Here is a 47,935-nt window from a genome sequence, read left to right on the forward strand (position 1 = left end):
CATGCCCTACGGCCGCTTCCGAGACTTGGTCTGGGCCACCGTCGGCCGCGCGGAGGACTCCCATGCCTAAGGTCGAACATCGCCGAAAGACTGCACAGCGTAGACGCAGCGAGGATCAAGGGATGCGATGCGCAACGACCGATCGCCTGACCGGGCGCGTCGAGCACTTCGAAAGCGACGCGGAAATGCGCGCTTTCCGTAAGGTCGAACGCGCAAAGCGGGGCCATCAGCTCTCAGATGGTCGGCGACGGAAGATCTTCACTCCATGACACCGCCCGGACCGCCCCGGCTCTAGCGACATTCCTTCCACCAGACAGCCATCGCCCGTCCGCGCGACGCGGCCGGGATCGGACACCTGCGTTCAACGGAGCCTCCAATGACCCGCGTCAGACAGCTTATTCGCTTCATGAAGGAGGTCGAATCCGGATACGACCGCACGCTCCTTCCGCTGCCCACAGAGACTGTATTCCTTAAGCAAGGCGGTCCCCTCTCCGGCCGCTACGTCCCCTTCGAGGCAGATCCACACGACGAAGAGGACTACTCAGGCCTCGTCAGCATTCCCTGGCTGTGGCAGCCAACCGCCGAGGCTACTCCGAGCCGCTGGTATCCGGCACGTACGAAGGGCCATTCGCGAGGCACAATCACGAACCCGAAAACACGAAAGGCAATCTCATACAGCAGCACGTACGAGATGAATCTCGCGTACATGCTTTGCGCGTCTCGCCACATCGCCCTCGTGGAGGATCAGCCGTCCGCAATTCCGGTCATGGATGAGGACGGCGAGAAGAAGCATACGATCGACTATCGGACCACGATGTGCGGATCGCGAAACCGTATTGTGGTCGCCGTCCGCCCGTCCTGGCTCCTGGAAAAGGACGGCCTTCCCGAAACCATCGCCAGCATCAACCTCGGGTCATTGGAGGGTTTCGCCGACGAAGCCACGATCCTCACCGAGAAGGAAATCACTGATGCGCGCGGATGGAATGGAAAGAGCGTGCTCCGCGCCCTGAATTCTTCGGTCGCCGACGACAACGAAAGACTCCGTGATTTCGCGTCCAAGTTCCAGGGAACCGTTTGCCTGATGACTCTGACGGCGAGTTTCGAGCAGAGGGCTGCGGCGGAGAATGCCGTGTGGTGCCTGATCCACGACGAGGTCCTCGTTCCGGTCCGGCCCGACCTCAGGCTCGTCGACGCCCCCTTCGTTCGCTTCAACCACAAACACTAGGAGAATACCATGCAGGATCACATCCGAACTGCGCTCGCCCTCCAGCACGCGCCCGTCTCGCTCCCATTCGTCAAACTTCCAGAAGGCGCTCGCGTCAAGGATCTCGGCATCGAGTACAATGTCCTCTACTGCGACCGAAACGGTGCCGTGCTTCGCCGGATGGACGAGACAAACGCGAACATCAGCTTCACCCAGGTCGACCTCAACGAGCGCCTGAACCGCGCCGTGAACCCGATGACGGTCGAGTTCGGCTTCTATTCCAAAAGCAAGGCGGACGCACGAAACCGGGGCGCTTCCAGCCTGAGCGTGCTCGCTTCGAAGGACCAGGAAGACGTCCTCCGGAAAGAGTTCGTCGTCCGTAAGTTTCTTGAGCTGAAGGAACAGAACAAGGAAGAGCGGAGGGTGGCCCGCATCGATGGCCTTCCGCTGCCGCCTTCTGTGAGCAAGTCCCGCGAATCCCTGCTCCGCGTCATCCCGATCATTGCTCGGGCGTGGCGTGAGTTGCAGATTTCTTCCGGATCCGCCTGGTCCAACAGAAAGCCCACGGCCACGGGTCGTGTGAACTACACGACAAAGGCCAAGGTCGAGCTGTGGGAACCCAGTCCATCCTCGGTGAAAGGCTGGATCCTCGCCTTGGAAGAGAACCAGTTCGATCCAACGTGCCTGAAGAACAACTACCGCAGCGAGCGCCCCGAGTACTTCACGCCGGACGAATTCCGGTATCTCAACGACGCCGTCCGCGCTGCCTGCTCGACCACCAAGCCCGATCTTGCTGAGATCCACAGGGGTATGGTGGGACTGATGGAAGCAGCAAACAAGTTGCGTCCCCCTGAGGATCAGCTACGCATCCCGTGCGAGGACACACTGCGCAATCGATACAATGCGCTTCCGGACATGTGGCGTGAACTCGGCCGGGACGGCCGGGAGACCGCGCGCAAAGAGTGGCAGCCCGAACATGGAGGCATCGACGTTGTCCGCGCTCTCGAGCGTATCGAGTGCGACGACCACGAGATCGATCTCCAGACCCTCCTGGTGAAGATCGGCATCTGGAAGACGCTCTCCAAGGCTGAGCGGAAGAAGATCAAGCGGATCCGGCTCTGGATCACCGCCATGATCTGCGTTGCCACCCGCTGCATCATCGCCCTGCACGTCAGCGCAGAGCCGCCGTCGCTGAAGTCGGCGATGACGGCTCTGGAAATGTCGACGCGCGACAAGACGGACATTGCCCGCCGCCTCGGCTGCCAATCGCCGTGGATGCAACACGGCACCGGGGAGACGGTTGCGGTCGACAGCGCCGTATACTTCGCGCATCGCCCGTACCGTGTGGCCGTCAACGACATGGGCTGCGGCATCTTCCTACCCCGTGCCGGTGATGCCTCCATGCGCGGCTTCATCGAGCGCTGGTTCCAGACCTGCGCCCATCAGATGTTCAACTACTTCGATGGCCGGACTTGGGGATCCATCGCCGAAAAGGGTGACTACGACTCCGAAGCCCATGCCGCCGCCGTAGCGGATCTCGTCGCCGAATGCCTGATCCGCTGGGCTGTGGACGGTTATCACAATGCTCCGCATGCGGGCCTGAACGGCGCGACGCCTTTCAATCGTTGGCTCGAACTCGCGCGCGACCACGGTGTGCAGCCGGGTCCAACCGGGGCGCTAAGAACCCATCTCTTCGGCACGTACGTGAAGCGCGTCATCTCCAAGAAGGGCTACCGCGTCGCGGGTCTTTATTTCCAGAGCAAGGAGCTGCAGCAGATCCGGCGCAAGTCCAAGAAGACGCCTGTCCTTGGGCGCGTAAACAATCACAACCTCGACGCTGTCTCGATCCTCACCGAAAAAGGATGGATCGAGGTCCCCTGCGTTCATCGCGAACTCGCTGGTGTCAGCATCTGGCAATGGCTTGCGGCGGTCGAACGGCTGAGGCTCTTCAACAGCGAGAACGCAAAGGCCTCGCGACAGATCCTTGTCGACACCTTCGCGTGGCTGAAGCAGCAGGCCGAGATGGCGCGTCTCGAGGCCGGGCTGGTGAACCCGGTCCTGACCGACGAGGACTACCAGCGCTTCGAGCGCAAGATGGACCAGGAGTTTGATCTCGCCGAAGCGCCTGTCAAGGGCGAGCCCCGCCCCGAAGGAGAATGGCGCCCCTCGGACGAGCTTTTCGCGGCGCTGCGCATCTCGCCGATCGTCTACGCGAAAACTCGCACCGCCAAAGTCATCCGCGAGGAAGCCGAAGCCGGAGGTCGTCCGGCCCTCGGCACACCGCTCGCACTCCCGCGGCCGCAGGAACCGAAACCCGAGGATGATGCGAACGACGACGCCCCCGTCATCCTCCGCATCAGCAACGACATTTTCGACGACGAATAAGGAGCACGCTGTGACCCAGCCCGAAAACTACGAATCCAAACGCAGCCAGGCCGCCATTGACCGTGTCCGGGGTTTGGTCGGTGCCGACCGCCTTTCGGTGGCCGACCGCATCGCACAGCTCTACAGCGAGTACATCGCCCTGGATCGCGACAAGCTCCTCAGGGATGCACTTGTGGCTTCCATCGCAAGCGTGACCACACCGATCACGGGCAAACCCGACAAGCGTCGCATCGTGGCGGTTTGCGGCCGCTCCGGCGCAGGGAAGACGACGTCGATCATGAAGCATATCCAGAACCTCAACGCGATGGCGGCGTACTTCGATGAAGATGGGGTGCGGATCCATCCCGTCATCTTCATCGAGGCTCCCTCCCCCTGCACACCTCGCCTCCTCGCCATCGCCGGCCTCGAAGCTCTGGGGCATACGCCGCCCGACCGAATCCGAGAGAACGAGGCATGGCTGCTTTTTCGTCGTCTGCTGAAAGTTCACAAGGTGATGTGGGTCGTCATCGACGAAGCGCAGCACACCATAGAGTCGGCCACCATCCGGGAGGCGACCGTGATCGGCGATGCGTTCAAAAACCTCACGCAGATGCCGGACTGGCCCGTGCGGCTGATTCTGGTAGGCGTTGCCCCGCTCGCGAGCTTTCTCGCCCGCAAGCAGCTCTACAACCGCCGGACCGTGGTGCCGTTCGATGCCGTTGATGCCAATGAGAACACCGATCTCGTCGAGAGCATCCTCAACACGATCGTCCTCGAGCATGCCAGCTTGGAGCTCGGGATTGATCTGAAAGAAGGAGATTTCCTGAAGCGGCTGATGCATGCCTGCGACGCCGAGTTCGGATCGGTTGTGCAGATGATCCGCGCCTCAGTCGAGCTCGCTATGCTTGCCGGCCGCGAGCATGTGCTTCTCGAGGATTTCGTCAAGACCTACGCGTCGTTCTCGGGATGCAGACCCAGCAAGAACGTCTTCACGGCAGCAAACTGGCAGGATCTGGATCCCGCCACGGCTCTGCTGCGCGATGACGACCGCGCTTGGGAAGAGAACAAGTTGAAGACCAAGGGCAAGAACGCCACCAAATATGGAGTACGTCCTCAATGAACAGACTGTCTGAAATCATTAACTTCAATGCTGGCGAGAGCGTTGCGAGCTACTGCTCTCGTCTCGCAGCGGCATGCGGGTACCGTCACGCGCGTTCGTTTGGGGCCGACTTAGGGTTCCGCTTCCAGGGGCTTGCGGTTGGATGCAACGATGACATCGAAAAATTCCGCTCGGTCGTCGGAGTGCCAACTTCATTTTTGGCTCCTGGTATCATCTCCTCCGACAACCGCTTCAGCCTTGTCGCGGGACAGCTCCTCTCCCGCGCATCCGTGCAACGGCAGCGGCTGCGGTTCTGCCCCTACTGCGTACTCGGTGACGAATGCCAGAAAGGTGGCCGGCGCGGTTTCCGTTCCTTCGGCCGTGTCGACTGGTTGGTGAAATCGATCCGGTGCTGCGAAGACCATAGGGTGCAACTGATGACCTGTGACAAGGATCCGCCTCCCGTCTTCATCCACGATTTTGCCGCCAACCTCGCACAGCTTGGCGACGTGAGGCGCATGTTGTCCGACGTCGAATTCATGAAGCCTGACAGGCTCCAGCGATACGTGAAGGAACGGCTCCGCGGAAAGCAGACCGAAGCGGCGTGGCTCGACAGCCTCCCTCTCTACGTTGCCGTTCGCCTGTGCGAGACTGTCGGGGTAGCAGAGCGCCACGGCACCCAATTCCATACATCCAACATCAACGAACACGAATGGTCGGCGTGTGCCGGTGCTGGCTATGATCTCCTCCGCGGCGGCGAGCAGGACTTCCGTCATTATCTGCGCAGACAGGTAAAGTGCTTCTATGGAAAACTGAGCGACATGGGCGGGCGCTCGATTTTCGGCCGTCTTTACGAGCGCCTCGCTCACGAAACGGAAGACAAGGCATTCGACCCGATCCGCCAAATCATGCGGGACGTCGCCCTGGACAGTCTCCCGCTCGGGCCAGGTGACGAGTTCTTCGGTCCAGTCACCGAGAGGCGGCTTCACTCCGTGCAGTCGGCATCCGTAGAATTCGGCGTTCATCCGAAACGGCTGCGGAAGACGCTCGTGAACGAAGGGCTGATCCCGTCCGAAGACAAGTCGAAGACGTTCGAAAGGATCCTGCTCGACGCGAAAACGATGCAAAGGTTCGCCCTCGTGGCCAAGAGCAGCCTCAATGTGCCGGACGCGAAAAAATACCTTGGTGCCGAGCGCGTCCAATTCGAGATGCTGGTGAAGCACGGCTTCATCCAGCCCGTCGGCGGCAATGGCGCATCAGCCGAAGTTGCTGTCGACCGCAGGTTTTCCCCGGACGATCTCGATAACCTGCTCCGCCGCCTGAAGGCCGCCGACACGCGCGCTGACAACAATGGTCTTAGCGATCTCCGAGAGATCATGTCCAAAGCGGGCTGCACGTTCGCCGAAGTCATCGAACTCGTGCTCAGCGGCACGTTGGCGAAGGTATCGTGGGTCGCAGGCGAGACTGGGCTTGCAGCCATCAGACTTGACGCGGACGAGATCAAGGCAAAAACGATCGGCGACGATCATGGCTGCTTCTCTCTCCGCCAGCTCGAGACGGTCATTCCGGCCTCGGGCAAGATCATCAAGGCATTGGTCGAGGGCGGTCACTTGCCGTCGGTCAAGCGACGCAATCCGGTGAAGCGGAACATGCAGACTGTGGTCGAGCCCAGCGCGCTCGAGGCGTTCATGAATCAGTATCTGTCCTTGGGCAACTTCGCCACCAGCCGGCGGACACGTACTTGGAACCTGAAGCGCGATCTCGACCATGCCGGAATTGCGCCGATCTTTGTGGCGGCCGAGATGCCGTTCTACCGAAGGTCGGACATCGAGCGCTTTTAAGGAACTACTGATTAGAGAGTCAACGAAGCCGGGTTCTGCCCCAGCCACTAACTTAAATGTGGAATCGCTGAAATTTTACAGTTCCACATTCCCGTCCACGGAAGGGGGGCGGGAATGCTGACAGGCTCAAACCGAAGCTCAAGCATCCGAAGAGCTACGTTGTTGGTCTTTCAATTCGGCGGCAAGCGCCGCCCTTATGCGCTCTGCTAACCGCGCCATTTCGGGCTCATCAATCTGCAAGATACCATTTTCGGCCATCAGTGCATGGTATTGCTGTCTCTCTAAAGGTACGCCGCTTGGTAGCGGTGCAACGTGAAAATGAAGATGACTATTTGCTTGCTGACTGCCGAGGGATAGTGCGTATATCCGTTCAGCGTTGAATGTCTTTTTCAGCGCCCGAGATAGGAGGTAGACCATCTCTTGTAAGCGAAGGTACTCGGCTTTGCTCAGGTCTTTCGAGAAGTCCTCACGATGCTCACGAGGGCATACGAGGCAATACCCTTCCAGCGTTGGATACCTGCTCAAGAAAATGATCGTCTCTGAGTCTTCGTAAACGCGGTGATGAAAGAAGCTCGGATCATCAGCGACACAGCCGCAGATGAAGCATGGTCTGGTCCCAATTCCATCTAGGTAACGGTCTAGGTCGAAAGGTACGCGTGTTGTCACAATCGTTCTCCTCTCCGGGGTTGAGCAATCATTAGAAGTACACCACGCCTTCGAGGCGGATCGCGCCTTTAGCCAAGCCGAGGTGCGCATTGCTGGAGTATTCCCCTGCCTCCGCTTGCCGATGTAGTTGAAGTAGGCGCGGAACATCGCGAGCATCTTCTCTACCATGTCCAGGGAATAGAACGGCGGCGACTCCGAAGTTCGGCCAATGCGGATTTTTGCAAAAATTGACGTTTGCTCCCTGGAAGGTAGAGGCAATCGAAGCCGCTTTGGATCTTCCGGAGAAATCTCCGGCATGAGCAATACCCCCGATAACCGGTGTTATTAGGGGTATTGCTGAACATGGTCCTAACGATTCCACATTTAAGTTAGTGGCTGGGGGTTCTGCCCGGCTTTTTTGATGCCGTGTTCAATTGGCCAGTTTTAGCTTCCGATATGGCCACTTCTGGATCGGTTTTTGCGATCCTTGTAGCGAATATCAATGGGTTACAAACGAAATGGCCAATACCAACGTCGTTTTCTCATGATGTGAGCTGCGTCATATCGACGTTACGTTCGGCGCAAAGTCGGTGTCATTACGCAAACAAACGCTCACCGGGTCCGCAATGGCCCGGTGAGTTCGTTTCGGCGCTATTATGGCGGCTCCTGACCATTGGCATTGCCCGCGCCGGCGGACAAAATGAGTCAGGCAAAGCACTAATCACGCGCCAGGATATCGCCAATGGGATGGGAAGCACTCGCGCAATGGGATGAAAACGCGGTCCGCCTCGAACCACTCACCGGTGGAGTTGCCAACGATGTGTGGAGCGTTCGCATCCACGGAGGGATTGCCGTCGCTCGTCTCGGTTCCAGGTCCGATGCTGATCTTGGTTGGGAAACCGCCCTGCTCCAGCACCTCGATCATGAAGGCATGACCGTTCCGGTGCCGATTCCGACGATGGACGGTCGGCTGTTCGTGGACGGTCTGGTGGTGATGAAATACCTGGAAGGTGGACCGCCGGAGACAGGGGCCGATTGGCGTCGTGTCGCCAAAACATTACGCGAGCTGCACCGGCTGACGCAGGGCTGGCCTCAACGGCCCGGCTGGAAATCGTCGACCGACCTCCTGCATGTCGAAGCCGGAACGAGGATCAATCTTGCCGCGATGCCGCCCGATGGCGTCGCTCGATGTCGAGCAGCGTGGGCGCGTCTCGTCGGGCGTCAGACATGCGTCGTCCATGGAAATCCCAATAACCCTGGCAATATCCGCATGACCGCAGATCGCGTCGCGTTGATCGACTGGGACGAGTCACATGTTGACGTTCCAGACCTCGACCTCGTATTGCCCCACAATGCTGCCGATCTGAACGACTGTGCTTATGATGCTGCCGCACAGGCATCTGCAGCATGGGAAGCTGCCGTCTGCTGGCGGGACGAATACGCGGTCAAGCGGCTTGCCGAAGTTAGAGCGGTCTGATCGGCTTCGACGGAATTGCCGGTGCCTTGCCTGCGGGAGACGCTTTTTAGCTTGGTCGGCGTTCATGCCACATCACCTCAGATGTCCCGATTTCGAACACGAAATGGCGGGAAATCATCCATTTTGATTGAAATTGTTGCCACCAGCCATATCTGCCGTACTCCAAGCCATTTCGCATGAGTATCCGGCCTTTCGACGCATTCTATTGCTAAATCGGCCATCAGGGCATCGGCGATAATAGTCCAGTCGCAGGAGGCACCATCCTGAAAACCGGCAACGATATCAAGAGCATCCAGTATCTGCGCGCCATCGCGGCGATCTCCGTCCTTTGCTTCCATGTGAGCGAAACATACGGCCTGAACTTCAAGATCGGGGCGGCGGGGGTCGATATATTCTTCGTCATCAGCGGCTTTATCATGTGGGTTACGACGGTTGGAAAGCCGATCGGCCCGCAGGAATTCATGTGGCGCCGGATCATCAGGATCGTGCCGCTTTACTGGATTGCGACATTGGCAACATTTGCCGTGGCCGTGTTGAAACCGCAGTTCTTCTTCGACACGAATTCGAGCGTCGGCAATCTGTTGGGCTCGTTGTTTTTCGTGCCTATTATCAAGGATGAAGCGCTCCAACCCGTCGTCGAACAAGGCTGGACCCTGTCCTATGAGATGTTCTTCTATCTTATCTTTTCGGTTTCATTGCTCCTGCCGGAGTTCCGTCGGCTATGGTTCCTGATCGTGATCCTGGGGGCCGTCGTCATTGCGCATTTCCTGCTGCCCTACGGGTATGCCAGCATTTTTACGCAGCCGATCATTCTGGAATTCGCCGCCGGAATCGTCATCGGGCATCTGTGGAAGCAAGGATATCGGCTGCCCTTTCGCGTCGCCATGGGCTTGATGATCATCGGGGTCGTGCTGCTAATCGCGAGTGACCCGCTAATCCATCTGGAACGCGCCGTGCGCTGGGGCATACCGGCAATGTTGCTGCTATCGGGCGCCGTTTTCGCTGAGCGGGAACGAGGCGTGCCGCAGCTGGCATTCCTGCACTTCCTGGGGGATGCCTCCTATTCCATCTACGTTTGGCACGTCCTCACGGGCATCCTGGTCACGGCGCTGCTTTTGCGTCTCGAGGTGCCGCACGATATGCAGCCTATGCCTATCGCATTGGGTTCGCTGGCCTTTGCCATCGTTTTCTACTTGGGCATCGAGCGTCCGATACAGCGAAAAATCAGATCGTCGCGCCCGCGGCCGGCCTATCGCAACTGAAGCATGAAAGTGGACGGTCGGATCACTCCGGACCCCAAAAGCCCCACCACCTGCATGTGATCGCGATGCGGATCGACCACTCTAGAAAACTTACGGCACCGCTCCGGATACTTTTGCAGTCGCATCGATAACCGGGCAGGATTGCGGCACCGGGCGATCGAACAGAACAGCAATGCCGCAATCCGATGTGAACATCGCTTCGTCATCATGTCCCACGCCCGGCACCTCGACGACCTTCTGATTGAGATCGGATGGATGCCGCTTTCTCATATAGTCGAAATAGGTCAGCCCGCGCGCGAGCCGATACGGTCCCTGCGCCACTGCTCCGCAGGAGCGATCGATGAAATGGGTGTAGGGATTCGTGTCCGCCTGCCCCAGCAGATAGACGACATTGCGCGCGGCATATCTGTTTTCGAGGAGTTTCGGATCCTGTGTGGACACGTAAGGCGGTGCGCCGGCCAGACCATATCGCCATTGCGTCGCCTTTGGGCACGATGCCAACCCTGCCTGCTGATCTTGCAAGGCCGGTCGTTCGTTGTCGAAATAGAGATAGCTCGAAGGATTGGCGACGAGGTAGCGGACGGAGATGCCGGCGCTCGTCAAATCTTCGATCTCTCTTGCGGCCACGGCATAACGCTGGACCAATTGCGCTCCTGCCGAATGTCCCATCACCACGATGGTCTTCAGAGACGGATACAACCGACGATCGGCGAAATGCTTGAGCAGGGCATCAAGCGCGGCAAAAGAACTGATCGGCGCCGGCTGGCGCGCGGCCTCACCGCCTTTCCAGCCATTCTGCGTCCAGGCGAGCGTCTGCGCATTTAGTGAGAACGCGTCCACGTCAGGCCCTATCAGGAATTGCGGTGCGACTACCATCGTACCGTCGGCGAGATCCCCCGCCTTCGCGAGCAGCTCCTCTCCGGCGGCGTAATAGGCATCGGCATTTCGGAGCGTGCCATGAATTATGATCAGCACCTTCGTCACATCGGGCGATGCCGCTTCGATCGCATGATCCGCGTACATGGGCAGCTCCCCTTTGCCATCGGGCGTGTCGAGGAGCAGGCGTTGATCCGCGATCTCCTTGACTGGTTCGTTGAGCCGCTGGTGTTCGGAAGTCGCATTGGCCAATTGAGCTTCGCCCGACACGCCGATGGCGATCAGCGCTGCGATCGTCAGTCGGGCGCAAACCCGGCCCTGAGTGCTTCTCATAATCTTCATCTGTAAAACTCGGCTGAGACGGATGACAATGAATATAGCGACTTCCAACCACGCGGAAGAGCCGGCGATCCGATCAAGCGCCGGTCCTGCTGGAAGCCATGCTGCTTGAACGAACGCGAGGGCAGAATCCGTCGCCCAGCGAAAGTTTCTCTCCCGTATGGCAAATAGGCGGACCGGAAATTGTCGTCCTTGAACGTCAGTTCGCTATCGATCTCACATCTCCGCCCGAAAAGCTGCGACAGAACGCCCGACCCGTGGCATAAGGCCCCCGAAAAACTTTCTTCGGGCCTCGCGTAACCATGATTCGTATCGAGAATATCAGCAAGCAGAACAGCCACCGCATCCTCTTCATCGAGGCATCCGCTGCCCTCAACAGAGGCGAGAGCGTCGGTCTCGTCGGGCCAAACGGCGCCGGCAAGACGACGCTTTTCCGGATGATTACCGGACAGGAGCAGCCCGACGAGGGGCAGGTTTCCGTCGATAAGGGCGTCACCATCGGCTACTTCAATCAGGATGTCGGCGAGATGGAGGGGCGCAGTGCCGTCGCGGAAGTGATGGAAGGTGCCGGTCCCGTCAGCGCCGTTGCCGCCGAACTTCGCGAACTCGAAGCAGCGATGAGCGATCCGGACCAGGCCGACAGGATGGATGAGATCATCGAGCGCTATGGCGAGGTGCAGGCACGCTATGAAGAACTGGACGGCTATGCGCTCGAAGGCCGCGCTCGCGAAGTGCTGGCGGGCCTGAGCTTCAGCCAGGAGATGATGGACGGCGATGTTGGCGCGCTGTCTGGCGGCTGGAAGATGCGTGTGGCACTGGCCCGCATCCTCTTGATGCGTCCCGACGTCATGCTGCTCGACGAGCCGAGCAACCACCTCGATCTCGAAAGCCTGATCTGGCTCGAATCCTTCCTGAAGGGCTATGAAGGCGCGCTGCTGATGACCTCGCACGACCGCGAGTTCATGAACCGCATCGTCACCAAGATCATCGAAATTGATGCCGGTAATCTCACCAGCTATTCGGGCGACTATGAATTCTACGAGCAACAGCGCGCTCAGAACGAAAAGCAGCAGCAGGCGCAGTTCGAGCGCCAGCAGGCCATGCTTGCCAAGGAAATCAAGTTTATCGAGCGCTTCAAGGCGCGCGCCTCGCATGCTTCGCAGGTGCAGAGCCGCGTGAAGAAGCTGGAAAAGATCGATCGCGTCGAGCCGCCGAAGCGCCGCCAGACCGTTGCGTTCGAATTCCAGCCGGCGCCGCGCTCGGGTGAAGACGTGGCCGTGCTGAAGAACGTTCACAAGAAGTATGGCAGCCGCACCATCTATGAAGGGCTTGATTTCATGGTACGCCGGCGCGAGCGCTGGTGCATCATGGGCATCAACGGTGCCGGCAAATCCACGCTTCTGAAGCTGGTTGCCGGCTCGGCGCAGCCGGATGAAGGCAGCGTGGCGCTCGGCGCCAGCGTGAAGATGGGCTATTTCGCTCAGCACGCCATGGATCTGCTGGATGGAGAGCGCACCGTATTTCAGCAGCTCGAACATGATTTTCCGCAGGCAGGCCAAGGCTCCCTGAGAGCCCTTGCCGGCTGCTTCGGCTTCTCCGGCGACGATGTCGAAAAGAAGTGCCGCGTATTGTCGGGCGGCGAGAAGGCGCGGCTTGTCATGGCGATCATGCTTTTCGATCCGCCGAACCTTTTGGTGCTCGACGAGCCGACCAACCATCTCGATCTCGATACCAAGGAAATGCTAATCGAGGCGCTGTCGCAATATGAAGGCACTATGCTGTTCGTCTCGCACGACCGGCATTTCCTGGCAGCGCTCTCCAATCGCGTTCTGGAGCTGACGCCGGAAGGCATCCACCAATATGCCGGCGGTTACACCGAGTACGTGGAGCGCACCGGTTACGAAGCCCCCGGCCTCAGAAGTTGATGATAGGCCGAACGAGCACTATTGCGTGTTCGTTGAGGGTGCTGCACCGACATTGATGACGGCAACGGGCGCCGTCCTGCCCCGCACACGGATTTCGATACGGCGTCGTGCCTCGACGGCGCCGCGCTGGCCCGAAGTGACGGTATCGCCGGGCAGGATCAGCTGCGCGGCGGACATCGGCAGGATGGTGGCATCCTTCAGCTTCGAATTGGCCTTCAGCACATTGGCGACGGCAATGGCGCGGGCAAGGCCGAGACCGGCATTATCAGCGGGCAGCAAAGCCGATACCGGCAGCTTGCCATCCATGGCACTGATGATCGTATCGTCGAGATTGGATTTTTCGCGCGCCACCGGCTGCTCGTCGGTGTGGCCGATCACCTCGACGATATTGGCGCCGTAGAGGCTCAGGTTGCTGGCGATTTCATCTGTAATCGTCGTGCTGAGCAACTGTGCGAAAGTGCCTGTGAGCTCGGCGCTTCCGGATTGGAAATAGTTCTTCTTGGCATCGTCGAGATTGATGATGGGCGGCCAGTCGTGCATGCCGTTCCCGCCGCCATTGCTGGCCAGAAGCTTATTGACCGCATCGGGGGCTGTCGCGAGCGAGATGCCATGCTCCCTCAGAACGGCCGCGACCTTGGACAGCGATTGCAGATCGGCCGGGGTTGCGCCCTGGTCCGTCACGCTATCTAGCGCTTCTTTCGCCAGCACCAGCTCCCGCCATTGCTTGTCTACCACCGCCTTGTCGGCCGCTGTGAGATCGCCGGAGACGACCTTGGACTGGAGAAGCACGATCTCGGCCGCCTGCTCCGCCCGCTTCTTTTCCAGCACCGCGACTTGCTGCTCGGCCTTCTCAAGCTTCCGCTCGACCTCGTAGCGCTTGTTTCTCTCCGCGGAAATCATGGCGGCGGCCACGAGCAGCAGGCAGAAAACCAGAAGCAGCATGGATTCGGCCATCGTCAGGCCAAGGATGAGGCCACGATTATAGCCCCTGTGCTCCAGTTTCGGCGCGTTGTCCGAGCCTCCAGCTACCATAGATGCCACCAGCGTTTTCGCTGCACGACTTCGGGCTCAGCAGCGATATCGCCATGGGGCTTCGGCAACGGCGTTTGCCCCATCGCTTCGGCCACGCGACCGAGCGCCAGCTCGATATTGCGCAATGGCTGCAATTGCGCCTCCGACATCTCCCTGATGGCGGCGATCGCCGGTGCCAGCTCGGCGCGCACGACATCCTCTGGCGCGCGGATCTCGTCGAGCTTCTTGCCAACATTCTCGACGGCGGTGCCGAACGTGCCGATGATCTCGGACAGCTGCGAGGTCGTCGCCGTCAGCTGCGCGGCGGCATCGTTGATCGGCGTCACGGCCTGCTTCGCCAGCATTTCCAGGATCTTGTTGATCTCCTGGCCGTTGCGTTCGGCCTGCCGCGCGATCTCCTCGAATCCTTCCGACAGCATCTGGTTGCTGACGCGCCGGTAATGCGAGAATTCACGCGAGGAGGAATCGAGTTCGGTGCGCACGCGTCGCGTCATCTCGGCAAGCTCATGGCGCACGCTGCGCTCGATGTCGATCGGATCTCGCCGCATCTGGTTGAAGAGAATGCGCAGCGTCACGCCGGCAATGGTCGAGGTGACGGCAATGCCGAAATTGCGGACGATGGTCTCGATCGATGTTTCGCCAGCAAAGAGATAGAGCGATACGCCAAGGCTCGAGAGGGTGAAGAGAAAACCCATGTAATAGAGGTTGTCGCCCGCCTGCTCGTTGTGCAGCCGGAACCCGGCAACGGCCAGCGACACGATAAAGTAGACCCCCATCAGCACGAGCGGCACACCGGTCACGATGGGCAGCGACCAACCCATGAGCTTCGATGACCAGATGAAGATCATGCCGCCGACGGTGATGGAGGCGAAAAGCACCATCGGCCCGTAATCCCGGATGAGATATCTGGCATCGGTATTGGCCATCAGCGTATCCCCTCCAGCCGCACGAAGCCGCCAAAATCACCCTTATTGTTCTTGATCCACTGCGCCCAGAAATTTGCAAGATCCTCCATGGTGAACTTCATGTTGGGCCTTTGAAAGGCGAGGATCTTGACCGTGACACCGCTCAGTGACGTGCGGAAACGATCGTTCGCAGGGCTGTTCTGGTATTTTTGATAGGACACGCCATCCTTGTAATTAGAGAAGGCGGCGGTGTGCTCGATCATGTCGGAGGCGATGTAGAGGCGCTTCGGCAAGCCTGCCGGCGCATTGGCGAAGACCTCCAGATTGATTTTCTGGATGGCTGCCATGATCGGCGACAGCCTGCCGGACTCGCCTGCGGTCAGCTTGCCGGCGATATCGGCGAGCGGCTTCTGGAAGCCCTTCTCCCACCGCGCCTGCGCCAGACGCGGATTGCTGGTCCATTCGTCGACATTCGCGCCGCTTCCCGGATTACAGCCATGGAAGGTCTGGATCAGCTCCCCTTCCTGCTCAGTGAGCGCATAGATATCGATCGCGCCGCCGATTGGCACATCCGCAACGATCTTCTGGAACTGGTTGCGCAGATCGAGCGCCGTCGTATCGGCGATCGGATCTGTAACATCGAGGAGGATGGCCGTTTCCGCTTTCGGGCCATCAATCGGGCAAAGAGACGCCTGGTCGACGGCGACATTGCCGCTTGCCTTGTAGCGCAGCCAGCCATAGGCGCCGACGATCCCGAGGGACAGGACGGCGAGACAAACCGTTGCGATGATGAGGCCGGCGGATCCGCCGCCCCGGCTACGCCGCTTGCGTCGAGCCAAGGATGCTCTCCGGGAAAAGATTGTCGAGCTGATGGTATTTCTCGATGGCGCGCTCGAATTCGTCGCCGATCCGCTTGATCTGCTCCGACAATTCCGCCTGGGCGCTCTGGATGCGTGCGCCGAGTACCTTGTCGTCCCATTCTTCTTCGGTGCGAATGACAGGTGCCAGGCGCTCCATCTTGTAAGCGGTTTTGAAATAGGGTGGCTCTGCCTCTGTTCGCGCAGCCCGGTTCGCATCGCGATAGGAGGTGAGCAGCACATTGGCGGCGCGCTCAAGATGGTTCTGGTGTTCGGCAAAGAGACCTGCGGTCCTGGCGCGATGCGCGATGATGGCAGCCGTTTCCTGCCGGCGCAGCGAAAGGTCGCGAATGATCTCCTCGATCTTGCTGTTGTGCTCGTCGCGGATCTCGCGGAGATCTTCGATCAGATCAAGCTTGCGGTCGATGTAATTGTCCCTCGCGGCATCGAGACGTTTCTGCACGCCGGCAAAACCCGGATAGGGGTCCGTCAGATAGCAGCCGTCGATGAAGGCGACGAGCGAAAACATCAGGCCGATGGCAAAGAGCATCCACGAGTTCAGCTCTTGCAGCCCGAGCGGTGCGGTCTTGAGCCGCTGGATCACCTCGGCGCCGGCCCCGCTCAAGATCGTTGCAGAGACCTCGCGATAATGCGCCAGCGCAATATTGATGCCCAAGGCCACGGCGACATAGGCGACAAGCCCTAGCAGGCCGAGCAGCTTCAGCGCATAGGAGCGATGCACCAGAAAACGCACGCAGAAGAAGGAAAACATCAGCGCCGTGCCGATGTTCAGGAAGGCGAAGGCAGCCGCCTCGGTTACACCACCGACGAGACCCTGCTCGCTTCCCTTGGCCAGAAAGCTGCCGTTCATCACCATTTCGATGAGCACGAGGAAGACGATCAGCGAGACCTTGAAGCCCCATGCCGCACGGCTGGAAACCTTGGCGGCCCGCTGCAGCTTGTGCCTGGCCTTGAAGCCCACCATCTCGTCCTCGGCCGTCTTCAGCTTGCGGCGCAGGCCGTGAAGCTCGTCGACGCCGCTTGCCACTTCCGCCTTGAAATCCGAGACGCTTGACGCGTTCGCCTGGCGGATCAGCCCGAACTGCCCCTCGAAATCGAGGTTCCGCAAGCGGCTGTCGAAGGTCTGGAACTGATCTTCAAGGATTTGATAGGAGCTTTTCTTCTCCGCCTCGACCCAGGAGACGATGCGCTGCTCCGTCTCATCATGCGATTGCGCATCCGGCGGCGGCCGGTTCTGACGCCCGGCGGCGGCTCCCTTTTCCTTCAGGTCGAGGGTCGCACCTAGCTTTTCGATATCGACGACGGGAAAAACATCCGTCGACGCACGGAAATCATGGCTGGTCTCTCGAACGCTATCCCAGAGACGGTTGAGGGCTTCGAAACGCAACGATCTTCCCCGGCGAATTCATCAACTTAGAAAGGACAATTGAGAGATCGATATCGCACCGGTTGTCCGCGGTCCAGAGCGATGTGACAGAGGTTAGGATGTGATTGTGGTAAAGACTAGCCCAAGCCTACGCCGAATAAAAAAGCCTCTTATTCAAGCCGCACAAGCATGGTGAAATTGCGAGAGATCCGTATCGTGTCGAAAGGCTACGTAATTTTCAGTTTCAACTGCCGGCAATCGGATAAACCACTCGCCAAATCACCGTCCCGCCATATCTTGGCAGGGGCATGCGACTTCGTTCGGAGCATCAAGTCATGACGTCCTCTCCCATCAAGAACATCTGTGTCTACGGCGCCGGCGCGCTCGGTGGTGCGATCGCGGCCAAGCTCGCCTCCTCCAAAGAAAGCCAGACCAAGATTTCCGTCGTGGCGCGTGGAGCCCATCTGGAGGCTATTCGCGCTGGCGGCATAAGCCTGTGGGAAGCGGATGCGGACAGTCCTATCGTTGCACAGATAACAGCAACCTCGGATTCAGGCGAGTTGCCGTCGCAAGATGTCGTTATCACCGGCCTCAAAGGTCATCAGCTTGGCGCAGCCGCTCCGGGCATTGCGAAATTGCTGCATTCCGGTACGCGCGTCGTCATGATCCTCAACGGCGTACCATGGTGGTATTTTCACCGGGATAGCCAGAGCGGTTACGCCGAACACCAGATAGAAGAGCTCGACCCGAACGGCGATCTCTGGCGTCTGATCGGGCCGGAGCGCGTCATCGGCTGCGTCGCCTATCAGGGAGCGGAAGTCGTCGCACCCGGCGAGGTCAAGCTCGCCAACAACGGACATTTCATCCTTGGTGAACCTTCAGGGGAGACGACGGGCGATATCGAAGCCATTGCTGCGCTGCTGCAGCGGGCCGGCGTCAATGTTTCGATTTCCTCGCGCATTCGCGACGATATCTGGAGCAAGCTCATGGGCAACGCCGCCTTCAATCCGATCAGCGCGCTCACCCGCGGATTGATGTCCGATATCATGGAAGACTCGGCACTAGCCGCCATGGTTGGTCAGGTGATGAGCGAGGTAAAAGCCGTTGCCGAGGCTTTGGGATCGCACATCGCCATGTCCGTTGAGGAACGTCTTGCGCGTTCCCGCCAGATCGGACCCGTCCGCACCTCGATGCTGCAGGACCTGCTGGCAGGCAAGGCGCTGGAAATCACGCCTCTCGTGGGCGTCGTCGTCTCGCTCGGAAAGCTCGTGAATATACCGACGCCGGTCTCGACGACCATCCTGGCGCTGGTGACGGAGCTCGACCGCAAGAACCAGCAAGGCGCCGAGTAGGCGGCGGTCGACTACGCCAGATATTTTTCGATCCTCCGGCAGCGATCCACGGGCCAGCTTCCGGAGGAATTCCTGGCATGTCGGTTCTTTATATTCCACTTACTTCTTCGTCTTTGGCCCTGAATGGATTTCCTATGGGACCCGGCTCTACACTTGCGGTGGAATATGGAGATAGATCCCATGCTCGACACGCACGCACCCAATCTCACGGAATCCATCCGTGTTCTCGTTCATAACAGCGACGAGAAGCATCATCGCATTCCGGCATCGGCTGAAACAACGAAGAGACCGCGTAAGAACCAACCTCGCTCGCGCCAGGTTCGGGAAAAGCGCACCTTTCAGGCCATGCTCGCCTTCGGCCTGCTGCTCGGCGCCCTCGAGCTTTTCATCGTGCTGCATTATCTCTGAGATTTCACAGACATGAGTAGACCGACTTTTCGAAGGCGTGTCGGCGGTGCGATCACCGCCCTCGTCGCGCCTTTTCGCGACGGCGTTTTCGATGGCGTCGATATGATGGCTCATATCGAGTGGCAGCTGCTAAGCGGGATGGACGGGCTTCTCGTTTGTTCGCTGACCGGCGAAGGCCCGACGCTGACGGAGACCGAGCGCATTCGTGCCATCGAAATCTGCATCGAGCTTTCGGAAGACAAGGTGCCCGTCATTGTAGCGACCGGAACCAACGACACGAAGACGACCCTGGAGGAAACGATACAGGCACAGCGCCTTGGCGCCGATGCGGCCTTCGTGACGGTGCCCTATTATTCCAAGCCGACGCAAAAAGGGATCATCCACCATTTCGAGCAGCTGGCGGCGCGGACCGAACTGCCGATCATCATCCACAATCAGCCATCGCATACCGCCGTCGACCTCGCTCCGACAACGGTCGCGCGGCTTGCCGAAATTCGAGGGATTATCGGGATCGCCGACGACGGCTGCGATATCTCGCGCATCGATCTCTGGCGACATCTCCTGCCGGAGGGGTTCGGCCTGTTCACATCCAACGACGCCAACGCGCTCGGCTTCACGGCTGCGGGCGGTCATGGCTGCTTCTCCAGTGCGGCCAATATCGTCCCACGCCTCTTTCGATCCATGCAGTATTCGGCCGCGTGCGGCGACGTCAGCGCTGCCCGATCCATCGACGAGCGTCTGCAGCCATTGTTCAGTGCCCTCGCCCGCGAAAGTGAGCCGGCGACGATCAAACATGCCTTGTCACTAGCCAGAGATATCGAAGCGGAGGTTCGCCTGCCATTGGTTGGCGTCGGCACTGAGACAGCCGCGGCCATCCAGGCGGCAATTGCTCCGTTTCAGCTTGATGGCAGCGGCCGGTTTGCCTCGCGCCATGCCTATCGCCGGGGATTGTGAAATCGCTTCATCCCTATGAGATTTTTATATTTTTGCCATTTCAGGCAAATGGAAAACCTAGCAGCCCCCTCATAGATTCAACAGCGTAGCACCGAAATGGTCTTATCGGACCCGTAGTGCTGGTGACACTGAAAGGAACCATGATGTCACGCCACAGGCAAGTCGGCCTATCCGCCGACCCTCTCCAACGCCCTCGCGCCGTCGCGTTTGCGCGCAACGAGCGGCACTTCTCTTCGGACGCATTGCTGGACGGAATTCGTTCCGTCGCTCCGCGCCTCGGACTTGTCCTCCTGATCGCCGCCGCCCTGCAAATGGGGCTGTATCTGACCGGGCACTGAGTGAAATCGAAGAGATCCAAGAGGAAATAACGATGGCAAACGCACAACATCTTCAACGTCGCTCGGCCCACAGCCCGCTCGCTCCGGCGCCGGCGCGCTTCATCATCGGTCGTGACCGCCGCGGCAGCTGGATCGTTCAGGACCGGCAAGGCCTCGTTGGCGGTCTGTTCCGCAATGAAGCGGCGGCCCTCCACTTCGCCGCCGAGGAGTGCAACCACAATCCGGCCGACATCTGCCTGGCACCCGAAGGCGTCATCCTCGATCTGGATGGCTTTATCCCCGCCCCGTCAAACCTGCACTGAACTTGCCCTTGGCAGGCTTCGACAATATCTCGCCGAACGCTTCCTTAACCGCCCCAAGGTAAACTTTCGCCAGATATCCATAGAACAGAAGACAATGTCGAAGCCTGCCTTCCGCTATAGCCACTACGATCTCGGGGAACAGCGCGCCGGAACGGTGATCGAAATCACGCTCTCGGCCATTGCCAATGTCAGGCTGATGAATGGCTCGAATTTCGAGCGCTTCACCGAAACGCTGAAGCATCAGTTTCTCGGCGGCGTTGCCAAGAAATCGCCGATACGGCTGGTCATTCCGGAGGCTGGCCATTGGCATCTGGTGGTCGATATGGAAGGTCATAAGAGCCTGGCGGAATCGAGCGTCAAAATGGTGGACAGGGTAACCGTTCCACGCATGCAAAAAGCATAGCGGCAATCCGTCACCGCCAGGTGATATATGGACTAGCGCTCGCCACGCTCCTTGCGCAGCTTCGCCCACCAATCCAGCCGCTTGCGGATTTCACGCTCGAAGCCCCGTTCCGGCGGATCGTAGAAGGTCTGGCGACCCATCTTCTCCGGAAAGTAATTCTGCCCTGAAAAAGCATCCGGCTCGTCGTGATCGTAGCGATAGCCGTCGCCATAGCCTTCCGTGCGCATCAGCTTCGTGGGCGCGTTCAGGATGTGTTTCGGCGGCAGCAGCGAGCCATTCTGCTTGGCGGCCTGGGTCGCCGCCCTGAAGGCCGTGTAGACGGCATTGGATTTCGGGGCGGTGGCAAGGTAGACGCAGGCCTGCGCCAACGCCAATTCACCTTCAGGCGACCCGAGATAATCATAGGCGTCCTTGGCAGCATTGCAGATAACCAGAGCCTGCGGATCGGCAAGCCCGATATCCTCCACCGCCATGCGCACCAGCCGACGCCCGAGATAAAGCGGATCCTCACCGGCATCGAACATGCGGGCGAGATAATAGAGTGCGGCGTCCGGGTCGGAGCCACGAACCGACTTGTGCAGCGCAGAAATCAGATTGTAATGCCCATCCTGCGCCTTGTCATAGACCGGAGCGCGGCGCTGGACGATCTTGACCAGCATATCCGGATCGAAAAGCTCGTCCTTGCGCGCGGCACGCCAGACCTCTTCCGCCAGCGTCAGCACCGAGCGGCCATCACCATCCGCCATGCGGATCAGGCTGGCACGGGCATCCTCCGTCAACGGCAGCGGCTTGCCCTCCGCGGTCTCGGCCCGGCGCAGCAGCTCTTCCAGACTTTCCTCGTCGTGCGAATGGAAGGTCAAGACACGGGCGCGGGATAAAAGAGCGGCGTTGAGTTCGAAGGATGGATTTTCGGTCGTCGCTCCCACAAGAATGACAGTACCGTCCTCCATCACAGGCAGGAAGCTATCCTGCTGCGCGCGATTGAAGCGATGGATCTCGTCGACGAACAGCAGGGTCTGGCGGCCATCCATGCGGCGCAACCGCGCCGCCTCGAACACCTTCTTCAGATCGGCAACGCCGGAGAAGATTGCCGAAATCTGTTCGAAGGCAAGACCCGCCTCGCCCGAAAGAAGCCTCGCAACCGTCGTCTTGCCGGTGCCTGGCGGCCCCCAGAAGATCATCGATCCCAGTGAACCCGCTTCGATCATCCGGCGCAGAACGCCGTCCTCACCGGTCAAATGTTCCTGACCGGTGACTTCGGTCAGTGTTTGCGGCCGCAGGCGATCGGCGAGAGGCCGCTTGTTGGCGACCTCCTCCGGTATCCGCGGTGCAAACAGATCATCGCTCATCGGAAGAACTGCCTGATACGCTGGCCGTCACGCTCGATCTCGACGCGCCAGAAGCTGGGGTTTGACGTGACGGTCTTCTGAAGGATTTCCGTCGTGTTGATCGCCACCCCATTGATGGAAATGACGATATCGCGGGCGGCAAATCCAAGCCTGTCGGCCGGCGAGTTCTGTTTCAGGCTCTCGATGACGACGCCCGTGGAATCCGGCGGCATATGCAGATCGTCGGCAACGCGCGGCGAGAGATTGGCAACGGTCGCACCGGAGAAAGGATTGTTGCCGTCGATCACCCGCTCGTCGCGCGGCGTCGATTCGGGTGCGGCGGCAAGCGTCATCGTGGCCTGATGCTCCTTGCCGTTGTCGAGCACCGTCAACGCAACTGTTGCGCCGAGACCTGCCGTCGTCAGGCGGTAGCCGAGCGCATCGGGGTGCTCGATGGAAATATTGTTCAGCGCGGTGATCACTTCGCCGGGCTTGAGGCCAGCCTTGGCCGCCGGTCCTCCATCGACCACCTTGGTCACCAGGGCACCGCGGACCTTGTCGAGACCGAGCGCTTCGGCGACGTCCGATGTCACCGGCTCGAAGGAGGCGCCGATATAGGGGCGCTCGAAGGCCTTGTCGCCACGATCGGCTGCGGCAAGGAAGACCTTGACCAGATTGGCGGGGATGGCAAAACCGATACCGTTGGAGCCACCCCCTTGGGAGAAGATCGCCGTATTAAGCCCGATCAGCTCGCCGGTCATGTTGACGAGCGCACCGCCCGAATTGCCAGGGTTGATCGAGGCATCGGTCTGGATGAAGAAGCCAACCTCGTTCTTGACCTGGTTACGGGCAAGCGCCGAGACGATACCGCTCGTGACCGTCTGGCCCACGCCGAAGGGATTGCCGATCGCAAGCACGAGGTCGCCCACTTCGATGCCGTCGGAATTGCCGAGCGGCAGAACCGGGAAGCTCTCGTTCTTCGACTGGATCTTCAAGACGGCGAGATCGACGCGATCGTCCTTCAGGACGACCTTGCAGGGAAATTCGCGGCCGTCCGAAAGCGCGATCTTGATATCGTCAGCACCATCGACGACGTGGTTGTTGGTGATGACGGTACCATTTGCCTCCACGATGACGCCGGAGCCGAGTGAAGACTGCTTCTCGGTGCGATTCGGCATGCGCTGACCGAAAAACTGCTCGAAGAAGGGATCGCCGGCGAAGGGCGACTGACGCTGCACCACGCGCTCGGCATAGACATTCACCACGGCGCCGGAGGTCTGCTTGACCAGCGGAGCGAAGGAAAGCTGCATCTGCGTCTGGCTTTGCGGCACCGTCTTTGCCGTTTGAGCCTCAGCGGAAAGCGGCATCGCCATGACGAGGGCAATCATCGAAACGGCAGTGCGCTTCAGGAAGACATGCATAGAAATTTCCCTTTTTAATTCTCTTTAAACAACGTTGTAGCGCCCGACGCTAGAAAGAAAAGAGGGCGGAACCATGAAGCATAAATGGAAGCTGGCGACGATAAAAAACAGGCTCGCCGAACAAAAACATGCTGTGATGCATTTCGCGTTGGGAATCGTCAAAAGGGAACCAGACATGCGATTGAACCATCTTGCCGCCGCTACTTTCCTCGTCTCTCTGGGCATGGCCGGTGCCTCTCACGCCGCCAGTTTCGATTGCGAGGCGCAGAACCTGAAGCCGGATGAGAAGACGATCTGCGACGTGAGGGCGCTCAACGATGCCGACGTGAGAATGGTGACGACCTTCGACCTGCTTTCGGGGCTGCTTGCCATGGGTGCGCGCGGCACGATGCAGGACCAGCAGACCGAATGGCTGAAGAAGCGGCAGGCCTGCGAGGCGGATGTCGCCTGCTTGAAGACGTCCTATGAGGAGCGCCTGAAGGTGCTGAACGACACCTACAAGCAGATCAATCGGCCACTGTAAGGAATTGGTTTGAATGACTTAAAGGTTTTAAACGGAGATGTCCCCTCGCCCCGCCTGCGGGGAGAGGGTCAGGGTAAGGGACTGCTGCAAGATCGGCGAACTCGGATTTCGCTATCGGTAGCGACAAACCCCTCCTCCGACCCGGAGCAATTTCGCTTTGCTCACTTGCTCCGGCCCACCTTCTCCCCGCTGCGCGGGGCGAAGGGCCTTATCTATCTGCCGCCAAGATCTCTGACCGCACCGCGATCAGCACTGGTCGCAAAAGCGGCATAAGCCTTCAAGGCCGTGGTGACGTTGCGCTTACGCGCTTCCGCCGGATGCCAGCCCTTGGCGTTCTGCGCTTCGCGGCGAGCGGCAAGTTCCTTGTCATCAACGCGCAAGTTGATGGTGCGGTTCGGGATGTCGATGTCGATCATGTCGCCTTCGCGCACCAGGCCAATCGTACCGCCATTGGCCGCTTCCGGCGAAGCATGGCCGATCGACAAGCCCGAGGTGCCACCGGAGAAGCGGCCGTCGGTGATCAGCGCGCAGGCCTTGCCGAGGCCCTTCGACTTCAGGTAGCTCGTCGGATAGAGCATTTCCTGCATACCGGGGCCGCCTTTCGGGCCTTCGTATCGGATGACGACCACGTCACCCGCCTTCACTTCGTTGCTGAGGATGCCCTTGACGGCAGCGTCCTGGCTTTCGAAGACCTTGGCCGGACCGGAGAACTTCAGGATCGATTCATCGACGCCGGCCGTCTTCACGATGCAGCCGTCAAGCGCCAGATTGCCCTTGAGGACAGCAAGACCGCCATCCTTGGAGAAGGGATGCTCGACGGAGCGGATGACGCCCTTCTCGCGGTCCGTATCGAGTTCATCCCAGCGGGAGCTCTGGCTGAAGGCGATCTGGGTCGGAACCCCGCCCGGAGCCGCACGGAAGAATTCGCGTACGCTTTCGCTGTTGGTACGGGTGATATCCCAACGGTCGATGGCGTCGCCGAGCGTTTCGGCGTGAACCGTCGGGCAATCGCGGTTGATGAGGCCGCCCTTATCGAGTTCGCCGAGGATCGACATGATGCCGCCTGCGCGGTGCACGTCTTCCATGTGAACGTCGCTCTTGGCGGGCGCAACCTTGGACAGGCACGGGACGCGGCGCGACAGCGCGTCGATGTCGGCCATGGTGAAATCGACCTCGCCTTCGTGCGCAGCTGCCAGGATGTGCAGAACCGTGTTGGTGGAGCCGCCCATGGCGATATCGAGCGCCATGGCGTTCTCGAAGGCCTGCTTGGAGGCGACGGAACGTGGAAGGATGGATGCATCGTCCTGCTCGTAGTAACGGCGGGCGAGGTCGACGATGAGATGGCCGGCCTCGACGAAGAGGCGCTTGCGATCGGCGTGGGTGGCGAGCGTCGAGCCGTTGCCCGGCAGCGACAGGCCGAGCGCTTCAGTCAGGCAGTTCATCGAATTGGCGGTGAACATGCCCGAGCACGAGCCACAGGTCGGACAGGCCGAGCGCTCGATGACCTGGACGTCCTCATCGCTGATCTTGTCGTCGGCCGCGGCAACCATGGCGTCGACGAGGTCAAGCGCGACCTTCTTGCCATGCAGGACGACCTTGCCGGCTTCCATCGGGCCGCCGGACACGAAGACCGTCGGGATATTGAGGCGCAGCGACGCCATCAGCATGCCGGGGGTGATCTTGTCGCAGTTGGAGATGCAGACCATGGCGTCGGCGCAATGGGCGTTGACCATGTATTCGACGCTGTCGGCGATCAGCTCGCGCGACGGCAGCGAATAGAGCATGCCGTCATGGCCCATGGCGATACCATCATCGACGGCGATGGTGTTGAATTCCTTGGCAACACCGCCGGCCGCCTCGATTTCACGCGCGACGAGCTGGCCGAGATCCTTGAGGTGAACGTGGCCGGGTACGAACTGGGTGAAGGAGTTGACCACCGCAATAATGGGCTTGCCGAAATCGCTGTCCTTCATACCCGTCGCGCGCCAAAGGCCGCGCGCGCCGGCCATGTTGCGGCCGTGGGTGGTTGTTCTGGAACGATAAGCTGGCATGGTGTCTTCCTCGTCATCCTGGAATTTGTGCGGCGTCGGGCATGGGCCAAAGGTTTTGCGCCGAAGGGGACGCCGGCAACTCCGCTTTTTGGAATTGTCCTAATCCAATCATGCAGTACTGTCACTATCAACTCGAGCGAATCCGGTACGCTGCCGGGCAAGGGCCACGTCCGGGCAAACAAGTCGCTTGACCAAAGTTGGGAACGAAACGGCCCGATCACAAGCGCACACAAAAAGTTGCTTTCACTTCCAAAGAAATGCCTGCCTAAGAGTGTAACAAAACCTGTGTCCATTGCGTATCGCTCATATCGAAGCTGCTATCGCATAAAGGAATCGTTCCATGGCCGCCTATCGCCCGCCGAAAATCGCATCCTCCGAGATTACACCCCGCTCGATCTATCTGAAGCGCCGCGACTTCCTAACGGCAGCAGGGGCCGGCATCGGCATGGCGGCTATCGGCGGCAAGGCGGCGCTGGCCGAGGCACTGACGGCGACCAAGAGCAATTATACGGTCGATGAGAAGCTGACGCCGATCAAGGATGTCACCACCTACAATAATTTCTATGAGTTCGGCCTCGACAAGGCCGATCCGGCCAACCTCTCGGGCAAGTTCAAGCCACGTCCCTGGACGATCAAGGTCGACGGCATGGTCAACAAGCCCGGCACCTTCGACATCGATGCGCTGATCAAGGAGTTCCCGCCGGAAGAGCGCGTCTATCGCATGCGCTGCGTCGAGGCCTGGTCGATGGTCATTCCCTGGGACGGCTTCCAGCTCTCCGCACTGCTCGACAAGGTGGAGCCACAGGGCAGCGCCAAATATGTAGCCTTCGAGACGGTGGTGCGACCTGAAGAAATGCCGGGGCAGTCGGGCCTCCTGCAATCCCTGAACTGGCCCTATGTCGAGGGCCTGCGTCTGGATGAGGCGCGCAACCCGCTGACGCTGCTTGCCGTCGGCCTCTATGGCGAGACCCTGCCCAACCAGAACGGCGCGCCTATCCGGCTCGTCGTGCCCTGGAAATATGGCTTCAAGGGCATCAAGTCGATCGTCCGCATCACGCTCACCGACAAGCAGCCGATCAATACCTGGCAGGCGACGAACAGCCAGGAATATGGCTTCTATGCCAACGTCAATCCGGCCGTCGATCATCCGCGCTGGAGCCAGGCGACCGAACGCCGCATCGGCGAAGGCGGCTTCTTCGGCTCCAACCGCCACCCCACCCTGCCCTTCAACGGCTATGCCGATCAGGTCGCCAGCCTCTATAGCGGCATGGATCTCAGGGTGAATTTCTGATGGCCCTCTCCTTCGCTCTTCCCAAGCGCTGGCAACCCGCCTCCGTCTGGGCGCTCTACTTTGTCGGGCTTTTACCGGCGGCTTGGGAATTCTATCTTGGCGCTACCGATCAGCTCGGCGCCGATGCGGTGAAAACCTTCGAGCTCTTCCTGGGCCTGTGGGCGATCCGCTTCCTGCTACTGACGCTTGCGGTGACGCCGCTTCGCGATCTCTTCGGCTGGAACTATCTACGCTATCGCCGCGCGCTCGGCCTGCTCTGTTTCTACTACGCGCTGATGCACCTGACCGTCTATATGGTCCTCGATCAAGCGCTCGACGTACAGGCCGTCATCGACGATGTGCTGAAGCGGCCCTTCATCATGTTCGGCATGGCGGGGCTCGTCATGCTGCTGGCCTTGGCCGTGACCTCGAACAATTTCTCGATCAAACGGCTCGGCAAGAAATGGATCTGGCTGCATCGCCTCGTCTATATCATCGCCGCCTGCGGTGCTCTGCACTTTGCGCTATCGACCAAGGTGCTGTCGCTGGAGCAGTTCATCTACATCGGTCTGCTGATCGCGATGATCCTCTACAGATCCTACCGGCCGATCATGATGGAAAGGCGGCGGGCGGCGCGCAAGCCAGCTCCTGCATCGAGTTCCAGAGCGGCCTAAGACGGCCACCCTGTCCTTTTCAAGCTATTGTCATTCCGCAGCGCTGGCGATCTTCGCCTGGCCCTGTTCCTGCACTTCGACCGTCGCCGTGAGGCCGGCGATCAGCTTCGTGCCTTCGGGAACCTTGTCGAGCGCGATGCGCACCGGCACGCGCTGCGCCAGGCGTACCCAGCTGAAGGTCGGGGTAATATTGGCAAGCAGGCTGCCGGAGGTGCGCTCGCGGTCCTCGATGCCGTAGGCGATGCTCTCGACGTGGCCGGTCAGCTTCTCGGCCTGGCCCATCAGATGGATATGGACTTCGTCGCCGACATGGATACGCGGCAGCTTGGTTTCCTCGAAATAGCCTTCGACGCGCAGGGAATCGCTGTCGATCAGCGCCACCTTGGCGGTGCCCGCAGAGACATAATCGCCCGGACGCAGGCTGAGGTTCGAGATCGTGCCGTTGACCGTGGCGCGAACCTCGGAGCGATCGAGATTGAGCTGGGCGAGTTCTCGATTGGCAGTCGCCTGACGAACAGCGGCTTCATCCTGCTGCACGGTGGTCAGCGCCTGCTCCTTCTGCTGCAGGGAGGCGGCATCGCCGAGACGCGCCTGCCGCGCGCTTTCACGCTGGGCCTGATCGAGAGCCGCCTTGCTGCTTGCAAGGGCTGCATCCGCCTGTTCGAGAGCGATGGCGAAGCGATCGCGATCGACGCGGAAGAGGACATCGCCCTTCTTGACGGTCTGGTTGTCCTTGACGAGGACCTCGCTCACCAGGCCGGAGACGTCAGGCGCGATGCCGACGACATCGGCCCTGAGGCGCGCATCGCGCGTCCACGGCTCGTCCATGTAATGGCCCCAGAGCTGGCGGCCGACATAGACGGCGGCAACGACGAAGATGAGAGTGACAGCCACACGGCCGATGAGTTTTAACGCGTTCATGTGAAGTACCAACGGGAGACTGAGGAGACGGCGCCGAGCAGCAGGACGTAAAGCGCGAGATCGAAAAGACCGCGATGCCAGACCAGAGTGTAGACTCCGATCCATGCGAGCAGGCGTCGAAGGATGATGACGACAAAGAGCGTCAGGAGCATGAGAACGAGAAGGCGCGGGATATAGACGCCATAAAGATCGAATTCTGCGGGCATGATATTACTCGGCGGCAATGGAATGAGGTTGGGTTGTATCCGCTACGGGCGGTCGCCAGCTCGCCGGCGGTTCGGCATGCGGGAAGAGCGCCCGGCGAAGGCCGACCAGCGCATCAAGGCTCGCCCGAGCGGAATCTCGCTTTTCCTGCGCGACGGCTTCTAGGCTATGGTCGATCGAGGCGCGCAGGTCATCGGCCGGATCCACGGCCCGTTTTGCCTTCAGCCGCGAACGATAGAAATCCGATACGCCGATGAGCACTTCGCTGACGGATGCAGCGGCAGCCGGTTTCAGCTGGCCACGCTCCTTCTGCAGCATCAGCACGTTGAAGCCGAGACGGACATCGGCATAGCCATCGACCTTCTTCAGCTCTCGGTCCTCAATGCCTGCAAGGCGGGGCACGAGCTGGCCCAGGCGGTCGAGTATGCGGCCGGAGAGCCGTTCATGATCGGCGCGGCGGATACCGGCAGCAGTTTCGGCCAGATCTCTCCAGCCGGCCCGGACCAACCGCCAGGCGGCGAGCTCGGAGCCGAATGGGCGTGTAAGCAAAGTCCAGACAAGGGCGAAGCCAACACCGGCCAGAGCGGCGATCGCACTGTTGGTGAAGCTGGCGAAATCGGCGGTGTAACGATCCTGCAGCGCGATGAAACTTGCACCGTTTACCGCCAGCAGCATGCCGAGCATGTTGGTTTGCGGGCGGGTAATCAGCAGCCCCATCACCAGGAAGGGCGGTGCAAAGACCAGCACCAGCATCTCGAAACCGGAAATCGACGGCAGCACCATGAAGATACAGACGCAGGCGATAACCAGGCTCACCGCAGTCCAAATGAACATGGTGGTGATGAAGGGGGCGGGACGATCGAGCGCGGCGAAAAACGAGCAGGCAACGGCCACCATGGCGATGAAGCCGGCACCATCCGCCCAGCCGGAATAGATCCAGAAGAAGCAGGCGACGGCAATCCCGGCGATGACGCTACCGGCAGAGAAGGCAAGCAGGGCGTAATCATAATGCCTGCTGCGACCGACGACATTGCGGTAGCGGAATGCGGGACGCCAGGTACCGACCTGCTGTCCTGAGACGATATGGGCGCGCAACGTCAGGCAATCCTGCCACAAGTCGACAATTTCCTTGAGGCGAGCGAGAGCGCTCGACCGGACGAGATCGTCCCAACCGATATCGAGGTCGTCCTCCTGCAACTCCTCGATCTTCCGCGACAAGGTCTCGGCCGTTCCATCGGCCTTGCCGCGACCGCCCTGCCCGAGCCAGTCGGCCACCTCATTCAGAACGGCAACCAATTCCTGCGGCAGCGGCCTACCGCTAGCTTTCAAGGCGTGGAGGCGATCGGCAAGTGAGGAGAAGAGCGGCAGCAGCATCAACAAACGGCCACGCAGCTCGCGCGAATGTCTCACGATGTCGCGGCTGCCGGCATCATAGCGCAACTGGCTGATGACGAGATCGAGGCCAGAAACGTCGGCTGCAAGCTTCTGGCGCTTCAGGGGAGTTGCGGGCGAAGCGCCCTCGCCGCGCAGGATTTCATCCGCCCAGGTGCCGGCGTCATCCAGCCAGGAACCTATGCGCTGGCCGAGCACGGTGCCGACGCTGCTTGGAAAGACGACGGCGCTTACCACGCTCGCGCAGATGATGCCGATAATAATCTCCTCGGAGCGGGCAAGCGCCACATCGAAAATAGTTTCGGGCGAGCCGACGGTCGGCAGCGCGATCAGCGGCAAGGTATAGCCAGCCAGCATGAAGACATAGCTGCGAGAGGTGCGATCGAGCATCGAGATGAACAGCAAGGTGCCGGTCCAGAGCGCTACCACGATCGAAAGCAGTTCAGGCGCATTGACGAAGAGTGGGATGAGAATGACCGACGCGGTAGCACCGATAAGCGTGCCGAGCGCGCGGTAAAGTCCCTTGGAACTGGTTGCGCCGGCAAGAGGATTGGCGACCACATAGACAGCGGCCATCGCCCAATAGGGACGCGGCAGATCGAGCGACAAGGCGATGAACAGCGCCATGATCGCAGCAATGAAGGCTTTGACGGAAAATAACCACTCACGCCAGGATGGAACGCTCATGAGACCTTCTCCGGCTCCGGTTCGACGGCCTTGGATGCCTCAAACTCCTCGAAAGCCTTCAGGACGCGAACCGCGGCTTCGATATCCGCAGGGTCGACATTGGCAAGGATCTTGCCACGCAGCTCATCAAGTACGTCTTCCATACGGGAAGCCAGCTTTTCGCCCTCAGGCGTCAGCCACAGGCCCTTCGCGCGCCGATCCGTGGGATCATCCTTGCGGATGACAAGTTCCATGCCTTCGAGCTGATCGATCAGCCGAACCAGAGACGGGCCCTCGATGCCGACACAGGTGGCGAGCACCACCTGCCGCACTCCTCCCCCCAGGCGGCCGATCCAAAGCAGCGGCGCGGCCACCGCCTCGGATATGCCATGGGAGCTCAGCGCAAGATCGACAGCCCGGCGCCATTGGCGGCCGGTGGTCAGCAGATTGGCGGTGAATATGCGTTGCAGGGCGTTTGACGAGTTCATGAGAACCTATTAGCACTAAACTAATTAGGATTCAAATTATTATCATCGAAAGCGCTATTCTAAATAGGAAATGCAGCTATGCGAATATCGGGAGGGGCAGCGGTAACCGACCGGGATCACAAGCGACCGATGGCCTAGTGAATCACTCAGCAACGATCGAGGTCGCCGAGATAGAAGCTAGGCAAGAATATCAAGCCGAGCGCCTCGTTCCGGACAGTGCGCAATCGAGCGCCAGCGCCAGCGCAATGCCGGCGGCATAGGCGACGATATTCCACGGCGAGAATACCCTGCCCAGCAACAGGGCTCCGGCGGCAGTCAATCGAAAAGCATCGAGATCAGGCGTGTGCCAAAGCCGGAAAAACTCTACGGCGACCGCGATAAGCAATGCCGCCGCGGCAATCCCAAAACGCACTGGCGACACGAAGATTGCGGCCAGGAGCCAATAGACCATCGCTCCCCATAGGAGCGAGCCGCCATATTTGACGACCACGAAGGGCAGATTGATCGCATAACCATAGCGCCGCAACGCAAGACCGCTGGCGATGGTGACCAGCAGCGCCACGACCAGAAGCAGTCTCCCGCGCGTCAATTTTCGCTGCATGTCCCACAACGCTCCCTGCCCTGATGCACCCGAGTCGCCTGCGACTCAGCAAGGCTGCTTGCAATACTCCAAAACAATCGGGGAGATTGAAAGGTCGCCACCCTAGCGCAAACGACAAAAGGCCGGATGATCGCTCATCCGGCCTTTTATATTTAATCCGAAGCTTAGCCTTAAGCGGCTGCGGCTTCTTCTTCAGCGGCAACGCGAGCCTTGTCGGCTGCACCCTTGGCATTGACGTCGCGATCAACGAATTCGACGACTGCGAGAGCAGCGTTGTCGCCCTGGCGGAAGCCGGCCTTCATGATGCGCAGGTAGCCGCCGTTGCGGGTGGCGTAGCGGGTTGCGATCGCGTCGAAGAGCTTCGAAACGACAGCAGCGTCGCGGATCTGCGAGATGGCCTGACGACGAGCGTGCAGGTCACCGCGCTTGCCGAGGGTTACCAGCTTCTCGACGATCGGACGAATTTCCTTCGCCTTCGGGAGCGTGGTGACGATCTGCTCATGGGTGATGAGCGAAGCCGCCATGTTGGCGAACATCGCCTTGCGGTGGCTAGCGGTTCTATTCAGCTTGCGGCCGGCTTTACCGTGGCGCATGGCTATTCTCCTTCACTTGCAGACATCGTTCGCCTGCAGTTTGTTGGTTAGTATTGGTCTTCGTAACGCTTGGCGAGATCTTCGATGTTCTCGGGCGGCCATGCCGGCACTTCCATGCCGAGGTGCAGGCCCATGGAAGCGAGAACTTCCTTGATTTCGTTCAGCGACTTGCGACCAAAATTCGGCGTGCGGAGCATTTCTGCTTCGGTCTTCTGAATGAGGTCGCCGATGTAGACGATGTTGTCGTTCTTCAGGCAGTTTGCCGAACGAACGGACAGTTCGAGTTCGTCCACCTTCTTGAGGAGCGCCGGGTTGAAAGCGAGTTCGGTAACTGCTTCCTCTTCGGTTTCCTTCTGCGGCTCGTCGAAGTTGACGAACACGCCAAGCTGATCCTGAAGGATGCGAGCCGCGAAAGCGACGGCATCTTCACCGCTGATCGAACCATCGGTTTCGATCGACATGCTCAGCTTGTCGTAGTCGAGAACCTGTCCTTCGCGGGTATTTTCAACCTTGTAGGACACCTTCTTGACCGGCGAATAGAGGCTGTCGACCGGGATGAGGCCGATCGGAGCATCTTCCGCACGATTGCGCTCGGCGGGCACATAGCCCTTGCCGTTATTGACGGTGAATTCCATGCGGATTTCGGCACCCTCGTCGAGCGTGCAGATGACATGCTCGGGGTTGAGGATTTCGATATCGCCGACCGTCTGGATATCGCCAGCCGTTACTACGCCTGGGCCCTGCTTGCGGACAACCATGCGCTTGGCATCATCGCCGTCCATCTTGATGGCGATTTCCTTGATGTTCAGCACGATGTCCGTCACGTCTTCCCGGACGCCCGGGATAGAGGAGAACTCATGCAGCACGCCGTCGATCTGCACGGCCGTTACAGCGGCGCCGCGCAGAGAGGACAGCAGAACGCGACGCAGCGCGTTGCCGAGGGTGAGACCGAAGCCACGCTCCAGCGGTTCGGCCACGAGCGTTGCCTTGGTGCGGCCGCTCGAGGTGAACTCGACCTTGTTGGGCTTGATCAGTTCCTGCCAGTTTTTCTGAATCATGTTTTTGCCTTCCGTTCGTTGCCACCATCCAATCGTGGCAACCGAGCTTGAGTAACACCAAGCCGGGCGCATCTACCCCGGCCGGTGTCGTGAGTGGCGATGATCAGACGCGACGCTTCTTGCGCGGGCGGCAACCATTGTGCGGGATCGGGGTCACGTCGCGGATCGACGTGATCATGAAACCAGCAGCCTGGAGGGCGCGCAGAGCGGATTCACGACCGGAACCCGGACCGCAAACTTCAACTTCCAGCGACTTCATGCCGTGTTCCTGAGCCTTCTTGGCGCAGTCTTCGGCAGCGATCTGGGCAGCGAACGGGGTCGACTTGCGCGAACCCTTGAAGCCCTTGGCACCAGCGGACGACCAGGCAATAGCGTTGCCCTGCGCGTCGGTGATGGTGATCATCGTGTTATTGAAGGTCGAGTTGACGTGTGCGACGCCCGACGTGATATTTTTACGCTCGCGACGACGAACGCGTACGGCTTCCTTGGCCATGTTAGTCCTTTCTTGGATCTCTGCACCGCCGTAATGCCAGCGGCTACACCGAAGCGGCACCCATGGAGCACCACTTCAAACTCAAAAGAGGCCGGCGGACCGCCAGCCTCCCAAATCCGGTTGCCCGGAAATTACTTCTTCTTACCAGCGATCGCCTTTGCCGGGCCCTTGCGGGTGCGGGCATTGGTGTGCGTGCGCTGACCACGAACCGGCAGGCCGCGGCGATGACGCAGACCACGGTAGGAACCCAGGTCCATGAGACGCTTGATGTTCATCGCGGTTTCGCGACGCAGATCACCTTCGACCTGATAGTCACGGTCGATGGTTTCGCGGATCTGCAGAACTTCAGCATCCGTCAACTGGTTGACGCGACGCTCGGCCGGAATACCAACCTTCTCGCAGATTTCCTGTGCAAACTTCGGTCCGATCCCGTGAATGTAACGAAGCGCAATAACTACGCGCTTTGCAGTCGGGATGTTGACGCCAGCGATACGAGCCACGCCTGTTCTCCTTGCATTCCTTTTGCCTTGGCAAAGGGTCTTGTTATGCAGCCCGGGAGCTGCTTGTTCGATGTGTGTCCGCCACATGTCAAAACGACCGTGCTCGGACTTCCCGTTGGAAATCCGCGCCGATCGCATAGCATGTCGCGAGTTGGCGCGGTGTTTAGCGGAATCAGCGCGAAAAAGCAACCGCTCCGGCAAGTTTATTTTAGGCTATCTAGAGCTTAGCCAGGATAGCCTCTATGCTTTCGGTCACATGCTCGATATCGGCCATGCCATCGATGCTCTGCAACTTACCCTTAGCATAGTAGTAACCGATCAGCGGCGACGTCTCCTTGTAGTAGACTTGGAGGCGAGTCGCCATGGTTTCAGCATTATCGTCAGGGCGGCGCTTGAAATGGGTCGAGCCGCATTTATCGCAGACACCGGCATTTGCAGGAACCTTGTCAGTGTCGTGATAGACGCTGCCGCAGTTCGAGCAGGAATAGCGGCCGGAGACGCGGCGAATCAGTTCGGCATCATCGACCTTCAACTCAATCACAACGGAGAGTTCGAGGCCCTTCGCATCGAGCATTTTTTCGGTGGCATCGGCCTGCACCAAGGTGCGCGGAAAGCCGTCGAGGATGAAGCCCCTGACGCAATCCGGTTGATCGATGCGCTCGGAAACGATCGCATTCACGATCTCATCCGAAACAAGCTTGCCGGCGTCCATGACAGCCTTGGCGCGCTTGCCGACTTCCGTGCCGGCCTGAACGGCCGCGCGCAACATATCGCCTGTGGAAAGCTGCGGAATGCCGTGCTTTTCCACGATGCGCTGGGCCTGGGTCCCCTTACCTGCTCCCGGCGGCCCTAAAAGTATGAGTCTCATCGCCCCCTCTTTCCTCCACGCAACTTCGATTTCTTGATCAGGCCTTCATATTGCTGTGCGATCAGGTGACCCTGAATCTGCGCCACCGTATCCAGCGTTACGCTAACCACGATCAGAAGCGAAGTGCCACCCAGAGACAAGGGAATACCGGTCTGGGATACGAGAATTTCGGGCAGGATGCAGACGAAGACAAGATAGATCGCGCCGATGACCGTGATGCGGGTCAGCACGTAATCGATATATTCGGCAGTGCGCTCACCCGGACGGATACCCGGAATGAAGCCGCCGTGCTTCTTCAGATTGTCGGCCGTGTCCTTCGGATTGAAGACGAGAGCCGTGTAGAAGAAGGCGAAGAAAGCGATCAGGGCGCCGTAAAGCACCATATAGACCGGCTGGCCGTGGCCGAGTGCCGCAACGATCGAGGTAACCCAGGTCGGGAGCGCGGTGTTGTTGCCGAGGCCTGCAACGGTTGCCGGCAGCAGCAGCAGCGACGACGCGAAGATCGCCGGGATGACGCCCGAAGTGTTGAGCTTCAGCGGCAGGTGCGACGTATCGCCCTGGAACATGCGCGTGCCGACCTGGCGCTTCGGATACTGGATCAGAAGGCGACGCTGCGCGCGCTCGACGAAGACGATGAGTGCGATGACCAGAATGGCGACGATCAGCACGGCGAGAATGAGCGGCGTGGAAAGCGCGCCGGTGCGGCCGAGTTCGAGCGTACCGGCAAGCGCGGTCGGAAGACCTGCAGCGATACCCGCGAAAATGATCAGCGAGATGCCGTTGCCGATACCGCGCGACGTCACCTGCTCGCCAAGCCACATCAGGAACATTGTGCCGCCGAGCAGCGTGATGACGGTGGAAATGCGGAAGAACCAGCCGGGATCTACGACCACGCCGTTGCCGTGCTCCAGACCGATCGCAATGCCATAAGCCTGCAATGCGCCGAGCAGCACCGTGCCGTAGCGGGTATACTGGTTGATGATCTTACGGCCCTGCTCGCCTTCCTTCTTCAGGTTTTCGAGCGACGGGACGACCGACGTCATCAGCTGAACGATGATCGAGGCGGAAATGTAGGGCATGATGCCGAGCGCGAAGATCGCCATGCGCTGCACAGCGCCGCCCGAGAACATGTTGAAGAGGCCGAGAATGCCGCCCGACTGATTCTGGAAAGCCTGGGCGTAAGCGGCAGGATTGAGGCCAGGAAGCGGAATGTGGGTGCCGAGCCGGTAGACGAGGAGAGCGCCGAGCGTAAACCATAGGCGCTTCTTGAGATCCTCGGCTTTGGCAAAGGTCGAAAAATTGAGGTTGGACGCCAATTGTTCCGCTGCAGAAGCCATGCAAATCTCCGCATCACCAATTCCGGCATAGTCGGCCGAGTCCGGAATCGGTCTGTAAATTGTTCAAAAGCCGGGCTTCGGACGGATTGCGCAGCAATCGGGCGCCTCACCCTTGGTTCCCGTTATCGATCGGAAAGACACTTGCCGCATCGATCAGATTCGTGAGGCTCACATATGGGAGCAAAATCGCCCGAAGTGAAGTCACTTCGGGCGATTATTGATAATATTATTCTGCGGCAGCAGCGAGCAGCTTAACGGAGCCGCCAGCCTTTTCGATCTTCTCGACTGCAGACTTGGAAGCGCCTGCAACTTCAAGCGCAAGCTTCGCCTTCAGTTCACCGTCCGAGAGAACGCGAACGCCGTCCTTGACGCGGCGAATAACGCCGGCAGCCTTGAGAGCCGCTGCATCAACGGTGTTCTTGGCATCGAGCTTGCCGGCATCGACGGCAGCCTGGATGCGTGCCAGCGATACGACGACGTAGTCGGATGCGAAGATGTTGTTGAAGCCGCGCTTCGGCAGACGACGGTAGATGGGCATCTGACCGCCTTCGAAGCCGTTGATCGCAACGCCCGAACGGGACTTCTGACCCTTCACACCACGGCCACCGGTCTTACCGGAGCCGGAGCCGATGCCGCGGCCGAGGCGCTTGCGGCTGTGGGTCGAGCCTTCGTTATCCTTGATTTCATTCAGTTTCATAGCGAATTACCTCCGGCTCACTTCTCGTCGACAACGCGAACGAGATGCTGGACAGCACGGATCATGCCACGAACAGCCGGAGTATCTTCCAGCGTGCGGCGACGGTGCATCTTGTTCAGTCCGAGACCGATCAGCGTCTTCTGCTGAACATCCGGACGGCGGATCGGGCTGCCAATCTGCTCGACCGTAACGGTCGCCTTAGCTTCAGCCTTCTTGGTCGTCTTGGCCATAGGTCAAACTCCCTTATTCTTCGGAGGCGTTGCCCGAAGCGGCGCGGCGAGCCTGCAGGGTGGCATACTTGATGCCGCGCTGAGCTGCGATGTCCTTCGGGTGAACCTGGTGCTTCAGGGCGTCGAACGTGGCGCGAACCATGTTGTACGGGTTCGACGAACCGGTCGACTTGGCAACGACGTCATGAACGCCGAGCGTTTCGAAAACGGCGCGCATCGGGCCACCGGCGATGATACCGGTACCGACCTTGGCCGAGCGCAGCAGAACCTTGCCGGCGCCATGACGGCCATGAACGTCGTGATGCAGCGTACGGCCGTCGCGCAGCGGTACGAAGATCATGTCGCGCTTGGCGCTTTCGGTTGCCTTGCGGATAGCTTCCGGCACTTCGCGTGCCTTGCCATGGCCGAAGCCTACGCGGCCCTTCTGGTCGCCGACGACGACGAGAGCGGCGAAGCCGAAGCGACGGCCACCCTTAACAACCTTGGCGACGCGGTTAATCGCGACCAGCTTGTCAACGAATTCGCTATCGCGCTCTTCACGGCTCTGACGGTCTTCCCGCGGAGCCCTCTTTTCCTGTGCCATTGTCCTCTTCCTTTTTCTTTTCCGGGTGCAATCGGCAAACAAAACGAAGACCGCATGCCTTCCCTTGCGGGAAACCTGCGGTCCGGTGAATATCCGGCCGGCATCCTGGGATCGCCGGCCGGAAATCTGATTAGAAGGTCAGGCCGCCTTCGCGGGCTGCTTCAGCCAAAGCCTTGATACGGCCGTGGTAGATGAAAGCGCCGCGATCGAACACGACTTCCTTCACGCCGGCCTTGGAGGCGCGCTCTGCAACGAGCTTGCCAACGAGGGCTGCGGCTGCGGTATCGGCACCGGTCTTCAGAGAACCGCGCAGATCCTTGTCGAGGGTGGAGGCAGCCGCGAGGGTCTTGCCAGCCACGTCATCGATGACCTGGGCGTAGATGTTCTTCGACGAGCGATGAACCGACAGGCGCGGACGGCCATTGGCCACCGACTTGATTTGGCGGCGCACGCGGTTGGCGCGACGCGCAAGTGCTTCTTTCCTGCTAGCCATTTCGCGTGATCCTTACTTCTTCTTGCCTTCTTTGCGGATGATCCGCTCTTCGGCATACTTAACACCCTTGCCCTTGTAGGGCTCGGGGCCGCGGTATTCGCGGATTTCAGCGGCAACCTGGCCGACCTGCTGCTTGTTGATGCCGGTGACGACGATTTCCGTCGGCTTCGGCACAGCGATCGAGATGCCCTGCGGCGGCTCATAAACCACGTCGTGGCTGAAGCCGAGCGCGAGCTGCAGGTTCTTGCCCTGCATGGAGGCACGGTAGCCGACGCCGTTGATTTCGAGCTTGCGCTCGTAGCCGTCCTTAACACCCTTGAGGATGTTCTCGATCATCGTGCGGGACATGCCCCACTTTGCGCGAGCATCCTTGGAGTCGTTGAGCGGCGTCACGACGATTGCATTGTTTTCCAGCTTGAGACCGATTTCGTCGTTAGCGACGAAAAACAGCTCGCCCTTGGGGCCCTTAGCGGTCACTTTTTGGCCATCAACCGTGGCCGTGATCCCTGCAGGTACCTGAACGGGCTTCTTACCGATACGAGACATTTTTCAAACCTGTCTGTTTCGAAGGAGATGTCTGTTCGATCTTAGAAGACCGAGCAGAGAACCTCGCCACCAACATTCTGTTCGCGAGCCTGGTGATCGGCCATCACACCCTTCGGAGTCGAAAGGATGGTGATGCCGAGGCCGTTCGCGACCTGCGGAATGGACTTGACCGAGACATAAACCCGGCGGCCCGGCTTAGACACGCGGCCGATCTCACGGATCACCGATGCGCCTTCGTAGTACTTGAGTTCGATGTTGAGCTCAGACTTGCCGTTGCCGAAATCGACGACGGAATAGCCACGGATGTAGCCTTCAGCCTGGAGTACATCGAGAACGCGTGCACGGAGCTTGGACGCAGGCGTCGAAACCGACGACTTGCGGCGCGAAGCGCCATTGCGGATGCGGGTGAGCATATCGCCCAAAGGATCAGTCATAGACATCTAATCTGCTCCTTACCAGCTGGACTTGACGATGCCCGGCACCTTGCCGAGATTGCCGAGTTCACGCAGCGCGATACGCGACATGCGCAGTTTGCGGTAGTAGGCGCGCGGACGGCCAGACACTTCGCAACGATTGCGAATACGGGTCTTCGATCCATCGCGCGGCAGCGATGCCAGCTTCAGAGTGGCCTTGAACCGGTCTTCGATCGAGAGAGACTGGTTCATGATGATTGCCTTGAGTGCAGCCCGCTTCGCGGCCTGGTTGGCAACCGTATTGCGGCGGCGCTTGTTCTTTTCAACTGCGCTTGTCTTCGCCATATCAGGGTTCCTTTTCTACGCTCGTCGTTACGGTTATTGACGGAACGGGAAGTTGAACTCTGTCAGAAGAGCCCGTGCTTCGTCGTCGGTCGTCGCCGTCGTGCAAACGATGATGTCCATGCCCCACATCTGATCAACCTTGTCGTAGTTGATCTCAGGGAACACAATGTGCTCCTTGATGCCCATGGCAAAATTGCCACGACCGTCAAAGCTCTTCGGGTTCAGGCCGCGGAAGTCGCGAACGCGCGGAAGCGCGATGTTGACCAGACGATCCAGGAACTCATACATGCGGGCGCCGCGCAGGGTAACCTTCGCGCCGATCGGCATATTTTCGCGGACCTTGAAGCCAGCGATGGAGTTGCGTGCGCGGGTGATGACCGGCTTCTGGCCAGCGATGGCCGCCAGGTCGGCAGCAGCAACGGTCGGCTTCTTCGAATCAGCCGTCGCTTCGCCAACGCCCATGTTGATCACGATCTTGTCCAGCTTCGGGATCTGCATCTCGTTAGCGTAGGAGAACTTCTCCTGCATGGCTGCACGGATGCGAGCAACGTATTCTTTCTTGAGCCGCGGCTCGTACTTTACCTCAGCCATCGATCACTTCTCCCGAGGTCTTCGCCACGCGGACCTTCTTGCCATCTACAACCTTGAAACCGACGCGGGTCGGCTTGCCGTCCTTGTCGACGATTGCCAGGTTGGACAGGTGAAGCGAGGCTTCCTTGCTGATGATGCCGGCTTCCTGGTTCTGCGTCTGGCGCTGATGGCGCTTGATGACGTTGACGCCACGAACGACCGCACGGTCTTCCTTCGGCAGCACTTGAATGACTTCGCCGGTACGGCCCTTGTCCTTACCGGTCAATACGACAACCTTGTCGCCTTTACGGATCTTCTGCATCGCTCCGCTCCTTACAGTACTTCTGGAGCCAGCGAGATGATCTTCATGTGGTTCTTGGCGCGAAGTTCGCGCGGAACCGGTCCGAAGATGCGGGTGCCGATCGGCTCTTTCTTGTTGTCGATGAGGACTGCTGCGTTGGTATCGAAGCGGATGACGCTGCCATCCGGACGACGGATGTCCTTGGCGGTACGAACGACGACCGCCTTCATCACGTCACCCTTCTTCACACGGCCGCGCGGAATAGCTTCCTTGATCGAAACGACGATAACGTCGCCGATCGAGGCATACTTGCGCTTCGAGCCGCCCAGCACCTTGATGCACATGACACGACGTGCGCCGGAATTATCCGCCACGTCGAGGTTTGTTTGCATCTGAATCATGTCAGGTCGCCTTCTTGTTGTTACCGGAATGGTTGGGCCAATAGACCCCCTACCCCGGCTTATGGACTAGTGTCTTGTCTGATTATGCCTGGCTTCGCGACCATAAGGGTCGTCTCTGCCGGCCATCAATAAAGCAAAAGAACGCCCGTTCTCGAGCGTCCTGCTTCCAAGCTCGTGCTTCATACAGATATTTCGCCCAAGCGCAAGGGCCTGAGCGAAATTCTGTTACTTGGACTGGGCGGAAATGACCGTCCAGGTCTTGTCCTTGGAGATCGGCGCGCATTCCTCGATGGAAACGACGTCGCCGGTCTTGTACTGATTGTTTTCGTCGTGAGCCTTGTACTTCTTGGAACGACGAACGGTCTTCTGGAGCAGCGGGTGAGCGAAACGACGCTCAACGCGGACAACTACCGTCTTCTCGTTCTTGTCGCTGACCACGACGCCCTGCAGAATGCGCTTCGGCATGTTATTTTTCCTTTAGGCCTTTGCTTCTGCCGCCTTCTGGCGGGCAATGGTTTTTACGCGAGCGATGTCCTTGCGGACTTCGTTGATGCGCGAGGACTTCTCGAGCTGGCCGGTCGCCTTCTGAAAGCGCAGGTTGAACTGCTCCTTCTTCAGCTTGGCAAGCTCGTCCTTGAGTTGGTCGGCGCTCAGGGCGCGAACATCTGCGGCTTTCATGAGCTTCTTCCTTACTCTGCAATGCGCTGAACGAAGCGCGTCTTGACCGAGAGCTTGGCAGCGCCGAGGCGCAGAGCCTCACGAGCGATTTCTTCGCTCACACCGTCGATCTCGAACATCATACGGCCGGGCTTGACCTTGCATGCCCAGTATTCGACAGAGCCCTTACCTTTACCCATACGGACTTCGGTCGGCTTTGCGGTTACCGGAACATCCGGGAACACGCGGATCCATACACGGCCGGCGCGCTTCATATAGCGCGTGATCGCGCGGCGAGCCGCTTCGATCTCGCGAGCGTTGACGCGGTTGGGCTCCTGCGACTTCAGGCCGAATTCGCCGAACGCCAGATCAGAACCACCCTTGGCAACGCCCTTGATGCGGCCCTTGAATTGCTTGCGGTACTTCGTACGCTTTGGCTGCAACATTTTCTTATTCTCCGAACTTATCTGCCACGTACGCTATTAAGCGTTGTCGCGGCGACGGTCTCTATCGCGATCGCGGCTAGCCGGACCCTGGGCGTCGCCTTCGAGCGCGCGGCGTTCGGAGGCCATCGGATCGTGCTCAAGGATTTCGCCCTTGAAGATCCAGACCTTGATGCCGCAGATACCGAAAGCGGTTTCTGCTTCAGCCGTACCGTAGTCGATGTCGGCGCGCAGCGTGTGCAGCGGCACGCGACCTTCGCGGTACCATTCCGTACGAGCGATTTCAGCACCGCCGAGACGGCCGGCGCAGGTGATCTTGATGCCTTCGGCGCCAAGACGCATCGCGGACTGAACGGCGCGCTTCATGGCGCGACGGAAAGCAACACGGCGTTCCAGCTGCTGAGCGATCGACTGGGCAACCAGCGTCGCGTCGATTTCCGGCTTGCGAACTTCAACGATGTTGAGGTGCGTTTCGGAATTCGTCATGTCCGACAGCTTCTTGCGGAGCTTGTCGATGTCAGCGCCCTTCTTGCCGATGATCAGGCCCGGACGAGCCGAGTGGATCGTGACGCGGCACTTCTTGTGCGGACGCTCGATGACCACCTTGGAGATACCAGCCTGCTTCAGTTCGTTCATAACGAACTTGCGCATCTTCAGGTCTTCGTGGAGGAGCTGACCGTACTCGGCATTGTCCGCAAACCAGCGGCTATCCCAAGTGCGGTTGATGCCAAGACGAAAGCCGATTGGATTGATTTTCTGACCCATTATGCGGCCTCCTCTTGAGCTTCCACTTCACGAACGACGATCGTCAGGTGTGCGAACGGACGCTCGATGCGAGATGCGCGGCCACGGCCACGAGCGTGAAAACGCTTCATGACGATCGACTTGCCGACGTAAGCTTCCGCTACGACCAGCGAGTCAACGTCGAGATCGTGGTTGTTCTCTGCATTGGCGATCGCAGATTCGAGCGTCTTCTTGACGGCTCCTGCGATGCGCTTGCGCGAGAATTCCAGCTCTGCGAGCGCGCGATCAACCTTCTTGCCGCGGATCGAAGCCGCGACCAGGTTGAGCTTCTGCGGGCTGACACGGAGCGTGCGCGCAACTGCCTGCGCTTCATTGTCCTTCAGCCGGCGTTCGGTTTTTGCCTTGCCCATTGTTACTTCCTCTTCGCCTTCTTGTCCGCACCGTGACCATAATAGGTACGGGTCGGGGCGAACTCGCCGAACTTGTGTCCGACCATGTCTTCATTGACGCTGACCGGAATGTGCTTGCTGCCGTTGTAGACACCGAAGGTGAGACCAACGAACTGCGGCATGATGGTGGAGCGACGGCTCCACATCTTGATTATTTCGTTACGTCCGCCTTCACGCACCTTCTCAGCCTTCTTGAGAAGATAGCCGTCAACAAACGGACCTTTCCATACTGAACGAGCCACTTGAGACTTCCTCTCTTACTTCTTGCGCTGATGGCGCGAGCGCATAATCATCTTGTCGGTCGACTTGTTCGACCGCGTACGCTTGCCCTTGGTCGGCTTGCCCCACGGGGTCACCGGATGGCGACCACCGGAGGTGCGGCCTTCACCACCGCCGTGCGGATGGTCGACCGGGTTCATGACAACGCCGCGGTTATGCGGCTTCTTGCCACGCCAACGCGAACGACCGGCCTTACCGTCGTTGATGTTGCCGTGATCCGGGTTCGAAACCGCACCGATCGTTGCGAGGCAGGTGCCGTGCACGAGGCGCTGTTCGCCCGAGTTCAGGCGAAGGATCGCCATGCCCTGGTCACGACCGACGAGCTGGGCATAGGAACCGGCGGAGCGAGCGATCTGGCCACCCTTGCCTGGCTTCATTTCCACGTTGTGGATGATGGAGCCGACTGGGATGAACTGAAGCGGCATGGTGTTGCCCGGCTTCACGTCCACTGCCTTTTCCGAAGCGATGACCTTGTCGCCCGAAGCAAGACGCTGCGGAGCAATGATGTAGGCCAGTTCGCCGTCCGTGTACTTCACCAGAGCGATGTAAGCGGTACGGTTCGGATCGTATTCGATACGCTCGACGGTTGCCTCGACGTCGAACTTGCGACGCTTGAAGTCGACCAGACGATAGCTGCGCTTGTGACCACCGCCCTGGAAACGGACGGTGATGCGGCCAGTGTTGTTACGGCCACCCTTGGAGGTGAGGCCTTCGGTCAGCGACTTGACCGGCTTGCCCTTGTAGAGCGAGGAGCGATCGACAATGACCAGCTGACGCTGGCTCGGGGTCGTCGGATTGAATGTTTTCAATGCCATTTTCTTATTCCTCAGAGACCGGTGGAGACGTCGATCGACTGGCCTTCGGCGAGCGTCACAACAGCCTTCTTCACGTCCTTCTGCTTGCCGACGAGACCCTTGAACCGCTTGGTCTTGCCGAGGCGCAGCAGAGTGTTAACGGCCGTAACCTTGACGCCGAAGAGCGCTTCGACGGCAGCCTTGATTTCCGGCTTCGTCGCGGTCTTAGCAACGTTGAAAACAACCTGGTTATTGTCCGAAAGCAGCGTGGACTTTTCGGTGATCGCAGGAGAAACGATCACATCATAATGGCGAAGATCCGTCACTTGAATCGCTCCTCTAGAGCTTCAACTGCAGCCTTGGACAGCACGAGCTTGCCGCGGCGCAGGATGTCGTAAACGTTGATGCCCTGAACCGGCAGAACATCGATATTCGGGATGTTCTGGGCTGCGAGCTTGAAGTTGCTGTCGAGCTCAGCACCGCCGATGAACAGAGCGTTCGTCAGGCCGAGCGTCTCGAAAGCGCCAGCGAGTGCCTTGGTCTTGGCTTCGGTAGCGACGAGATTGTCGATAACAATCACGTCTTCAGCCTTGAACTTGGCCGAGAGAGCGTGACGCAGGCCGAGGGCGCGAACCTTCTTCGGCAGATCATGCTCGTGGCTGCGGGCGACCGGGCCGTGAGCCTTACCACCGCCGCGGAACTGCGGAGCGCGAGCCGAATGGTGACGAGCGCGGCCCGTACCCTTCTGCTTGTACATCTTGGCGCCGGTGCGCGCTACGTCCGCGCGGCCCTTTGCCTGATGCGTGCCCTGCTGCTTCTTGGCAAGCTGCCAGCGAACGACGCGAGCGAGAATGTCTTCACGCGGCTCGAGGCCGAAAATCGCATCAGAAAGGGAAACCTTCCCGGCGTCTTTGCCCTCAAGGGTCTTGACGTTGAATTCCATTGGTTTGGCTCCCTTACTTCGCTGCCGACTTGACGGCGTCGCGCACGATGATCCAGGCACCCTTGGAGCCGGGAACCGCACCCTTGACCAGGATCAGACCACGATCTTCGTCGGTCGATACCACTTCAAGGTTCTGCGTCGTGACGCGGGTCTGGCCCATGTGACCAGCCATCTTCTTGTTCTTGAACACCTTGCCCGGGTCCTGGCGCGAACCAGTCGAACCATGCGAGCGGTGCGAAACCGACACACCGTGCGTGGCACGCAGACCGCCGAAGCCGTGACGCTTGATGGCGCCGGCAAAGCCCTTACCGATCGTCGTGCCGGTCACGTCGACGAGCTGACCCGCCGTGAAGTGACCTGCGTTGAGCTCGGTGCCGACTTCAAGCAGATTGTCTTCCGTGACACGGAATTCTGCGAGCTTGGCCTTCGGCTCTACGCTTGCAACGGCGAAATGGCCGCGAAGAGCCTTCGTCGTGTTCTTAACCTTAGCCTGGCCGGCACCGAGCTGAACTGCAGTGTAGCCATTCTTTTCAACTGTGCGCTGGGCTACAACCTGGCAGCCATCCAAACGCAATACGGTAACCGGGACATGCTCGCCGGCGTCGTTATAGACGCGGGTCATTCCCACCTTCTGTGCAATCACACCTGAACGCATCGGTTCAATCCTTCTCACTCAGCTCGAGGACCGGAGGTCTCAGAGCTTGATCTCAACATCGACACCGGCGGCGAGATCGAGCTTCATCAGCGCGTCTACCGTCTGCGGGGTCGGGTCAACGATGTCGAGGAGGCGCTTATGCGTGCGCATCTCGAACTGCTCGCGGCTCTTCTTGTCGATGTGCGGGGACCGGTTTACCGTAAACTTCTCGATACGAGTCGGAAGCGGAACGGGGCCCCGGACGCTTGCACCGGTGCGCTTCGCCGTCGACACGATCTCGCGCGTGGAAGCATCGAGAATCCGGTGATCGAACGCCTTCAGGCGAATGCGGATATTTTGGCCGTTCATTCGACGTTATCCTTGTGTTTGTTATCTCGCGTGCCTTTCGAAAAGGCACGGTTTGTTCTGTTTCCTAAGGCGGACCACCGGTTTCAAAGATCGAGAGGGACGCCGGCTACGGCATCCCTATCCACTCTTTAGGCCTTTCGGCCCACCTTATTGTTAATTTCATTGGCCACTTCGTCATCCGAAGCAGCGCGCAAATCGCGCTCGCGCGCCATTTGCAACATTTCTATGTCATAAGCAAGCGGCTAGTGCCGCCTGCATCATAATATTGTCATCGAATCGGCCACTCGGATGGAGTGGCCGTCTTCGAATTACTCGACGATGGATGCAACGATGCCAGCGCCGACGGTACGGCCGCCTTCGCGGATGGCGAAGCGAAGCTTTTCTTCCATCGCGATCGGAACGATCAGCTCAACGGCAACCGTGACGTTGTCGCCAGGCATAACCATTTCCGTGCCTTCCGGAAGCGTCACGATGCCGGTCACGTCAGTCGTACGGAAGTAGAACTGCGGACGGTAGTTCGTGAAGAACGGCGTATGACGGCCGCCTTCTTCCTTCGTCAGGATGTAGGCTTCAGCCATGAACTTCTTGTGCGGCTTCACCGAACCCGGCTTGCACAGGATCTGACCACGCTCGACGCCGTCACGGTTAACACCGCGAACCAGTGCGCCGATGTTGTCGCCGGCCTG

General features: G+C 59.5%; 58 protein-coding genes and 1 pseudogene (1 of these 59 cut by a window edge). 16 read left to right on the forward strand and 43 right to left on the reverse strand.

All coding sequences use genetic code 11. The features are described from left to right. The 5 genes from FHT85_RS24495 to FHT85_RS24515 all read left to right on the forward strand — a co-directional run. On the forward strand, positions 1–70 hold the 3' portion of the coding sequence (locus FHT85_RS24495) for a hypothetical protein (RefSeq protein WP_112412038.1). The gene continues 245 nt to the left of window position 1, outside the view; the window shows 70 of its 315 coding nt (coding positions 246–315); the start codon falls outside the window, past its left edge; the stop codon is at positions 68–70. A gap of 306 nt (positions 71–376) precedes the next feature. Beyond that, a complete protein-coding gene (locus tag FHT85_RS24500) occupies positions 377–1,225 on the forward strand; it encodes a hypothetical protein (RefSeq protein WP_112412036.1) in 849 nt (282 codons plus the stop codon). A 9-nt stretch (positions 1,226–1,234) separates the two neighbouring features. After that, positions 1,235–3,589: a hypothetical protein gene (locus FHT85_RS24505; RefSeq protein WP_112412035.1), complete on the forward strand. Its 2,355-nt coding sequence runs from the start codon at positions 1,235–1,237 to the stop codon at positions 3,587–3,589. Between the two features lie 10 nt (positions 3,590–3,599). Then, complete coding sequence (locus tag FHT85_RS24510; RefSeq protein WP_162709723.1) at positions 3,600–4,688, forward strand: ATP-binding protein; 1,089 nt, start codon at positions 3,600–3,602, stop codon at positions 4,686–4,688. After that, positions 4,622–6,508 carry a TniQ family protein gene (locus FHT85_RS24515; RefSeq protein ID WP_162709721.1) on the forward strand — a complete coding sequence of 629 codons (1,887 nt, stop codon included), beginning with the start codon at positions 4,622–4,624 and terminating at the stop codon, positions 6,506–6,508. The genes FHT85_RS24510 and FHT85_RS24515 overlap by 67 nt, the downstream gene beginning before the upstream one ends. 138 nt (positions 6,509–6,646) lie before the next feature. Here FHT85_RS24515 and FHT85_RS24520 read toward each other — a convergent pair whose 3' ends face one another. Continuing rightward, positions 6,647–7,174, reverse strand: a complete 528-nt coding sequence (locus FHT85_RS24520; protein ID WP_112412146.1) for an HIT family protein — start codon at positions 7,172–7,174, stop codon at positions 6,647–6,649. A 721-nt stretch (positions 7,175–7,895) separates the two neighbouring features. On the opposite strand from FHT85_RS24520, the gene FHT85_RS24525 reads away from it, so the two are divergent. Continuing rightward, positions 7,896–8,630, forward strand: a complete 735-nt coding sequence (locus FHT85_RS24525; protein WP_112412032.1) for a phosphotransferase enzyme family protein — start codon at positions 7,896–7,898, stop codon at positions 8,628–8,630. A gap of 77 nt (positions 8,631–8,707) precedes the next feature. On the opposite strand, the gene FHT85_RS24530 is transcribed toward FHT85_RS24525, so the two are convergent. Next, on the reverse strand, positions 8,708–8,968 hold the full coding sequence (locus FHT85_RS24530) for a hypothetical protein (RefSeq protein ID WP_112412031.1): 261 nt from the start codon (positions 8,966–8,968) through the stop codon (positions 8,708–8,710). On the opposite strand from FHT85_RS24530, the gene FHT85_RS24535 reads away from it, so the two are divergent. Then, entirely contained in the window at positions 8,969–9,892 is a 924-nt protein-coding gene (locus FHT85_RS24535) for an acyltransferase (RefSeq protein WP_312861356.1), read from the forward strand. It begins immediately after the preceding gene. A gap of 90 nt (positions 9,893–9,982) precedes the next feature. Here FHT85_RS24535 and FHT85_RS24540 read toward each other — a convergent pair whose 3' ends face one another. Further along, positions 9,983–11,101, reverse strand: coding sequence for an alpha/beta fold hydrolase (locus FHT85_RS24540; RefSeq protein WP_246780079.1), 1,119 nt, complete (start codon positions 11,099–11,101; stop codon positions 9,983–9,985). 308 nt (positions 11,102–11,409) lie between these two features. Between FHT85_RS24540 and FHT85_RS24545 the strand changes: the two genes are divergently transcribed. Then, positions 11,410–13,032: an ABC-F family ATP-binding cassette domain-containing protein gene (locus FHT85_RS24545; RefSeq protein WP_112337445.1), complete on the forward strand. Its 1,623-nt coding sequence runs from the start codon at positions 11,410–11,412 to the stop codon at positions 13,030–13,032. An 18-nt stretch (positions 13,033–13,050) separates the two neighbouring features. Here FHT85_RS24545 and FHT85_RS24550 read toward each other — a convergent pair whose 3' ends face one another. The 4 genes from FHT85_RS24550 to FHT85_RS24565 are packed head-to-tail and all read right to left on the reverse strand — an operon-like array spanning position 13,051 to position 17,234. Then, on the reverse strand, positions 13,051–14,064 hold the full coding sequence (locus FHT85_RS24550; RefSeq protein WP_112337446.1) for an OmpA family protein: 1,014 nt from the start codon (positions 14,062–14,064) through the stop codon (positions 13,051–13,053). After that, entirely contained in the window at positions 14,058–14,990 is a 933-nt protein-coding gene (locus tag FHT85_RS24555; RefSeq protein ID WP_112337447.1) for a hypothetical protein, read from the reverse strand. Before FHT85_RS24555 ends, FHT85_RS24550 begins: the two co-directional genes overlap by 7 nt. Further along, on the reverse strand, positions 14,990–15,808 hold the full coding sequence (locus tag FHT85_RS24560) for a hypothetical protein (RefSeq protein ID WP_112337448.1): 819 nt from the start codon (positions 15,806–15,808) through the stop codon (positions 14,990–14,992). Before FHT85_RS24560 ends, FHT85_RS24555 begins: the two co-directional genes overlap by 1 nt. Beyond that, a complete protein-coding gene (locus FHT85_RS24565) occupies positions 15,786–17,234 on the reverse strand; it encodes a hypothetical protein (protein WP_112412028.1) in 1,449 nt (482 codons plus the stop codon). The genes FHT85_RS24560 and FHT85_RS24565 overlap by 23 nt, the downstream gene beginning before the upstream one ends. A gap of 314 nt (positions 17,235–17,548) precedes the next feature. Here FHT85_RS24565 and FHT85_RS24570 point away from each other — a divergent pair, with 314 nt between their 5' ends. From FHT85_RS24570 to FHT85_RS24590, 5 genes are all read left to right on the forward strand, one after another. Next, positions 17,549–18,565 (forward strand): ketopantoate reductase family protein, encoded by a 1,017-nt coding sequence (locus tag FHT85_RS24570; RefSeq protein ID WP_112412027.1) that lies wholly within the window; start codon positions 17,549–17,551, stop codon positions 18,563–18,565. 180 nt (positions 18,566–18,745) lie between these two features. Next, complete coding sequence (locus FHT85_RS24575) at positions 18,746–18,973, forward strand: hypothetical protein (protein WP_041677368.1); 228 nt, start codon at positions 18,746–18,748, stop codon at positions 18,971–18,973. A gap of 12 nt (positions 18,974–18,985) precedes the next feature. Beyond that, positions 18,986–19,927: a 4-hydroxy-tetrahydrodipicolinate synthase gene (gene dapA / locus FHT85_RS24580; protein WP_112412026.1), complete on the forward strand. Its 942-nt coding sequence runs from the start codon at positions 18,986–18,988 to the stop codon at positions 19,925–19,927. A gap of 370 nt (positions 19,928–20,297) precedes the next feature. Next, a complete protein-coding gene (locus tag FHT85_RS24585; protein WP_112412025.1) occupies positions 20,298–20,567 on the forward strand; it encodes a hypothetical protein in 270 nt (89 codons plus the stop codon). Between the two features lie 94 nt (positions 20,568–20,661). After that, positions 20,662–20,970: a DUF1883 domain-containing protein gene (locus tag FHT85_RS24590; RefSeq protein ID WP_112337455.1), complete on the forward strand. Its 309-nt coding sequence runs from the start codon at positions 20,662–20,664 to the stop codon at positions 20,968–20,970. Between the two features lie 32 nt (positions 20,971–21,002). Here the strand turns inward: FHT85_RS24590 and FHT85_RS24595 are convergent, their stop codons facing one another. After that, a complete protein-coding gene (locus FHT85_RS24595) occupies positions 21,003–22,319 on the reverse strand; it encodes a replication-associated recombination protein A (RefSeq protein ID WP_112412024.1) in 1,317 nt (438 codons plus the stop codon). Beyond that, positions 22,316–23,719: a DegQ family serine endoprotease gene (locus FHT85_RS24600; RefSeq protein ID WP_112412023.1), complete on the reverse strand. Its 1,404-nt coding sequence runs from the start codon at positions 23,717–23,719 to the stop codon at positions 22,316–22,318. Before FHT85_RS24600 ends, FHT85_RS24595 begins: the two co-directional genes overlap by 4 nt. 175 nt (positions 23,720–23,894) lie before the next feature. Here FHT85_RS24600 and FHT85_RS24605 point away from each other — a divergent pair, with 175 nt between their 5' ends. Further along, positions 23,895–24,242 (forward strand): hypothetical protein, encoded by a 348-nt coding sequence (locus FHT85_RS24605; protein ID WP_112337593.1) that lies wholly within the window; start codon positions 23,895–23,897, stop codon positions 24,240–24,242. A gap of 212 nt (positions 24,243–24,454) precedes the next feature. On the opposite strand, the gene ilvD is transcribed toward FHT85_RS24605, so the two are convergent. Further along, positions 24,455–26,293 carry a dihydroxy-acid dehydratase gene (gene ilvD, locus FHT85_RS24610; protein WP_112412022.1) on the reverse strand — a complete coding sequence of 613 codons (1,839 nt, stop codon included), beginning with the start codon at positions 26,291–26,293 and terminating at the stop codon, positions 24,455–24,457. Between the two features lie 340 nt (positions 26,294–26,633). Here ilvD and msrP point away from each other — a divergent pair, with 340 nt between their 5' ends. Both msrP and msrQ read left to right on the forward strand, forming a co-directional pair. After that, the gene (gene msrP, locus FHT85_RS24615) at positions 26,634–27,584 is read left to right on the forward strand and encodes a protein-methionine-sulfoxide reductase catalytic subunit MsrP (RefSeq protein ID WP_112412021.1); all 951 of its coding nucleotides are present in this window, start codon (positions 26,634–26,636) and stop codon (positions 27,582–27,584) included. After that, the gene (msrQ, locus tag FHT85_RS24620) at positions 27,581–28,237 is read left to right on the forward strand and encodes a protein-methionine-sulfoxide reductase heme-binding subunit MsrQ (protein ID WP_112412020.1); all 657 of its coding nucleotides are present in this window, start codon (positions 27,581–27,583) and stop codon (positions 28,235–28,237) included. Before msrP ends, msrQ begins: the two co-directional genes overlap by 4 nt. A 30-nt stretch (positions 28,238–28,267) precedes the next feature. Here the strand turns inward: msrQ and FHT85_RS24625 are convergent, their stop codons facing one another. The 33 genes and pseudogenes from FHT85_RS24625 to tuf all read right to left on the reverse strand — a co-directional run. Beyond that, on the reverse strand, positions 28,268–29,158 hold the full coding sequence (locus tag FHT85_RS24625; RefSeq protein WP_112412019.1) for an HlyD family secretion protein: 891 nt from the start codon (positions 29,156–29,158) through the stop codon (positions 28,268–28,270). After that, positions 29,155–29,364 carry a DUF1656 domain-containing protein gene (locus FHT85_RS24630; RefSeq protein ID WP_015339618.1) on the reverse strand — a complete coding sequence of 70 codons (210 nt, stop codon included), beginning with the start codon at positions 29,362–29,364 and terminating at the stop codon, positions 29,155–29,157. Before FHT85_RS24630 ends, FHT85_RS24625 begins: the two co-directional genes overlap by 4 nt. Positions 29,365–29,368: 4 nt before the next feature. Then, entirely contained in the window at positions 29,369–31,441 is a 2,073-nt protein-coding gene (locus FHT85_RS24635; RefSeq protein ID WP_112412018.1) for an FUSC family protein, read from the reverse strand. Then, positions 31,438–31,908, reverse strand: coding sequence for a MarR family winged helix-turn-helix transcriptional regulator (locus FHT85_RS24640; protein ID WP_112399790.1), 471 nt, complete (start codon positions 31,906–31,908; stop codon positions 31,438–31,440). The genes FHT85_RS24635 and FHT85_RS24640 overlap by 4 nt, the downstream gene beginning before the upstream one ends. Positions 31,909–32,098: 190 nt before the next feature. Next, positions 32,099–32,509 carry a DUF2809 domain-containing protein gene (locus FHT85_RS24645; RefSeq protein ID WP_183774360.1) on the reverse strand — a complete coding sequence of 137 codons (411 nt, stop codon included), beginning with the start codon at positions 32,507–32,509 and terminating at the stop codon, positions 32,099–32,101. Between the two features lie 170 nt (positions 32,510–32,679). After that, positions 32,680–33,102 carry a 50S ribosomal protein L17 gene (gene rplQ, locus FHT85_RS24650; protein WP_015339614.1) on the reverse strand — a complete coding sequence of 141 codons (423 nt, stop codon included), beginning with the start codon at positions 33,100–33,102 and terminating at the stop codon, positions 32,680–32,682. Between the two features lie 47 nt (positions 33,103–33,149). Further along, positions 33,150–34,160, reverse strand: a complete 1,011-nt coding sequence (locus tag FHT85_RS24655) for a DNA-directed RNA polymerase subunit alpha (RefSeq protein WP_112337464.1) — start codon at positions 34,158–34,160, stop codon at positions 33,150–33,152. A 103-nt stretch (positions 34,161–34,263) separates the two neighbouring features. Next, positions 34,264–34,653: a 30S ribosomal protein S11 gene (gene rpsK / locus FHT85_RS24660; protein ID WP_004118426.1), complete on the reverse strand. Its 390-nt coding sequence runs from the start codon at positions 34,651–34,653 to the stop codon at positions 34,264–34,266. A gap of 131 nt (positions 34,654–34,784) precedes the next feature. After that, positions 34,785–35,153 (reverse strand): 30S ribosomal protein S13, encoded by a 369-nt coding sequence (rpsM, locus tag FHT85_RS24665; RefSeq protein ID WP_004118424.1) that lies wholly within the window; start codon positions 35,151–35,153, stop codon positions 34,785–34,787. Positions 35,154–35,370: 217 nt separating this feature from the next. Next, a complete protein-coding gene (locus FHT85_RS24670) occupies positions 35,371–36,021 on the reverse strand; it encodes an adenylate kinase (RefSeq protein ID WP_112412017.1) in 651 nt (216 codons plus the stop codon). After that, a complete protein-coding gene (secY, locus tag FHT85_RS24675) occupies positions 36,018–37,358 on the reverse strand; it encodes a preprotein translocase subunit SecY (protein WP_015339610.1) in 1,341 nt (446 codons plus the stop codon). Before secY ends, FHT85_RS24670 begins: the two co-directional genes overlap by 4 nt. Before the next feature lie 226 nt (positions 37,359–37,584). Further along, positions 37,585–38,055, reverse strand: a complete 471-nt coding sequence (rplO, locus tag FHT85_RS24680) for a 50S ribosomal protein L15 (RefSeq protein ID WP_095434669.1) — start codon at positions 38,053–38,055, stop codon at positions 37,585–37,587. A gap of 17 nt (positions 38,056–38,072) precedes the next feature. Next, on the reverse strand, positions 38,073–38,285 hold the full coding sequence (gene rpmD, locus FHT85_RS24685; protein ID WP_007690786.1) for a 50S ribosomal protein L30: 213 nt from the start codon (positions 38,283–38,285) through the stop codon (positions 38,073–38,075). A 13-nt stretch (positions 38,286–38,298) separates the two neighbouring features. After that, entirely contained in the window at positions 38,299–38,868 is a 570-nt protein-coding gene (rpsE, locus tag FHT85_RS24690; RefSeq protein WP_004118414.1) for a 30S ribosomal protein S5, read from the reverse strand. 130 nt (positions 38,869–38,998) lie between these two features. Continuing rightward, positions 38,999–39,361 (reverse strand): 50S ribosomal protein L18, encoded by a 363-nt coding sequence (gene rplR / locus FHT85_RS24695; protein ID WP_004118412.1) that lies wholly within the window; start codon positions 39,359–39,361, stop codon positions 38,999–39,001. A gap of 12 nt (positions 39,362–39,373) precedes the next feature. Then, positions 39,374–39,907 (reverse strand): 50S ribosomal protein L6, encoded by a 534-nt coding sequence (gene rplF / locus FHT85_RS24700; RefSeq protein WP_015339608.1) that lies wholly within the window; start codon positions 39,905–39,907, stop codon positions 39,374–39,376. A 41-nt stretch (positions 39,908–39,948) separates the two neighbouring features. Beyond that, positions 39,949–40,347 carry a 30S ribosomal protein S8 gene (gene rpsH / locus FHT85_RS24705; protein WP_015339607.1) on the reverse strand — a complete coding sequence of 133 codons (399 nt, stop codon included), beginning with the start codon at positions 40,345–40,347 and terminating at the stop codon, positions 39,949–39,951. A 12-nt stretch (positions 40,348–40,359) separates the two neighbouring features. After that, the gene (gene rpsN / locus FHT85_RS24710) at positions 40,360–40,665 is read right to left on the reverse strand and encodes a 30S ribosomal protein S14 (protein ID WP_004118406.1); all 306 of its coding nucleotides are present in this window, start codon (positions 40,663–40,665) and stop codon (positions 40,360–40,362) included. A 33-nt stretch (positions 40,666–40,698) separates the two neighbouring features. Further along, positions 40,699–41,256 (reverse strand): 50S ribosomal protein L5, encoded by a 558-nt coding sequence (gene rplE / locus FHT85_RS24715; RefSeq protein WP_015339606.1) that lies wholly within the window; start codon positions 41,254–41,256, stop codon positions 40,699–40,701. Continuing rightward, positions 41,249–41,557, reverse strand: a complete 309-nt coding sequence (gene rplX / locus FHT85_RS24720) for a 50S ribosomal protein L24 (protein ID WP_015339605.1) — start codon at positions 41,555–41,557, stop codon at positions 41,249–41,251. The genes rplE and rplX overlap by 8 nt, the downstream gene beginning before the upstream one ends. An 11-nt stretch (positions 41,558–41,568) precedes the next feature. Next, on the reverse strand, positions 41,569–41,937 hold the full coding sequence (rplN, locus tag FHT85_RS24725; RefSeq protein WP_003573790.1) for a 50S ribosomal protein L14: 369 nt from the start codon (positions 41,935–41,937) through the stop codon (positions 41,569–41,571). 225 nt (positions 41,938–42,162) lie between these two features. Then, positions 42,163–42,402: a 30S ribosomal protein S17 gene (gene rpsQ / locus FHT85_RS24730; protein ID WP_015339604.1), complete on the reverse strand. Its 240-nt coding sequence runs from the start codon at positions 42,400–42,402 to the stop codon at positions 42,163–42,165. 12 nt (positions 42,403–42,414) lie between these two features. Then, positions 42,415–42,615 (reverse strand): 50S ribosomal protein L29, encoded by a 201-nt coding sequence (rpmC, locus tag FHT85_RS24735; protein ID WP_007690763.1) that lies wholly within the window; start codon positions 42,613–42,615, stop codon positions 42,415–42,417. 11 nt (positions 42,616–42,626) lie between these two features. Then, complete coding sequence (gene rplP, locus FHT85_RS24740) at positions 42,627–43,040, reverse strand: 50S ribosomal protein L16 (protein ID WP_004118395.1); 414 nt, start codon at positions 43,038–43,040, stop codon at positions 42,627–42,629. A gap of 36 nt (positions 43,041–43,076) precedes the next feature. After that, on the reverse strand, positions 43,077–43,802 hold the full coding sequence (gene rpsC / locus FHT85_RS24745; protein ID WP_004118393.1) for a 30S ribosomal protein S3: 726 nt from the start codon (positions 43,800–43,802) through the stop codon (positions 43,077–43,079). Further along, the gene (gene rplV / locus FHT85_RS24750; protein ID WP_015339603.1) at positions 43,802–44,191 is read right to left on the reverse strand and encodes a 50S ribosomal protein L22; all 390 of its coding nucleotides are present in this window, start codon (positions 44,189–44,191) and stop codon (positions 43,802–43,804) included. Before rplV ends, rpsC begins: the two co-directional genes overlap by 1 nt. A 2-nt stretch (positions 44,192–44,193) precedes the next feature. Further along, on the reverse strand, positions 44,194–44,472 hold the full coding sequence (gene rpsS, locus FHT85_RS24755) for a 30S ribosomal protein S19 (protein ID WP_015339602.1): 279 nt from the start codon (positions 44,470–44,472) through the stop codon (positions 44,194–44,196). A 15-nt stretch (positions 44,473–44,487) separates the two neighbouring features. After that, positions 44,488–45,324, reverse strand: coding sequence for a 50S ribosomal protein L2 (gene rplB / locus FHT85_RS24760; protein WP_015339601.1), 837 nt, complete (start codon positions 45,322–45,324; stop codon positions 44,488–44,490). An 11-nt stretch (positions 45,325–45,335) separates the two neighbouring features. Continuing rightward, positions 45,336–45,629 carry a 50S ribosomal protein L23 gene (locus FHT85_RS24765; protein ID WP_015339600.1) on the reverse strand — a complete coding sequence of 98 codons (294 nt, stop codon included), beginning with the start codon at positions 45,627–45,629 and terminating at the stop codon, positions 45,336–45,338. Further along, complete coding sequence (gene rplD, locus FHT85_RS24770; protein WP_015339599.1) at positions 45,626–46,246, reverse strand: 50S ribosomal protein L4; 621 nt, start codon at positions 46,244–46,246, stop codon at positions 45,626–45,628. The genes FHT85_RS24765 and rplD overlap by 4 nt, the downstream gene beginning before the upstream one ends. A gap of 13 nt (positions 46,247–46,259) precedes the next feature. Beyond that, positions 46,260–46,901 (reverse strand): 50S ribosomal protein L3, encoded by a 642-nt coding sequence (gene rplC, locus FHT85_RS24775; RefSeq protein ID WP_015339598.1) that lies wholly within the window; start codon positions 46,899–46,901, stop codon positions 46,260–46,262. A 39-nt stretch (positions 46,902–46,940) separates the two neighbouring features. Then, positions 46,941–47,249: a 30S ribosomal protein S10 gene (gene rpsJ, locus FHT85_RS24780; RefSeq protein ID WP_003547547.1), complete on the reverse strand. Its 309-nt coding sequence runs from the start codon at positions 47,247–47,249 to the stop codon at positions 46,941–46,943. A 308-nt stretch (positions 47,250–47,557) separates the two neighbouring features. Then, a pseudogene (gene tuf, locus FHT85_RS24785) lies at positions 47,558–47,935 on the reverse strand (elongation factor Tu); the annotation flags it as partial.

Origin of the sequence: Rhizobium sp. BK312 (assembly GCF_014193605.1) — a bacterium.
GTDB lineage: Bacteria > Pseudomonadota > Alphaproteobacteria > Rhizobiales > Rhizobiaceae > Rhizobium.

What these genes read in the sequence shown, in the direction of transcription:
- FHT85_RS24500 (WP_112412036.1), top strand. Translation starts at nt 377, where the DNA reads ATGACCCGCGTCAGACAGCTTATTCGCTTCATGAAGGAGGTCGAATCC.
- FHT85_RS24505 (WP_112412035.1), top strand. Translation starts at nt 1,235, where the DNA reads ATGCAGGATCACATCCGAACTGCGCTCGCCCTCCAGCACGCGCCCGTC.
- FHT85_RS24525 (WP_112412032.1), top strand. Translation starts at nt 7,896, where the DNA reads ATGGGATGGGAAGCACTCGCGCAATGGGATGAAAACGCGGTCCGCCTC.
- FHT85_RS24530 (WP_112412031.1), bottom strand. Translation starts at nt 8,968, where the DNA reads ATGGAAGCAAAGGACGGAGATCGCCGCGATGGCGCGCAGATACTGGAT.
- FHT85_RS24540 (WP_246780079.1), bottom strand. Translation starts at nt 11,101, where the DNA reads ATGAGAAGCACTCAGGGCCGGGTTTGCGCCCGACTGACGATCGCAGCG.
- FHT85_RS24545 (WP_112337445.1), top strand. Translation starts at nt 11,410, where the DNA reads ATGATTCGTATCGAGAATATCAGCAAGCAGAACAGCCACCGCATCCTC.
- FHT85_RS24550 (WP_112337446.1), bottom strand. Translation starts at nt 14,064, where the DNA reads ATGGTAGCTGGAGGCTCGGACAACGCGCCGAAACTGGAGCACAGGGGC.
- FHT85_RS24555 (WP_112337447.1), bottom strand. Translation starts at nt 14,990, where the DNA reads ATGGCCAATACCGATGCCAGATATCTCATCCGGGATTACGGGCCGATG.
- FHT85_RS24570 (WP_112412027.1), top strand. Translation starts at nt 17,549, where the DNA reads ATGACGTCCTCTCCCATCAAGAACATCTGTGTCTACGGCGCCGGCGCG.
- FHT85_RS24575 (WP_041677368.1), top strand. Translation starts at nt 18,746, where the DNA reads ATGCTCGACACGCACGCACCCAATCTCACGGAATCCATCCGTGTTCTC.
- dapA (WP_112412026.1), top strand. Translation starts at nt 18,986, where the DNA reads ATGAGTAGACCGACTTTTCGAAGGCGTGTCGGCGGTGCGATCACCGCC.
- FHT85_RS24585 (WP_112412025.1), top strand. Translation starts at nt 20,298, where the DNA reads ATGGCAAACGCACAACATCTTCAACGTCGCTCGGCCCACAGCCCGCTC.
- FHT85_RS24590 (WP_112337455.1), top strand. Translation starts at nt 20,662, where the DNA reads ATGTCGAAGCCTGCCTTCCGCTATAGCCACTACGATCTCGGGGAACAG.
- FHT85_RS24595 (WP_112412024.1), bottom strand. Translation starts at nt 22,319, where the DNA reads ATGAGCGATGATCTGTTTGCACCGCGGATACCGGAGGAGGTCGCCAAC.
- FHT85_RS24600 (WP_112412023.1), bottom strand. Translation starts at nt 23,719, where the DNA reads ATGCATGTCTTCCTGAAGCGCACTGCCGTTTCGATGATTGCCCTCGTC.
- FHT85_RS24605 (WP_112337593.1), top strand. Translation starts at nt 23,895, where the DNA reads ATGCGATTGAACCATCTTGCCGCCGCTACTTTCCTCGTCTCTCTGGGC.
- ilvD (WP_112412022.1), bottom strand. Translation starts at nt 26,293, where the DNA reads ATGCCAGCTTATCGTTCCAGAACAACCACCCACGGCCGCAACATGGCC.
- msrP (WP_112412021.1), top strand. Translation starts at nt 26,634, where the DNA reads ATGGCCGCCTATCGCCCGCCGAAAATCGCATCCTCCGAGATTACACCC.
- FHT85_RS24625 (WP_112412019.1), bottom strand. Translation starts at nt 29,158, where the DNA reads ATGAACGCGTTAAAACTCATCGGCCGTGTGGCTGTCACTCTCATCTTC.
- FHT85_RS24630 (WP_015339618.1), bottom strand. Translation starts at nt 29,364, where the DNA reads ATGCCCGCAGAATTCGATCTTTATGGCGTCTATATCCCGCGCCTTCTC.
- FHT85_RS24635 (WP_112412018.1), bottom strand. Translation starts at nt 31,441, where the DNA reads ATGAGCGTTCCATCCTGGCGTGAGTGGTTATTTTCCGTCAAAGCCTTC.
- FHT85_RS24640 (WP_112399790.1), bottom strand. Translation starts at nt 31,908, where the DNA reads ATGAACTCGTCAAACGCCCTGCAACGCATATTCACCGCCAATCTGCTG.
- FHT85_RS24645 (WP_183774360.1), bottom strand. Translation starts at nt 32,509, where the DNA reads ATGCAGCGAAAATTGACGCGCGGGAGACTGCTTCTGGTCGTGGCGCTG.
- rplQ (WP_015339614.1), bottom strand. Translation starts at nt 33,102, where the DNA reads ATGCGCCACGGTAAAGCCGGCCGCAAGCTGAATAGAACCGCTAGCCAC.
- FHT85_RS24655 (WP_112337464.1), bottom strand. Translation starts at nt 34,160, where the DNA reads ATGATTCAGAAAAACTGGCAGGAACTGATCAAGCCCAACAAGGTCGAG.
- rpsK (WP_004118426.1), bottom strand. Translation starts at nt 34,653, where the DNA reads ATGGCCAAGGAAGCCGTACGCGTTCGTCGTCGCGAGCGTAAAAATATC.
- FHT85_RS24670 (WP_112412017.1), bottom strand. Translation starts at nt 36,021, where the DNA reads ATGAGACTCATACTTTTAGGGCCGCCGGGAGCAGGTAAGGGGACCCAG.
- secY (WP_015339610.1), bottom strand. Translation starts at nt 37,358, where the DNA reads ATGGCTTCTGCAGCGGAACAATTGGCGTCCAACCTCAATTTTTCGACC.
- rplO (WP_095434669.1), bottom strand. Translation starts at nt 38,055, where the DNA reads ATGAAACTGAATGAAATCAAGGATAACGAAGGCTCGACCCACAGCCGC.
- rpmD (WP_007690786.1), bottom strand. Translation starts at nt 38,285, where the DNA reads ATGGCCAAGACGACCAAGAAGGCTGAAGCTAAGGCGACCGTTACGGTC.
- rpsE (WP_004118414.1), bottom strand. Translation starts at nt 38,868, where the DNA reads ATGGCACAGGAAAAGAGGGCTCCGCGGGAAGACCGTCAGAGCCGTGAA.
- rplR (WP_004118412.1), bottom strand. Translation starts at nt 39,361, where the DNA reads ATGGCTAGCAGGAAAGAAGCACTTGCGCGTCGCGCCAACCGCGTGCGC.
- rplF (WP_015339608.1), bottom strand. Translation starts at nt 39,907, where the DNA reads ATGTCTCGTATCGGTAAGAAGCCCGTTCAGGTACCTGCAGGGATCACG.
- rpsH (WP_015339607.1), bottom strand. Translation starts at nt 40,347, where the DNA reads ATGTCTATGACTGATCCTTTGGGCGATATGCTCACCCGCATCCGCAAT.
- rpsN (WP_004118406.1), bottom strand. Translation starts at nt 40,665, where the DNA reads ATGGCGAAGACAAGCGCAGTTGAAAAGAACAAGCGCCGCCGCAATACG.
- rplE (WP_015339606.1), bottom strand. Translation starts at nt 41,256, where the DNA reads ATGGCTGAGGTAAAGTACGAGCCGCGGCTCAAGAAAGAATACGTTGCT.
- rplX (WP_015339605.1), bottom strand. Translation starts at nt 41,557, where the DNA reads ATGCAGAAGATCCGTAAAGGCGACAAGGTTGTCGTATTGACCGGTAAG.
- rplN (WP_003573790.1), bottom strand. Translation starts at nt 41,937, where the DNA reads ATGATTCAGATGCAAACAAACCTCGACGTGGCGGATAATTCCGGCGCA.
- rpsQ (WP_015339604.1), bottom strand. Translation starts at nt 42,402, where the DNA reads ATGCCGAAGCGCATTCTGCAGGGCGTCGTGGTCAGCGACAAGAACGAG.
- rpmC (WP_007690763.1), bottom strand. Translation starts at nt 42,615, where the DNA reads ATGAAAGCCGCAGATGTTCGCGCCCTGAGCGCCGACCAACTCAAGGAC.
- rplP (WP_004118395.1), bottom strand. Translation starts at nt 43,040, where the DNA reads ATGTTGCAGCCAAAGCGTACGAAGTACCGCAAGCAATTCAAGGGCCGC.
- rpsC (WP_004118393.1), bottom strand. Translation starts at nt 43,802, where the DNA reads ATGGGTCAGAAAATCAATCCAATCGGCTTTCGTCTTGGCATCAACCGC.
- rplV (WP_015339603.1), bottom strand. Translation starts at nt 44,191, where the DNA reads ATGGGCAAGGCAAAAACCGAACGCCGGCTGAAGGACAATGAAGCGCAG.
- rplB (WP_015339601.1), bottom strand. Translation starts at nt 45,324, where the DNA reads ATGGCATTGAAAACATTCAATCCGACGACCCCGAGCCAGCGTCAGCTG.
- rplD (WP_015339599.1), bottom strand. Translation starts at nt 46,246, where the DNA reads ATGGAATTCAACGTCAAGACCCTTGAGGGCAAAGACGCCGGGAAGGTT.
- rplC (WP_015339598.1), bottom strand. Translation starts at nt 46,901, where the DNA reads ATGCGTTCAGGTGTGATTGCACAGAAGGTGGGAATGACCCGCGTCTAT.
- rpsJ (WP_003547547.1), bottom strand. Translation starts at nt 47,249, where the DNA reads ATGAACGGCCAAAATATCCGCATTCGCCTGAAGGCGTTCGATCACCGG.